The organism is Mucilaginibacter mallensis, from assembly GCF_900105165.1.
GTDB classification, from domain to species: domain Bacteria; phylum Bacteroidota; class Bacteroidia; order Sphingobacteriales; family Sphingobacteriaceae; genus Mucilaginibacter; species Mucilaginibacter mallensis.
The window spans coordinates 922,745-980,415 of record NZ_LT629740.1 but is presented as its reverse complement, the minus strand read 5'-3'; the positions used below and the strand labels follow the sequence as shown (position 1 = coordinate 980,415).

General features: G+C 42.3%; 47 protein-coding genes, 2 tRNA genes and 1 riboswitch (2 of these 50 running past the window's edge). Of the genes, 38 read left to right on the top strand and 11 right to left on the bottom strand.

Annotated elements, in window-relative coordinates; all coding sequences use genetic code 11:
- A protein-coding gene (locus tag BLU33_RS03990; protein ID WP_091369577.1) for a hypothetical protein crosses the window boundary here: on the bottom strand, nt 1-806 show its 5' portion. Its footprint begins 271 nt before the window's first position; only the first 806 of its 1,077 coding nucleotides appear in the window; it begins with the start codon at nt 804-806; the stop codon falls past the left edge of the window.
- A 72-nt stretch (nt 807-878) separates the two neighbouring features.
- Between BLU33_RS03990 and BLU33_RS03985 the strand changes: the two genes are divergently transcribed.
- The 4 genes from BLU33_RS03985 to BLU33_RS03970 all read left to right on the top strand — a co-directional run bounded on the left by BLU33_RS03985 (nt 879) and on the right by BLU33_RS03970 (nt 5,862).
- The gene (locus BLU33_RS03985; RefSeq protein ID WP_091369575.1) at nt 879-1,451 is read left to right on the top strand and encodes a thymidine kinase; all 573 of its coding nucleotides are present in this window, start codon (nt 879-881) and stop codon (nt 1,449-1,451) included.
- Between the two features lie 246 nt (nt 1,452-1,697).
- Entirely contained in the window at nt 1,698-2,078 is a 381-nt protein-coding gene (locus tag BLU33_RS03980) for a response regulator (RefSeq protein WP_091369573.1), read from the top strand.
- A gap of 298 nt (nt 2,079-2,376) precedes the next feature.
- On the top strand, nt 2,377-4,332 hold the full coding sequence (locus BLU33_RS03975) for an alpha-amylase family glycosyl hydrolase (RefSeq protein ID WP_091369571.1): 1,956 nt from the start codon (nt 2,377-2,379) through the stop codon (nt 4,330-4,332).
- 192 nt (nt 4,333-4,524) lie between these two features.
- Nucleotides 4,525-5,862, top strand: a complete 1,338-nt coding sequence (locus BLU33_RS03970) for a sensor histidine kinase (RefSeq protein ID WP_091369569.1) — start codon at nt 4,525-4,527, stop codon at nt 5,860-5,862.
- A 6-nt stretch (nt 5,863-5,868) separates the two neighbouring features.
- On the opposite strand, the gene BLU33_RS03965 is transcribed toward BLU33_RS03970, so the two are convergent.
- Nucleotides 5,869-7,179 carry a zinc dependent phospholipase C family protein gene (locus BLU33_RS03965; RefSeq protein ID WP_091369567.1) on the bottom strand — a complete coding sequence of 437 codons (1,311 nt, stop codon included), beginning with the start codon at nt 7,177-7,179 and terminating at the stop codon, nt 5,869-5,871.
- A gap of 299 nt (nt 7,180-7,478) precedes the next feature.
- Between BLU33_RS03965 and BLU33_RS03960 the strand changes: the two genes are divergently transcribed.
- The 11 genes from BLU33_RS03960 (at nt 7,479) to BLU33_RS03910 (ending at nt 19,263) form a co-directional block, all read left to right on the top strand.
- Nucleotides 7,479-9,908, top strand: coding sequence for an ABC transporter permease (locus BLU33_RS03960; RefSeq protein ID WP_091369566.1), 2,430 nt, complete (start codon nt 7,479-7,481; stop codon nt 9,906-9,908).
- A 62-nt stretch (nt 9,909-9,970) separates the two neighbouring features.
- Nucleotides 9,971-10,489, top strand: coding sequence for a nuclear transport factor 2 family protein (locus tag BLU33_RS03955; protein WP_091369563.1), 519 nt, complete (start codon nt 9,971-9,973; stop codon nt 10,487-10,489).
- Nucleotides 10,490-10,614: 125 nt separating this feature from the next.
- Complete coding sequence (locus BLU33_RS03950) at nt 10,615-13,014, top strand: glycoside hydrolase family 3 N-terminal domain-containing protein (RefSeq protein ID WP_091369561.1); 2,400 nt, start codon at nt 10,615-10,617, stop codon at nt 13,012-13,014.
- A gap of 428 nt (nt 13,015-13,442) precedes the next feature.
- Entirely contained in the window at nt 13,443-14,165 is a 723-nt protein-coding gene (locus BLU33_RS03945; RefSeq protein WP_091369560.1) for an SDR family NAD(P)-dependent oxidoreductase, read from the top strand.
- Nucleotides 14,166-14,170: 5 nt separating this feature from the next.
- Entirely contained in the window at nt 14,171-14,737 is a 567-nt protein-coding gene (locus tag BLU33_RS03940; protein ID WP_091369558.1) for a hypothetical protein, read from the top strand.
- The gene (locus tag BLU33_RS03935; protein WP_091369556.1) at nt 14,738-15,001 is read left to right on the top strand and encodes an acyl carrier protein; all 264 of its coding nucleotides are present in this window, start codon (nt 14,738-14,740) and stop codon (nt 14,999-15,001) included.
- Between the two features lie 2 nt (nt 15,002-15,003).
- The gene (locus tag BLU33_RS03930) at nt 15,004-16,347 is read left to right on the top strand and encodes a beta-ketoacyl-[acyl-carrier-protein] synthase family protein (protein ID WP_232009389.1); all 1,344 of its coding nucleotides are present in this window, start codon (nt 15,004-15,006) and stop codon (nt 16,345-16,347) included.
- 222 nt (nt 16,348-16,569) lie between these two features.
- The gene (locus BLU33_RS03925; RefSeq protein ID WP_091369552.1) at nt 16,570-17,382 is read left to right on the top strand and encodes an enoyl-ACP reductase FabI; all 813 of its coding nucleotides are present in this window, start codon (nt 16,570-16,572) and stop codon (nt 17,380-17,382) included.
- Nucleotides 17,372-17,770 carry a holo-ACP synthase gene (locus BLU33_RS03920; RefSeq protein ID WP_091369550.1) on the top strand — a complete coding sequence of 133 codons (399 nt, stop codon included), beginning with the start codon at nt 17,372-17,374 and terminating at the stop codon, nt 17,768-17,770. Before BLU33_RS03925 ends, BLU33_RS03920 begins: the two co-directional genes overlap by 11 nt.
- A 12-nt stretch (nt 17,771-17,782) precedes the next feature.
- Nucleotides 17,783-18,604 (top strand): alpha/beta fold hydrolase, encoded by an 822-nt coding sequence (locus BLU33_RS03915; RefSeq protein WP_091369549.1) that lies wholly within the window; start codon nt 17,783-17,785, stop codon nt 18,602-18,604.
- Nucleotides 18,601-19,263 carry a 1-acyl-sn-glycerol-3-phosphate acyltransferase gene (locus BLU33_RS03910; protein WP_091369547.1) on the top strand — a complete coding sequence of 221 codons (663 nt, stop codon included), beginning with the start codon at nt 18,601-18,603 and terminating at the stop codon, nt 19,261-19,263. The genes BLU33_RS03915 and BLU33_RS03910 overlap by 4 nt, the downstream gene beginning before the upstream one ends.
- 99 nt (nt 19,264-19,362) lie before the next feature.
- Here BLU33_RS03910 and BLU33_RS03905 read toward each other — a convergent pair whose 3' ends face one another.
- Together BLU33_RS03905 and BLU33_RS03900 are read right to left on the bottom strand one after the other, a co-directional pair.
- Nucleotides 19,363-20,844: a tetratricopeptide repeat protein gene (locus tag BLU33_RS03905; protein ID WP_091369545.1), complete on the bottom strand. Its 1,482-nt coding sequence runs from the start codon at nt 20,842-20,844 to the stop codon at nt 19,363-19,365.
- A gap of 40 nt (nt 20,845-20,884) precedes the next feature.
- Nucleotides 20,885-21,883: a lipid A deacylase LpxR family protein gene (locus BLU33_RS03900; RefSeq protein WP_091369544.1), complete on the bottom strand. Its 999-nt coding sequence runs from the start codon at nt 21,881-21,883 to the stop codon at nt 20,885-20,887.
- Nucleotides 21,884-22,210: 327 nt separating this feature from the next.
- Between BLU33_RS03900 and BLU33_RS03895 the strand changes: the two genes are divergently transcribed.
- The 7 genes from BLU33_RS03895 (at nt 22,211) to BLU33_RS03865 (ending at nt 31,411) form a co-directional block, all read left to right on the top strand.
- Nucleotides 22,211-23,086: an AraC family transcriptional regulator gene (locus tag BLU33_RS03895; RefSeq protein ID WP_091369542.1), complete on the top strand. Its 876-nt coding sequence runs from the start codon at nt 22,211-22,213 to the stop codon at nt 23,084-23,086.
- Between the two features lie 188 nt (nt 23,087-23,274).
- Entirely contained in the window at nt 23,275-25,107 is a 1,833-nt protein-coding gene (locus BLU33_RS03890; protein ID WP_091369540.1) for a sodium:solute symporter family protein, read from the top strand.
- Between the two features lie 8 nt (nt 25,108-25,115).
- Complete coding sequence (locus BLU33_RS03885) at nt 25,116-26,303, top strand: glycoside hydrolase family 130 protein (protein WP_091369538.1); 1,188 nt, start codon at nt 25,116-25,118, stop codon at nt 26,301-26,303.
- A 12-nt stretch (nt 26,304-26,315) separates the two neighbouring features.
- Nucleotides 26,316-27,527: an AGE family epimerase/isomerase gene (locus BLU33_RS03880; RefSeq protein ID WP_091369535.1), complete on the top strand. Its 1,212-nt coding sequence runs from the start codon at nt 26,316-26,318 to the stop codon at nt 27,525-27,527.
- Nucleotides 27,528-27,584: 57 nt separating this feature from the next.
- Nucleotides 27,585-29,090: a rhamnogalacturonidase gene (locus tag BLU33_RS03875; RefSeq protein ID WP_091369533.1), complete on the top strand. Its 1,506-nt coding sequence runs from the start codon at nt 27,585-27,587 to the stop codon at nt 29,088-29,090.
- A gap of 7 nt (nt 29,091-29,097) precedes the next feature.
- The gene (locus BLU33_RS03870) at nt 29,098-30,318 is read left to right on the top strand and encodes a glycoside hydrolase family 27 protein (RefSeq protein ID WP_091369531.1); all 1,221 of its coding nucleotides are present in this window, start codon (nt 29,098-29,100) and stop codon (nt 30,316-30,318) included.
- Nucleotides 30,319-30,337: 19 nt separating this feature from the next.
- Nucleotides 30,338-31,411 (top strand): SGNH/GDSL hydrolase family protein, encoded by a 1,074-nt coding sequence (locus BLU33_RS03865; RefSeq protein ID WP_091369529.1) that lies wholly within the window; start codon nt 30,338-30,340, stop codon nt 31,409-31,411.
- Between the two features lie 378 nt (nt 31,412-31,789).
- On the opposite strand, the gene BLU33_RS03860 is transcribed toward BLU33_RS03865, so the two are convergent.
- Complete coding sequence (locus BLU33_RS03860) at nt 31,790-34,585, bottom strand: glycoside hydrolase family 2 protein (protein WP_172829211.1); 2,796 nt, start codon at nt 34,583-34,585, stop codon at nt 31,790-31,792.
- 227 nt (nt 34,586-34,812) lie between these two features.
- Between BLU33_RS03860 and BLU33_RS03855 the strand changes: the two genes are divergently transcribed.
- The 6 genes from BLU33_RS03855 (at nt 34,813) to BLU33_RS03830 (ending at nt 45,573) form a co-directional block, all read left to right on the top strand.
- The gene (locus BLU33_RS03855) at nt 34,813-37,092 is read left to right on the top strand and encodes a glycoside hydrolase family 3 N-terminal domain-containing protein (RefSeq protein ID WP_091369525.1); all 2,280 of its coding nucleotides are present in this window, start codon (nt 34,813-34,815) and stop codon (nt 37,090-37,092) included.
- A gap of 943 nt (nt 37,093-38,035) precedes the next feature.
- Complete coding sequence (locus tag BLU33_RS03850) at nt 38,036-38,563, top strand: OmpA family protein (RefSeq protein WP_091369521.1); 528 nt, start codon at nt 38,036-38,038, stop codon at nt 38,561-38,563.
- 284 nt (nt 38,564-38,847) lie between these two features.
- Complete coding sequence (locus BLU33_RS03845) at nt 38,848-39,459, top strand: TetR/AcrR family transcriptional regulator (RefSeq protein WP_091369519.1); 612 nt, start codon at nt 38,848-38,850, stop codon at nt 39,457-39,459.
- A 309-nt stretch (nt 39,460-39,768) separates the two neighbouring features.
- Nucleotides 39,769-40,908 (top strand): efflux RND transporter periplasmic adaptor subunit, encoded by a 1,140-nt coding sequence (locus BLU33_RS03840; protein ID WP_091380159.1) that lies wholly within the window; start codon nt 39,769-39,771, stop codon nt 40,906-40,908.
- Between the two features lie 24 nt (nt 40,909-40,932).
- Nucleotides 40,933-44,145, top strand: coding sequence for an efflux RND transporter permease subunit (locus BLU33_RS03835; RefSeq protein WP_091369517.1), 3,213 nt, complete (start codon nt 40,933-40,935; stop codon nt 44,143-44,145).
- 18 nt (nt 44,146-44,163) lie between these two features.
- Nucleotides 44,164-45,573 carry an efflux transporter outer membrane subunit gene (locus BLU33_RS03830; protein ID WP_172829210.1) on the top strand — a complete coding sequence of 470 codons (1,410 nt, stop codon included), beginning with the start codon at nt 44,164-44,166 and terminating at the stop codon, nt 45,571-45,573.
- 240 nt (nt 45,574-45,813) lie between these two features.
- On the opposite strand, the gene BLU33_RS03825 is transcribed toward BLU33_RS03830, so the two are convergent.
- Together BLU33_RS03825 and BLU33_RS03820 are read right to left on the bottom strand one after the other, a co-directional pair.
- A complete protein-coding gene (locus tag BLU33_RS03825) occupies nt 45,814-47,361 on the bottom strand; it encodes a DHA2 family efflux MFS transporter permease subunit (protein WP_091369512.1) in 1,548 nt (515 codons plus the stop codon).
- Between the two features lie 423 nt (nt 47,362-47,784).
- Complete coding sequence (locus BLU33_RS03820) at nt 47,785-48,381, bottom strand: FMN-dependent NADH-azoreductase (RefSeq protein WP_091369508.1); 597 nt, start codon at nt 48,379-48,381, stop codon at nt 47,785-47,787.
- A gap of 381 nt (nt 48,382-48,762) precedes the next feature.
- Here BLU33_RS03820 and BLU33_RS03815 point away from each other — a divergent pair, with 381 nt between their 5' ends.
- From BLU33_RS03815 to BLU33_RS03795, 5 genes are all read left to right on the top strand, one after another.
- Nucleotides 48,763-49,308 carry an N-acetyltransferase gene (locus tag BLU33_RS03815; RefSeq protein WP_091369505.1) on the top strand — a complete coding sequence of 182 codons (546 nt, stop codon included), beginning with the start codon at nt 48,763-48,765 and terminating at the stop codon, nt 49,306-49,308.
- A 6-nt stretch (nt 49,309-49,314) separates the two neighbouring features.
- Entirely contained in the window at nt 49,315-50,490 is a 1,176-nt protein-coding gene (locus BLU33_RS03810; RefSeq protein WP_317040554.1) for a M20 family metallo-hydrolase, read from the top strand.
- A 369-nt stretch (nt 50,491-50,859) separates the two neighbouring features.
- The gene (locus tag BLU33_RS03805; protein ID WP_091369502.1) at nt 50,860-51,429 is read left to right on the top strand and encodes a beta-class carbonic anhydrase; all 570 of its coding nucleotides are present in this window, start codon (nt 50,860-50,862) and stop codon (nt 51,427-51,429) included.
- A 10-nt stretch (nt 51,430-51,439) separates the two neighbouring features.
- Nucleotides 51,440-51,510 (top strand) — tRNA-Cys (locus BLU33_RS03800).
- An 88-nt stretch (nt 51,511-51,598) separates the two neighbouring features.
- A tRNA-Cys gene (locus BLU33_RS03795) sits at nt 51,599-51,670 on the top strand.
- Between the two features lie 2 nt (nt 51,671-51,672).
- On the opposite strand, the gene BLU33_RS03790 is transcribed toward BLU33_RS03795, so the two are convergent.
- Nucleotides 51,673-52,803, bottom strand: a complete 1,131-nt coding sequence (locus BLU33_RS03790) for a cysteine desulfurase family protein (protein WP_091369499.1) — start codon at nt 52,801-52,803, stop codon at nt 51,673-51,675.
- A gap of 100 nt (nt 52,804-52,903) precedes the next feature.
- Nucleotides 52,904-53,023: riboswitch (SAM riboswitch) on the bottom strand.
- Nucleotides 53,024-53,376: 353 nt separating this feature from the next.
- Here BLU33_RS03790 and BLU33_RS25005 point away from each other — a divergent pair.
- From BLU33_RS25005 to BLU33_RS03780, 3 genes are read left to right on the top strand one after another with little or no spacing between them, the layout of a single operon-like run.
- On the top strand, nt 53,377-53,550 hold the full coding sequence (locus tag BLU33_RS25005) for a hypothetical protein (protein WP_157682043.1): 174 nt from the start codon (nt 53,377-53,379) through the stop codon (nt 53,548-53,550).
- Nucleotides 53,547-53,747, top strand: a complete 201-nt coding sequence (locus BLU33_RS03785) for a hypothetical protein (RefSeq protein ID WP_091369496.1) — start codon at nt 53,547-53,549, stop codon at nt 53,745-53,747. Before BLU33_RS25005 ends, BLU33_RS03785 begins: the two co-directional genes overlap by 4 nt.
- On the top strand, nt 53,731-54,678 hold the full coding sequence (locus BLU33_RS03780) for a sterol desaturase family protein (protein WP_091369492.1): 948 nt from the start codon (nt 53,731-53,733) through the stop codon (nt 54,676-54,678). The genes BLU33_RS03785 and BLU33_RS03780 overlap by 17 nt, the downstream gene beginning before the upstream one ends.
- Nucleotides 54,679-54,849: 171 nt before the next feature.
- Here BLU33_RS03780 and BLU33_RS03775 read toward each other — a convergent pair whose 3' ends face one another.
- The gene (locus tag BLU33_RS03775; protein ID WP_091369489.1) at nt 54,850-55,191 is read right to left on the bottom strand and encodes a winged helix-turn-helix transcriptional regulator; all 342 of its coding nucleotides are present in this window, start codon (nt 55,189-55,191) and stop codon (nt 54,850-54,852) included.
- Between the two features lie 91 nt (nt 55,192-55,282).
- On the opposite strand from BLU33_RS03775, the gene BLU33_RS03770 reads away from it, so the two are divergent.
- Together BLU33_RS03770 and BLU33_RS03765 are read left to right on the top strand one after the other, a co-directional pair.
- Complete coding sequence (locus tag BLU33_RS03770) at nt 55,283-55,849, top strand: hypothetical protein (RefSeq protein WP_091380153.1); 567 nt, start codon at nt 55,283-55,285, stop codon at nt 55,847-55,849.
- A gap of 185 nt (nt 55,850-56,034) precedes the next feature.
- Nucleotides 56,035-56,520 (top strand): hypothetical protein, encoded by a 486-nt coding sequence (locus tag BLU33_RS03765; protein ID WP_091369486.1) that lies wholly within the window; start codon nt 56,035-56,037, stop codon nt 56,518-56,520.
- An 83-nt stretch (nt 56,521-56,603) separates the two neighbouring features.
- On the opposite strand, the gene BLU33_RS03760 is transcribed toward BLU33_RS03765, so the two are convergent.
- Both BLU33_RS03760 and BLU33_RS03755 read right to left on the bottom strand, forming a co-directional pair.
- On the bottom strand, nt 56,604-57,245 hold the full coding sequence (locus BLU33_RS03760; RefSeq protein WP_091369484.1) for a carbohydrate-binding family 9-like protein: 642 nt from the start codon (nt 57,243-57,245) through the stop codon (nt 56,604-56,606).
- 5 nt (nt 57,246-57,250) lie between these two features.
- Nucleotides 57,251-57,671: the 3' end of a phosphotransferase enzyme family protein gene (locus BLU33_RS03755; RefSeq protein ID WP_091369481.1), read on the bottom strand. 650 nt of this gene lie beyond the right edge of the window; 421 of the gene's 1,071 nt are visible here — the last part of the coding sequence; its start codon lies beyond the right edge, outside the window; its stop codon occupies nt 57,251-57,253.

Here is a 57,671-nt window from a genome sequence, read left to right as displayed (position 1 = left end):
TTGCTTGCAAGCTGTGCCGATATCCTTTCATTAATGGTCAGCACTTCCTCCTTTGCAAATTCTCTTTTTTGTGGGGCCGGACTTTCAAAAACAGGCTTTAGTTCTTCAATATGTGCTACCTCTAATGGTTTGGCAGCGGCAGGTGGCACATCAATTACTGGTTCTTCAATTATTGGCTCTTCAATATCATCTGGTGTAGGCGCAGTTTCATAACTCTCATCCTCATCACTCCAATCAGCCTCATCCAGTATTAACTCATGCCTTATGGTTTGAGACTCTTCACGTATGTATGAATAACTGTCTTTATCGCTGCCGGGTTCCAGGTCTATCTGTGGTACAGGTAAATCCCCAGCATGATTTATAACAGGCTGGTTTACCGAATGTACAAGCGGTTCAAAATATCTTGGCTCGGGGGTTGGTTCTGGCTCCGGTTCTTTAACGGGTATGTGCTCAACAACGGGTTCAGGGGCCTCAACCAAAGGCGGCCATTCTTCATCCGCTGTTATTTTTTCAATAACAGGCTCCGGGGCTTCAACTAATGGAGGCAGTTCTTCAGCAACAAATTTTATGGGCTCAACAATCGGTGGCTTCTCTTCAATAACAGGTTCCGGCGCTGGTACGGGCACCATTTTTGAGTTTAACTTATTGAGGATCACTACATGATCGGTTAAGAAATGTGAATTGGCTATAAATAGTTCCAATTCAAGTTCATTTAGCTGGCCGTCTATTGTTTTCAGGTATTCATATTGATCGCTTAACTCTTTTATAATTACGCCTATCTTTTTAAATACTTCTTGTTGCTTCATGGCTTCAATATTGAAAAATGCTACCCAAAAATAAGATTAAATTCTGATATTTGGCGCCTGTAAAAGTTCAACATGCAACACACCGAAGATGTTTTTAGAAGAAGAGGAGAAAGTGGCGGCAGCATTGAAGTTATCTGCGGTTCAATGTTCTCAGGCAAAACCGAAGAGCTTATGCGCAGGCTTAAGCGTGCCCGCATAGCCCGTTTAAGTGTTGAAATTTTTAGTCCGAAGGCCGATACCCGTTATAGTGATAACGCGCTGGTATCGCACAACTCAAACTCTATCCCATCCATGCCGGTGAGCAAGGCCTCATCCATACTATTACCGGGTAGCCAGGTACAGGTAGTGGGTATTGATGAAGCCCAGTTTTTTGACGATGAACTGCCTGAAGTTTGTAATGCATTAGCCAATAAAGGTGTACGTGTTATAATAGCCGGCCTCGATATGGATTTTCAGGGCAAACCATTCGGCCCCATGCCTGCCCTTATGGCAATTGCCGAATCAGTGACCAAGCTGCACGCGGTGTGTGTAAAATGCGGCAACCCGGCCCTGTACTCCTACCGGATCGTACCCGGCGATAGCCAGATATTACTGGGCGAAAAGGAAAGCTACGAACCCCGCTGCCGTATATGTTATAATACCTAATACTAAAAATTCAGGCCTGTAATAAATACTTGTTTATAAACATTAACCGTATAGCTTTTAGGAATATTTCGACTATAATTGATTATATTGGCTTCTGTTTTCCCCTATCTGTTAATTTAATCCATTAAAAAAGCCAAATCTTAAAACAAAAGGTATGGCAATTTATGTTAATAGGTAAAATCAGGTGCGATATAAACCCACAGGCTTTTAATAGAACACGGCTTACACTTTTATTACAATGCATTTATGGAAGGCACAATCAAAAAAATTCTGGTAATTGAGGATGATAAAGATATAAGGGATACCATCGTTTATATTTTAGAAGAAGAGCAATACGAGGTAATATCATCAGAGGATTCCAAAATTTTAAAATCAATAGACAGCATTAAGCCTGACCTGGTGCTGCTTGATAACTGGCTAACCGATTGGAAAAGCGACGCCAACGGACAGCAACTGAGTAAGGAACTAAAAACAAATCCTGCAACAAGCCATATACCGGTTATCATTATTTCGGCAGTAAGCAATATCAAAGAAATTGCCGAAGCCGGCCTTGCCAATGGCTACCTGCGCAAACCCTTTGACCTTACCGAACTGGTAGGCATAGTAAAAAGGCATCTGGATAAGTAATTCTTTTTTTTTCGAATATCCTTTCAAGATTAACTTCCGCTGGCCTCAAACACTATTGGACTACGTAGTAGCACTCGCAGATTCATCTTATCGCTGTGCATCAAACAGATATCTTATTCTGATTATTTATAAAATTTTTAAATACAAGGTTAAATTAATACTTTTACCTCCACAGTTTTAAACCAAAACATTTATAATTCTATAAAAGCCGCCTGATTAGCAGGCCGCTCTATATAGAATACATAAATAAGGCGTTATACATAAAACCAATTAACAAACAAGAATAGATTTTACGATTATGAAGAATGTTTACTTATTGCTAATGGGGCTTTTGCTCGTTAGCGTTAGTTCCTGTAAAAAAAGCTCCGTTTCCGGGAACGATACCGGAGGTGGGACAACAACTACAAACCCAACAGGTGTTGATGTACCCGCAGGTGATGGCGATGGGGTTACTTTTATTAACTCCGGCAAATCGGTAGTGTTTAACCTGTACGCGCCGGGGAAAAAATCGGTATCTGTAATAGGTGATTTTAACAACTGGACACCTACTGCCATGAAAAACTCAAAAGATGGCACACGCTGGTGGGTTGAGGTTGATAATATCGACCCTAACACTGAATACTCTTATCAGTATTATATTGATGGCTCACTTAAAGTAGCAGATCCATATAGCCATGAGATCCTTGATCCGGCTAATGATCCGGCTATAAATACGCCTAACGTTGTATATCCAAATTTAAAGGCCTATCCTACTGGCAAAACAACCGGTATTGTGAGCGATTTTGAAGTTAACGCGCCAACCTATACCTGGAAAAACACCTCTTTCACACGTCCGGCACAAAAAAATCTGGTTATTTATGAATTACTGGTGCGTGATTTTGTTGCCACCCACACTTACCAGGAGCTAACCGACTCACTTAATTATATAGCAAAACTTGGGGTAAATGCTATTGAGCTGATGCCGGTAAACGAATTTGAAGGCAACGACTCATGGGGCTATAATTCCAACTTTATGTTTGCGCTCGATAAATATTATGGTACGCCAAACGCCTACAAAGCTTTTATTGACGCCTGCCACTCACGCGGAATAGCCGTAATACAGGATATTGTTTTGGAGGATCAGTTCGGCTCATCGCCAATGGTACGCATGTACGCTACTTCAACCGATCCTTCTTCAGGCCCGTCTGCAAGTAACCCATGGTTCGACCAGGCAAATATGCACCCCGATGCTGTTGGCTGGCAATTAAACCATCAACAGGCAGCCACCCAGTATTTCACCGAAAATGTAATGAAATACTGGATGCAGGAATACCATATTGATGGTTATCGTTTTGATGAAGCAAAGGGCTATACCCAGGTAAATTCGGGCACCGTATCAAACGATGCAACTGAAGCCGCCTGGGCCGCTTATGACCAAAGCCGTGTTAACCTGTGGACAAAATACAATGCCTACATGAAGGGCCTCGATCCTAGTTTCTACGTGATACTGGAAATGTTTTCAGCAAATACAGAAGAATCAGCCTATGCCAATTTAGGCATGATGATGTGGACCAACCTGAGTACGCCGGGTGAGCAGGCAACCATGGGCTATCCAACCAACCCCAGCTGGGATATTTCGGGCCTGTTTTATGATGGCTACGGATTTACACAACCTTATGCACTGGTAGCTTATTTTGAAAGCCACGATCAGGAACGCCTACAATATAAAAACGAGCAATATGGTAATGATCAGTTCCCTCCATATAAGGTTACCGATATACCAACAGGCTTAAAGCGCGATGAAATGGGAGCAGCATTTATGTTCTCATCCCCCGGCCCTAAACTGGTATGGGAATATGGAGAACTGGGTTATGATACATCTATTGATTATCCAACCAATACCGATGCCAGCAGAACCGCCGATAAACCTATTTACCCAGCCTATAAAAATGATCCGAACAGGAAAGAGTTATTTGGGGTTTATAAGAAAATGATAAACATGAAGATCAAAAACGCTGTTTTTGCAACTACCAACTTTACTTATAGTCTTGCCGGTTATGTTAAAACCATACAACTGCTTGACCCTAGTGCAAATGTTGAAGTTGTTGGTAATTTTGATGTGATAACCCATACGGCTACCGTAAACTTTCCTTTAGCAGGTACATGGTATGATAACCTGTCGGGAACGAGTATTACTGTTAATAATACAGCATACAGCATGACCCTCGCCCCGGGCGAATATCATGTATATAGCAATGTTGTTTTAAACCAATAATTCAACTAAATTTTCTCAATACTTAAGAACAAGCCCTTATGAGGTAATTATTAATTTATAAGGGTTTGTTCTTATTAATTTTACGTAGATTTTGCGTTAAAATAACAGGCAAGAAAAACCCATCACATTAATTGGTTAATTAATGTGATGGATTGTATATTAGCCAACCCTAAAATTTAACCACAATAAGTAATGAGAATATATTTTTTTAGCAGAACTGATTTGCCGGGAAGGTCTGCTTTTTATTCTTATTACATCTTTCAAAATCTAAAAGCGGTAAAGCTTACCTGTATAGTTTATTTTCTTTTTTGCCTTTTAATAAGGATAATATTTACGGTATACGGTACACAGGTGCAAACCATTGCGCACATAGATAGCTTTAGTAATGCCAATTTGCTTGCCCTGGCAATAACACCATTATTTTACTTTGCCAGCATCTATCTTATAGGCCACTATCAAACAAGAAGCAAATTTCTGGCTATATCTCAAATATTTGTTTTCCTGTTCGCTTTATATATTATTACCAGCGGCATGCGTAATAGCTTCTTTTACATGTACAATCCCCGCAATACCCTATTAATGTATATGACGGGTTTAATCTTAGCAAGCATCTTTTTAACTTTTGAGTATTACGAAACAATTCTTATTACCTTAATAACCGGCCTTCTTTTTAGTATAATGCTACCTTTTTATATACACAATTTTAATGAATTGGCACTTAACAACCTGGCGTCGCTATTATTGCTAACTGTATTTTATTTTATATCCCGGTATTCCTTTTCATACAGGGCCGACAATTTTTTTAAATTAAAGGCCATTAACGAAAAGAACATCGAAATTGAAAATACCATACAGGCCAAAAATGAAATACTAAGTATAGTTGCCCATGATTTGCGCAACCCGCTTACCATCATAAAATCTGTTACCTCATTACTCGCTTTAGATGATGGCCCGGGCGAAGATTATCATGAGAACCTTCAATTGATAAGAGCATCATGCGATAAGGCAAGCTCCATTATAAACGATTTGCTTGAGACTGCCCAAAACGAAATAGTTAATGAATTTGAACTGGAAAGGATTGAGCTTAACGAGTTTCTTACCCTAATAATTGATGAATGGGTCCAGAATAAAATGAGCCAGGTTAGTATTTCCTTCCATCATGCGGGGCACCCGGTTTATGCATACGTGCATAAGGAGAAGATGCAGCGTGTTATGGATAACCTGATCAGCAATGCCCTTAAATTCTCCGGCAAAAATGATCGTATAGAAATTACACTGCGCAATACGAATGAGCATATCTGTATTGACGTAAAAGACTTTGGAATAGGTATCCCGGCCAACCTGTTACCTTATATTTTCGACCGCTTTTCAAAAGCCCGGCGCGACGGCATCCGTGGGGAGATATCAATTGGTTTAGGCCTGAGTATAGTACAGCAGATCATCAAAAAACATAATGGCGAGATCGCGGCCACCAGCACTGAAGAAAACGGAACCACATTCAGCATAGCCTTACCAAAGGCCAAGCTTTAGCATTTATTACTGTGTTTTATAGCTTAGCCCTTTAGCGGTTTTTAAACTATCAATTTTTACCGGCGTTGCTTGCTTTATACCCTGCAAGGCTAAATAGGTCTTCTTCCATTCAGCAGGGTTAGCTTTGGCAGATTGAGAGGTATCAGCGCTATTGTAAAAACCTATTATATCTGTTTTAAGCGATTGGGTAAGATTTTCAAATTTATTATCCTTCAGCTTATCCACCATCTCATCATACGTTTTATCGGTAAGGTTATATTCGCCATACTTAATGGGTTTTCCCGTATCAAAATCAATATTGGCAAGCTTAATGTTTTCGTATTGCAATTCAACAACAGCGTGCGCATAATGCATACTTACAGTATCAAAACTTGCTATAAACAATTTCTCTGACGTTGAATCCGGTTCTTTGATCCTTAAAACCCTAAGCGGACCAACCTTAGGCAATATCTCTATAAAAAGGGCAATAACATCATCTTCAAAAGTTGCCTTTTGTGTTGTTTTCCCAAATTCAAGCCGATAATCTTTCTTTTTCATTTTGTAATGAAAGCTTTTACTGGTTGCGCTTGGGTTCAACTTTTTAATGTCGTTCTTTTTCATTACCCAGGCAGATCGTGTAAGGGTTGGCAAAAGGCTTCTAACCGCCCACCTAAAGGTTGAAATAGCCAGGTCAAGATCCCCGAATACTACATTAATATCCTGTCCGTAAGTTTTCAAAAAGGCTCGTTCCAATACTGGCTTGGCTACATTAAAGCCTATAAAATCATGATAGGCCTGTGTGGGATAATTACCCCTGGCTATTTGCAGCACATCAAAAGATATTTCAACCCGGCTATGGTCTACCCGGTTATCCTCATAAGTAGCAACCTTACCGTATTTCTTTCCAACCTTGTTATACATTATTGGCACTGCGTAATTAGTACCTAATGAATGCCCATATTTATCAGCCATATAATGGCTTAATGCACCAATTGAAAATGCATATTCATTTAAGTTTTGCGATTCCGATAACAGCGCCATTACAAAATCACCTGTACGAACATAATGTGCAAGGTTGGTAAAATACTTACTGCCAAAAGGAAAATAACCCATATCAGCAATCATGCACCCGCCATAGGCATATGAATGAGCAACATGCAGCTCACTATCTGTGGCTGCCGGATATTTTTTTTTCAATAAGGGCCGAATATATTTTTGCCAACCCGCATCTACCACCGCTTCATGCGTGAGTACTGAATAGGCTTTTGACGATAAGGGACTCAAAAACAGAACAACAACAAGTATAAGTAAACACCTGTTTACAGTAAGTGGCTTCATGTAATAATTGGTGTATTAAGGTTATGATATAAGCATTGAACCTGCTAAATGTTTTAACAAAAAGATTCAGGAATAAAGTGTTAAGAATCAGGGGCTACCGCAAAAAATTCTTTGACAACTTCCCAACCTTTCATCTTGATTCTTGATTCCTGGCTCTTGGCTCTAAACCGAACATCTGGTGTATCGAAACCGAACGATTTCGAGTGATAATATTTTTATAAATATCTTATTATCAATAAATTATACACATGGCATATTCTTGGCGCTGATAATCGTAATTATGCATCAAAACCATTATTATGTTTAAAAGCTATTTTAAAACCGCCTTTCGTTTTTTGCTAAAAAACAAAACATTCAGTTTTATTAATATTATTGGCCTGGCCACAGGTACACTGTGTTGTTTGTATATATTATTATATGTGCAGGATCAGTACAGTTATGATAAGCAGCATAAAAATGTAAATGATGTTTACCGCGTTACCACAACGCTGCAATTACCCGGCGATAATCATAAAAACTCAACCTGCTCGCCGCCTATTGTGCCGGCCATGAAACATGATTTTGCCGAAATTGAACAATATACCCGTGCTGTACCCGCCGAAAACTTTGGTGCGCCAAAAACACTGCTTACTTACAAGGAAAAATCCTTTTATGAAAAAGACCTGGTTTATGTCGATTCTACATTCTTCGATATATTCAACTACCACTTCGCCAATGGCACCCCGGTAAAATGTTTAAACGAACCTTACACTGTTGTACTCGTTAAAGCTGTTGCTATTAAACTTTTCGGTAACGAAGATCCCGTTGGCAAAGTTATAACCCTCAACAATGGCTTTGGCAGGCACGACTTTAAAGTAAACGGTGTTATTGACGAAAGCCTTGGCAAAACCAACATAAAGGGCAGCATATTTATTGCCATGAACAGCGGGGGCATGGGCGATTACACCATGAAAGACCAGGACTGGGGAGGCAATAATTTCACCTACTCTTTTATACGCTTAAGGCCGGGCGCCAGTGCTGCTTTACTCGAAAGTAAACTGCCGTCATTTTTAAACAAATACGGTGCCCAGCAAATGAAAGCCATAGGCATGACCAAGCAATTGCACTTGCAACCCGTTAGGGGCATCCACACCACCTCAGACTATGAGGTAGAAATGTCAAAAACGGTTAGCCCGTCATTCCTGAATATTTTATTGCTCATTGCCATACTCATACAGGTAATAGCCTGTATAAACTTCATGAACCTTTCAACCGCGCGCGCATCAAAACGGGCCAAGGAAGTTGGCGTGCGTAAGGTAATAGGCGCAGGCAAATTCGATCTGATAAAACAATTTTTAGGCGAATCATTCCTATTGGCGTTTATTGGGGTGATAATAGCGCTACCGCTTTTATGGTTACTACTCCCTTATCTTAATCAGCTTACCCAAAGTGACATTCAACTATCCATTTTTACCGATTATCGTTTATGGCTGATGCTCATGGTACTCATACTAATTACCGGCTTTGTTGCGGGCAGTTACCCAGCATTTTATCTTTCAGCATTTAAAGCGGTAAAGGTTATAAAAGGCAATTTCAGCAACCAGGTTTCTGCTGCGGGTATCCGCCGCTCATTGGTGGTATTTCAGTTTGTGTTGTCAATTGTATTGATAACCGGTATCATTATTATTTACAGCCAGTTAAGCTATATTAAAAACAAGGACCTGGGTTTCGATAAGAACCAAAAGCTGGTTTTCAGCTTTTATACCAGCGATACACAAAAGCAGCTGGATGCCTATGCTAATGACCTTCGCCAGCTGGCCGAGGTAAAGGTCGTTAGTAAATCCGATAATTATTTGAGCCAGTTTGTACCACATGACCATGGTGTTTACCCCGCCGGCGGTAATATGACCACCGCTATTGACGCGCAAAATATTATTACCGATGAAAACGTATTGAAAGCAAACGGCATAAAGTTAATAAGCGGTCGCAATTTCAGGCTGAACGATACCGGAAAGGTTTTGATAAACGAAACCCTGGCAAAAAGGCTTGGCCTAACTCTGGATAAAGCTCCCGGAACACGATTGTACACACAATATGGCAATAACCCGTTAACCTTTGTTGAGGTAGCCGGCGTGATGAAGGATTTCAACTACAACTCGCTGCATGCTGATATAAAGGCCTTTATGTTTGTTTATGATAACAACCCCGGCAGTTTTAATGATCTTGTGGTATCTGTCAACAGCAAAAACTATAAAGAATTGCTGAGCAAAATTGAAGCTATATGGCACAAGGATATGCCTTCAACGCCTTTTGAATATTTGTTTTTAGACCAGGAGGTACAAAAGCAATATGAGGCCGAGATCACCATGTCGCAGATCATCAATTCATTTACTTTAATGGCTATACTGATCTCATGTTTGGGTTTATTTGGTTTAGCTGCCTTTAGCGCCGAGCAACGAAACAAGGAAATAGGAATCCGCAAAGTATTAGGCGCAAGTGTAAGCGGCATAGTACAGTTATTATCTAAGGATTTTTTACAGCTGGTGCTTATCTCTTTTGTAATAGCAACCCCAATAGCATGGTACGCCATGAATAAGTGGCTACAGGCTTTTGCCTACCGTATATCCCTCAGCTGGTGGATGTTTGCCCTGGCCGGTGTGATAGCCGTGTTTATAGCCTTGTTCACGGTAAGCTTCCAGGCCATAAAAGCTGCGCTGAGCAATCCTATCAAAAGCTTAAAAACTGAATAGAAACACAAGTAACTTCTTCATTATTAATGATTTTACATACATTAGTGTAAACATTATTAATAATGAAGAAGTATAACATTTCAGCCATTAAATGTTTGGCGCCTTTTTTATTGGCGGCTTGTTTATGTACATCTTGCAAAAACCAGCATCAGGAAACAAATGATGTTGGTATTGATAGCGTGGCTGTAAAAGACAGCATAACTGCCCTCACCGTTAATATAACTCATGACCTCTCTACCAAAGGCCCGGTTGCATGGCTTAATTATTTCCAGGATAACCCCAATTTTTTTATGGCGAATGAGGGTCAGTTGGCATTGCATAATTATCAATCGGCAAAAGCATTTATACAGGATACCCTGGTTAAAAGCATCAACAAAATAAACCTGCAATGGAGCCATACCCGGATTGATGTATTGTCACAGAACATTGCCGCTATTGGCAGCGATTTTCATGAGGATATTACTTTTGCGTGGGGTCAAACCACGCCTTTTGATGGTTACTTCACAGGCGTAGCCATTAAAACCCCAAAAGGCTGGAAGCTGAGGAATGCGCACTGGTCGATAAAACCTCCCTCTAAATAAGCACTACAAGCCGTGCATTTTTATCCGGATCAGCATTGTAACAAATTTGTTTGATATACCGATGTTATAAATATGCCTGTATATTTTAACTTTGGCTCACTGTACTTATTACCTGAATATAACCTATGAGAAAATTACTGCTGGCCGTAGTACTACAGGCCGCATTTATACCGGCATCTATGGCGCAAAAGTCCATCTACCATAAAGGATGGGTTGATTTTAATAAAAATGGTAAAATGGATGTTTTTGAAGACCCATCACAACCCATTGACAAGCGCATTGCCGACCTGCTGAGCCAGATGACCGTTGAGGAAAAAACCTGCCAGCTGGCTACCTTATATGGTTATAAAAGGGTACTAAAAGAGGAAATGCCTGCCGACTCCTGGAAAAATGAGGTTTGGAAAGATGGCATAGCCAATATTGATGAAGAGCTGAATAACCTTACCTCGCATACGGATGATGCGCCAACACAATACAGCTTCCCTTATAGTAAACATGCGGCGGCTATCAACACCATACAAAAATGGTTTGTGGAGCAAACCCGCATGGGTATACCGGTTGATTTCACCAACGAGGGTATCCACGGTTTAAACCACGATCGCGCTACTCCCCTGCCCGCACCAATAGGTATAGGTAGTACTTTTGATAAGGAATTGGTAAGACAGGCGGGCCAAACCGTAGGTCGCGAAGCAAAGGCATTAGGCTATACCAACGTATACACCCCAATACTCGACCCTGCCCGCGACCAGCGCTGGGGCCGTGTAGTTGAATGCTATGGCGAGGACCCATACCATATTGCCGAAATGGGCAAGCAAATGTGTTTAGGTGTACAGGAAGAAGGTGTGGCATCAACCCTAAAACATTTTGCAGTATACAGCGTACCCAAAGGCGGCCGTGATGGCGCCGATCGTACCGATCCACATGTAGCGCCAAGGGAAATGTATCAGATCTACCTTTATCCGTTCAGAAGAGTGATACAGGAAGCACACGCCATGGGCGTAATGAGCAGTTATAACGATTGGAACGGCGAACCTATAACCGGCAGTTATTATTTCCTGACTGAGCTATTAAGACAAAAATTTGGATTCGATGGTTATGTGGTATCTGATAGTGAAGCCGTAGAATTTTTATACAGTAAGCACCATGTAGCAGGTGATATTAAAGAAGCCGTTCGCCAGGCTATTGAAGCCGGATTGAATGTGCGCACCAACTTCACCATGCCGCAAACCTATATTTTTCCACTGCGCGAACTGGTTAAAGAAGGCAAAGTATCTATGAAAACCCTCGATTCCCGCGTTGCAGATGTATTAAGGGTGAAATTTAAACTCGGTTTATTTGATGATCCTTATGTAAAGGACCCGAAAGCTGCCGATAAAATTGTGCACACTGCGGCAGCCGAAGAAATGGCAACTCAAATGAACCGCGAGAGCATGGTATTGCTAAAGAATGCAAACAACTTATTACCGCTTGATAAAAGCAAAATAAAGAATATACTGGTAACCGGTCCGCTTGCTGCCGAAACCAATTATGCTATCAGCCGTTACGGACCATCGCACAATCACGTAACCAGTGTATTGGATGGTATTAAAGACTACGTAGGCACAAGCGCCACAGTAACCTACACCAAAGGCTGCGATATTGTTGATGCCACCTGGCCCGAAAGCGAGATCATTGAAACACCATTGACCGACAAAGAGCAGGCAGACATAAACGCTGCTGTTGAGCAAGCCAAAAATGCTGATGTAATTATAGCCGCCGTAGGCGAGGATGTTGACCGCGTTGGCGAGAGCCTTTCACGCACAGGTTTAAATCTTCCCGGCAGGCAATTGAAGCTAATACAGGCTTTACAGGCAACAGGCAAACCGGTGGTAATGGTGATGATAAACGGGCAACCACTGACCGTAAACTGGGAAAACAAATATGTGCCCGCTATATTAGAAGCATGGTTCCCCAGCGCTGAGAGTGGTAAGGTAATAGCCGAAACTTTATTTGGCGATAATAACCCGGGCGGTAAGCTATCCATCACTTTCCCAAAAACCGTTGGGCAGATAGAATTTAACTTCCCATTCAAACCTGGCTCACAGGCATCACAACGGGGCGAAAACAGTTGGGGAAATACCAGTGTGAATGGCGCATTGTATCCGTTTGGTTACGGGTTAAGTTATACTACTTTTGAATACAGCAATCTACAGGTATCTCCCGAAAGCGGGCATTCGCAAGCCGATGTACAAGTAACCGTTGATGTAACCAACACCGGCCAGCGCAAAGGCGATGATGTGGTGGAGTTATACCTGAAACAGGAACTCAGCAGCGTAACCACTTATGAGTACGACCTGCGCGGCTTTGAACGTGTACCCCTAAATCCTGGCGAAAAGAAAACAGTACACTTCACCCTGCACCCCGATGACCTGGCCATCCTGGATAAAAACATGAACTGGACCGTTGAACCCGGCAAGTTCCAGGTAATGATAGGTGAATCATCACAGGATTTGAAGTTGAAGAAGGAATTTGTGGTGGAAAAGTAGCTGAAAGGTGAAAGGCTAAAGCCGAAAGGTATTATCAAGCGTCATTGCTGTGAGGTACGAAGCAATCCCAAACTATACAGAGCAGCTCTGCTAATCGGGGATTGCTTCGTTCCGCGCAATGACGCGTTTTAAAGCTCCTACCACTTTTAGCGCAAGTCTTGTGTGTTGGGGGTAGAGAAATGGCTGACTTGTGTTTTTTAAATTTATATCACAAGTCATCCTCACACAAACAGCCGCACAAGACTTGCGCTAAATAGGGGAGCGACTCTGCTAATCGGGGATTGCTTCGTTCCTCGCAATGACGCGCTTTGAAGCCCCCAGCCCGTTCAAGCGTCCGCGCTTAAACCAATGCGCATAAACGCATATCAGCAATATCATAAATAATATTATTTTTGTCTGCATAAGAATAAACCCTGCATCAGCCAAAAATGACAAAGAAAAAGATATTGATTACCGGTGCAAGCAGGGGCTTAGGTTTGGCAATATCGCAAAAGCTTAGTGACGATTACGACCTGATCCTTCATGCCTCAAAGCCAGAAAGTTTCACTACTGAGATCCCCAATAGTACCATACTTTGTGCCGATTTTAACGATCCCACGCAACTTGCCGATTTTTGCAAGCGCCTGAAAAAGGAGCACGGCGATTCACTTTACGGTGTGATCAATAACGCTGGTGTCACCTTTGATAAACCGCTAAACTATCAGCCTGACCGTGAAATAGAGGCCATGCTGAACATCAACCTCAAGGCCCCTATCATGATCTGTAAAACGGTTATGAAAATTTTCAGTTTGACACAGCAGGGAGTTATCATCAACATCAGCTCGGTAGTTGGCGAAAGCGGGCATGCCTTTCAATCGGTTTACGCGGCAACAAAGGCGGGTTTAGTGGCATTATCAAGATCATTGGCCCAGGAAGCAGCCGAATTAAGCCAGGAGCACCAAATAAGAGTACTAAGTGTATCCCCGGGTTTTATAGAAACAGAGATGACAGATGCCATACCTGCAGCAATAAAAGAAAAATATTTAGGAATGATACCAGCCAAACGCTTCGGCAGTGTGAATGATATTGCCGAAACAATAGCGTTCCTGGTATCAGATAAGGCATCATACATAAACGGCACCAACATACATATTAATGGGGGCTTAATTTAACGAATATGGCAGATACACTTGTAGGAGCTGACCCCGCACACTGGCTATTATTATATGGGCCAAAAAAACGATACGTGGATAGCTACCACTGGCATTTACCAAAGGAGGCCATTGTAGCCAGCTATACCCCCACCGCTTATGATGTGGAAGACCATTTTGATATTTTCAGAGGGGTTGACCAGATTGAGTCGTTCGCGCAGGCAACTGTTGTTTCAATGGGAGGCTTTCTGGAATGTAAAAAGATGGGCATTTCACAGCAGGAAATGGCCGAATTATTTGTTCCTGCATTCATTAGTATTGGCAATGTCAATTTCCGTTACTATTTGGAAAAGGGTCAAACTTTTATTAACATTGGTTTTATCACGTTCTATAAATTCAGGCAAATGGTTTGCGAAGGGCGAATTTATAAGGTACCACAAGGATTGGATCTTGATGCTTACTTTAAGGATTTTACCATAGAGCGATTAAAAGCTTATGACCTGAGCAACGATTTTGTTTTAGTAGCCGAATTATTTGAGATAACGGGAAGAGGATTAAAAAAAGAAAAATTTAACACGCAATCACAATCATAAATGGAAAGACAGGAAATAATTGACGGGCTGATAGAAGTTTTAAGAACCGTTAGAACCATCGACCCGGAAAAACTAAATAACGTTACCGAGGAGACAGATTTCTTAACTGACATGAATACCCCATCAACCGAACTGATAAACATTGCGGCAAAGGTTGAGCAAAAATTTGATGTTGAGTTTGAAGATGATGATATAGATAATTTGGGTTCAAAAGTAAAAGACATTGTTGACCTGATCATCAGGGCAAAAGAAAGAGAAGCATAATTATGTCTAACAGAAAGGTAGCAATTGTTGGTATGGGGGGCGCTTTCCCCGATTGCGCCGATATTAACGTGTTTCGTGATAAACTCTTTTCGGGCAAAAGCCTGATCAGGGAATGGCCGCAGGCGGTTGCTTACAATAAACAGATCCGATCAACCGTATCGGGTTTTATCGAAGAGGAAGAAATGGGCCTTGAGCCTATTTATGCCAGCCCGGTTAACGGTTTTCCTGAAACTTATGTTGATAAGCTCGATCGCATACCTGCCATTAACCTGGCTACTTCCGATCTGGGTTGCATCTGGGCCATGCTCGGTGCGCAGGAATCTATAAAACAAGCCGGCTGGACAAAAGCTGAAACTGAATCAGAACAAACTGGTGTGGTAGTTGGCTCAGGTGGCGGCGGCAACGTAATAGCGCGCAATGCCTGGCATGCCTTTTTTGAATTGGGCAAAAAATCGCGTATAGCGGGCTCACATACTGTCGATAGGGCAATGGCCTACCGCGAAGCCGCCAATATATCATGCCTTATAAAAAACAAAGGTGTTTGCGAATCCATTATATCTGCCTGTGCTACCGGCCTGGGTAATATTGGTTATGCTTATCGTTTAATACGCTTTGGCTTACAGGACCGCGCCATTGCAGGTGGTGTTGAGGGAACATCTATCGAAACTTTTATTGGTTTTGATGCCATGCAGGTTTTGAGCAAGGGCTTTGCCCCGGCTGAAAGCTCACGCCCTTTTGATATCCGCAGAAATGGTTTTGTAAGCTCTTTCGGTGCCGGTATTGTGGCATTGGAAGAATACGAAATGGCAAAGGCACGCGGCGCAAAAATATACGCGGTAATTGATGAATATTTCAACAATTCAGATGGTGACGGCAATATGTTCTACCCATCATATGATGGGCAACTAAGGCTTTGGAAAGGATTATCGGCAAATGCACACATTAAACCAGATGTAGTTAAAGTACATGGTACGGCAACACCTGTAGGTGATATTCTTGAATTAATCAGCGTTGTAGACACACTTGGCGAAGATGGCTACCATGTTTCGGCACCAAAATCACAATTTGGGCATATGCTGGGTGGCGCAGGTTCTGTAGAGCTAATCACCGCTATCATGATGTTGGAGAACCAACAGGTATTACCTTGCTTAAACTCGGATACATTGAACCCTGAACTGGAAAACTTTCAAAAAGCAGAAGGCTGGAAAGGTTCAACCAAACCGGCAACTGCTTACAGGCATTTAATACCCCAGCAAACGCTATCAAAAGAAATAAACCAAATAGTGTGTTTAAACTATGGCTTTGGCGGCACTAACAGCGCCATGGCTATTTCGAGAGATATATAAACAGTCCTCCTTGTCATTGCGAGGAGGAACAAAGCAGTTTAAAACTTAGTAAGTCTGGATTACATTAACAATTGCGCTCGTCTGTGACGAGTGCTTAAACTGGGTTAGCGTTTGTAACGCGACTGGCGATGCAATCGCCAAAACATATTAAGCACTCGTCACAGACGAGCGCAAATAATAATATTTCCTCCTTGTCGTTGCGAGGAAAGAACAACTTATAACATGATCAACAATACAAATAAAGTCGCGGTAATATTTGGAGTTAGGAACGATAGTTCCATAGCTTATAATGTGGCTTTAAAACTACATCAATCAGGTTGTAAAATAACATTGAGCTATGTTGCCGATACCAAAGATGAAGTAATGTACCTGATGAAAAAACTGGGCATGGATACCCGTTTTGCCATGGAAGTTGATGTAAGGAATGAAGCACAAATAACAGCTTTTCTGCAAACAGTTCATGATGGCCTGGGCCCAATTGATTATATATTGCATGGTGTTGCCTTTGGTAACCAGCAGGTGATGTGCTATACACTGCCGGGCAGTAAGGAAGAGCCATCAACTTATATCAATATCCCTTTTGAGGATTTTATGGATTCCTTTAACATCAGCGCTTACTCTCTGCTCAGGGTAGCACGTGTTGCCGAGCCGCTGCTTGCGCCAAACGCGTCTATATTAACACTTACTTATAACGCTTCACAAAGGGTATTTCCGCAATATGCGGGCATGGCCATAAATAAAGCGGCGCTGGAAAATATTGTACTGTACCTGGCCAGTTATTTCAGGGGGAAGAAGATCAGGGTAAATGCTATTTCGGCAGGTTTGGTTATGACCACCTCTGCAGGGGTGATCAGTGGCGCGCGTACCTTACGCAAAATGGGCAAATTCACCGCTCCGCTGGGTAATATTGATGCCGGCGATGTTGGCGATACCGCTTTATATTATTTCTCCGATCTATCGAAAAAAGTGACCGGCAATATTCATTATGTTGATGGTGGTTTTAATATTATGGGCGTGGCAGTAGATGGAGAATAAAATATTCAAATCGGTTAATGATATAGCTGCTGATAAAAAATTCGCTGTCGGCAATGACCTTGTTCACCTGCCAACTTTCCTGCTCTCGCTAACCGAACCCTTCAAAAACAAAGCTTACACCCCTACTGAGATCGCTTATTGCGATCAGTTTAGTGAATCCGCATTACGCTACGCATCAACATGGGCAGCTAAAGAGGCTGTTTATAAAGCCGTAAAACAGCTCGATCCTAAAGCGCTCGGCTGGAAAAAAATAGAAATAACCCGCGATAAACCCGGCGGCCAACCGAACGTAACTTTACACCAGCATCCCGGCAGGTTTAAAATAAGTTTATCTATATCGCACGATGGCGATTATATTTGGGCGATTGCTTTTATCGAGATCAGTTAACCCGCAATAGTTTTGACATCACATTACTTTGAAAACGCATTAGTTAAGCTCCATTATTACAAATTTGGTAATGGGCCGCAGTCTATGCTATGTTTTCACGGTTATGGCATGCATGGCAAACAGTTCTTATTGCTGGAGCCAGCGCTTGGCAGCAAATACACTTTTTTCGGTTTCGATCTTTTCTTTCACAAGGAAACCAAGCTAACCGATCAAAGCCTTGAAGCGGTAAAGGCCCGCATCACCAAAAAACAATTTGCCGCGCTTATTGAGGAATTTTGTGCTTATGAGCATATTGATCGCTTTTCGGTAATCGGATATTCAATGGGTACACACTATGTAACCGCTGTGGTAGAGGAACTGGGTAGCCGGGTTGATGAGTACATTGTTGCCGCGCCATCGTCCATATATCCCGGTAAGCTGATAGAGTTTTTCAGCAAATACAAGCTCGGCAATAAACTGCTGGAGAAATTAGTATTGAGCGAAAAGGCACTCATCAACATGCTTAACCTCTGCAAATGGCTCGGGTTTATTGATGATGTGGGACGTAATATTTTATATAAGGAGATCGATACGCCCGAGTTACGTTTTAACCTGTATGCCTCTTTTATTTACCTGCGCCTGTTTGAAACCGATGAAGCACAATTAATAAAAACACTTACTGAATATAACATTCGCAGCATATTTATATTTGGCAAACGCGATAAAATGTACCCGCCATCAATAGGCAAGGCTTTTTTCGCTAAATTTAAACAGGCCGAAATTGTAATTTTAGATGAGCACCATGAGCTTATCAACAAAAACTTTGTTTCCGCGTTATCTGGTTTATTGCTATGATCATCAAATCAAAACCATTATCTCCTTTCTTCATCAAATGTTTCGGTTTTATCATAGGCCTTGTTTTTAAACGCCGATCAAATAAACTGATCGTAAAAACGGTAGACTTAAAACCCAACCACTCTTACATATTAATGTGTAATCATTTTAGTTTTTGGGATGGTTTTTGGGCATTTTATATGTGCTATAAATACTTTAACAAACCGGGTGGTGTGAAACGTATTTATGCCATGTCGTTAAAAAAACAGATGTTAAAAAATAAATGGTTGCAGTATATCGGCAGCTTTTCAGTTGAGCCGGGCAAACGCTCCATACAGGAAAGCTTTGATTATGCCGCCGAAATATTATCCCAACCCGGCAACCTACTGCTATTTTACCCACAAGGAAAACTGGAAAGTATGCATGTAAGAAACATTAAATTTGATGAGGGCTTATATGAAATTGTTACCCGCATAAAAGGCGATTGCCAGCTGATATGGTGCAGCAACGTTGTAGAATACTTTGAAAGTTTGCGCCCTACCCTGCATGCTACCATGCTGGATTGCGGCACAAATCATGATTTTAATTTTGATGAGTTAAAGCAGAAAGTAAACAAACACCATATCAAATGCATTGAAAGCAATATCCGCTACACCGATGAAGGGATAACATATAAGTGATAGTTTTGAGTTCTGAGTCTTGAGTCTAAAGTCCCAAGCCGGATTCTGTTCTTTTAACTTTCGACTTCAGACTGTAGACTTATGACTTAAGACTTAAGACTAGCGGTGCATCCTTTCCAGGCCATCTTTTGCCTGGGTATCAATACTGCTTTGGTATTCATGATTTCGCATATCCAGCGCCTGTTTGTAGTAATTGGCTGCCATGTAATCATCTTTTATGTATTCATAAATACCGCCGATGCTCAGGGCAGCGTTGGCAGCATAATAGTAGGTACTTGTTTTCCCGATATTTATCGCTTTCTGATACCAGGCTATGGCATCGTTAAACTTATTCATCTTTTCGTAGATACGGCCCAGCCTGTAGTTCAGTTCAATTTTATCGCGCAGCAATTTAAGTTCACCCTCCTGTTTGCCTTTTAACTGGGCAAGTGCCTTATCGTAATAACCGCCATCGCAATAAAACCTGGCTTTCAGTAAATCATAATCCGGGCGATTATCATTTGCTTCCTTTAGCGCCTGTTTGTCCTTTTCATCGGTGGTATAACCTTTTGTACGGGCCAGTTTCAGATAGTAGTTGTACTTGGCCTCATCGTTCCTGAAAAAGTAACAGTAAGCCACTTTAAGGTACGAGTCCTTAATATAATTTACGCCTTTGTACTCGTCAATATATTTAAGCAGATACACATAGGCGTCGCTATCCATACGGCATAATTTGGCACAGCCCAACAAGTAATCAAGCGTTGGTAAAGGCGTGTATTTGGCTGAGTGTGGCACATCCTGCAAATTAGCAATAGCTTCCTCATTATGCCCGGTTTTGGCTGCCACATAACCTTGCAGGTAAGTACGGAGCAGGTCCTTATTATCCATACCGGCTATATAGCCCATCAGCCTGTTATAATTGTTTTTGTTATGCAAAACATCAATATCCATATAGCACAGGTAAAAGATAACCTCATCCTTATAATAGCTATATTTTGTAGCGGATATTTGCGTGCGCAATTTTTCCAGTTGTGCAACACCCGCCTGCACATTGCCACCCATGCCTAAAAATTTGGCAAAGGTTTTTAAGTTTGATGGCATGGCACCAAAAACAACATTTATCAGCGCAAGATCTTTTTGAGCGGGTAAAAAATCGGGGTATTTTTCCGTGTTATCGTTTAGCAGATTACGGGCCTTTTTAAAATCGGATGCCGAGGATGTATAATCACCAAACTTGGCCTTTATCAGCCCCCATTGTAAATAAACTTCGGCTTGTGCGTATAGGTAATAGGGTGAGTTCTCCTCGTTCCCTTTCAGCGCATCAATCCTGTCTGATTTTTTATCCTTTAGCAGATCGTATTCATTTTTATTATCCGAGGTGATCAGGCTGATGTAATCAACATAATTATCCAATAATATAGTTATACCATTTTGCGGATATTGCTGTTTTTCCTGTTGGATGATAGCCCGGGCATCATTCAGCCTGAAATCAAATACGGCTTTATAGGCATCCATACAGCGCGCATCGAAATTATAATTTGCGCTGGCAGTTAACCTGCAGCCTACAAAAACAATAACAAATAAAATACTTTTAAACTTCATTAATCATGGGCAAGGTAAAGGACTGCATCAAATGTAAACGTTAAATCTTGCCAAAACGATATGAAATACCTATTGACCCCCATTGATCGCCCAGGGCAGTACTCTTAACTTCTCTAGATTTTATAAAGGCAATAGCACTTGCCGACCACCTGGCCGATGCAAACTGCAAACCGAATTGCTGCTGATAAACCCAATGATATATGCCAAAAGTAATAGGGCCCTTATCACTTCTGAAAAGCCCTCCCTCAATGGTAGCGTCATAAACAACATAGTTTACCTGCGGAAGCGTAAAAAAGTAAAATTCATGCTTCATTTGCTCATTGCTGTTATTGCTAACCCGTGTGTTTGTAATAACAGATTGGAAGAACTGATTTAAATCACCTACCCTAAATTGTAGACCTGCGCTTGCACCCGTAAATGTTGACCCCAGCCATACATCAGGATTTGCTGCAATATCAAACCAGCTTCCGTCATTTCTGTATAACAGGTGTTTATAATCCAGCCTTAAATTCAATCCAGGCTCCGTATTAAGCTGATGGCTCCAACCGCCATATTTATGATAATAAGAATTGTTTACTACCACTTTATATAAACCAAAAAGATTATGAAAGCCGCTTTGCACCTCCTCGCCTAATGCCGCCGGGCCAATTGTACCTACTTCAGCAGTAAATTTCAGTGCATCCTCATCCTTATATAACCAATTCCAGGCTACGTTACCAAATAAATAACCCGTAAAAGGCCGGTCTATATGATATGGAGCATATATGTGCCCCGATAAACCTGTATAAATTTTTTGCCCAAACTCAAACTCAATGGTCTTCTTGACAATGTTGGGATTTGAAATTTCATTCATGCTTACGGCATGTGTAAAATTAAAATATGTAGCATCCGAATAATACCTGTCGTGGTTTGGATCGATGTACATATCATTATCAGTAAATAATGTAAACTGATTTTTGTAGTTCTGGGCGTTAGCTATTTTAGAACTGGTGAAGATAATTATTGAAGTAAAAAATATAAAAAGTAAAAAATTCCTCATTTGCAAAATGTCTATTTGATCGTAAAATTATAGCGAACATCTTTCGCACATAACTTCTAACCGATAAAAGTATCGTTAAATTTTAAATTTTGATATCTAAACATCCATTTTAACCATATTGTTTAATTCATGTCAATTATTTTTTCAGGGATTTAATAAATATTGAAAGGATAAATACCCGCAAACAAATAACTCCTTGTTAAATATTGATGCCTAAGTTTTTACTAAATAACAGGCTGAAATATTGATTTATTATATTTTGACCAATATAATGTTAAATTTGTATCACAAGCTTAACCTAAATAAGTAAACCTAATATTTATTAATATGACAAGTAATGTGATGCGCGAAATAACGCCATTAACTCCCGGCGATTGTTTCACAATTTTTTCAAGAGTAAAGAAAAAGTTCGACTTCCCCCTCCATTACCATGACGAATATGAGCTTAACCTTATCCTGAATGCCAAAGGGGCAAAAAGGGTAGTTGGCGGGCACATTGAGGTTATTGATGATCTGGAACTGGTGCTTGTGGGGCCTAATGTTTATCATGCCTGGTTCACCCATCAATGCGAAAGCGAGTCTATTACTGAAATAACCATACAATTTCATAAAGACCTGTTTGATGAGAAGTTTTTACGCAGAAATCAACTCAGCTTTGTTAAAAACATGATAGAGCGCTCGCAACGCGGCATCCTTTTCTCGCAGGAAACAGTTAGCGCTTTAAAGGACCGCATACAATCCCTGAACAAAAAAAGCGGCTTTGATTCTGTACTTGAGCTCCTATCTGTATTGCACGACCTTTCTATATCGCGCAACATGAAAACCCTCTCAGATTCAAGCTTTTCAAACGAGCAGTTCCATTATAACAGCCGGCGGATTGAGAAAGTATTTGAGTACATGAACTCACACTACAACATACAGATTACCCTTGCCGAAGTAGCTAAAATAGCCAATATGCCCGAGGCATCTTTTAGCCGCTTCATTAAGAAACGCACGGGAAAAACTTTTATCGACAGCCTGAATGAGATCCGCCTCGGCCATGCCTCACGTATGCTGATCGACACTACCAATACCATCTCCGAGATCGCTTACAAATGCGGCTTCAATAACATATCTAATTTCAACAGGATCTTTAAGCGTAAGAAGTTTTGTATCCCAAAAGATTTCAGGGAAACCTATACCGGCAACAGGGTATTTATATAGATCCAGGCAATATTTCGCGCCATGTAAAACCGGTTTTTATTAGTAATGTACTTCAAATGGTTAAAAAAGTATTAGTAAACTGTAATTAACCATCATTAATTTCGCTACAGCCAATCATGATAAGTTTCATGTGCCTGCAAATGGGCTGTAAGCCGTAGCATTTCATACACAATATTGATTTAATAAGCATGCATTTATCTGTTATAGATATATCAATAATAGCGTTGTATTTACTTACAACCATTGTGATTGGTTTATGGTACCGTAAAAAAGCCCGGCTAAATAAGGAAAGCTATATGCTTGGCGGCAAATCACTGCCATGGTATTTGCTGGGTTTGAGCGATGCCTCTGACATGTTCGACATCAGCGGCACCATGTGGATGGTGAGCCTGTGCTTTGCCTACGGTATGAAAAGCATTTGGATCCCCTGGCTGTGGCCCGTTTTTAACCAGGTTTTCCTAATGATGTACCTGGCCCGCTGGCTCCGCCGTTCAAATGCCTCAACAGGTGCGGAGTGGTTAAAAACCAGGTTTGGCACCAGCGGCAAAGGCGTTGGCAGCTCACACATTATAGTTATTGTGTTCGCCTTGTTTTTGTGCTTTGGCTACCTGGCCTACGGCTTTATAGGCCTCGGTAAATTCATTGAAATATTTGCCCCCTGGGATTCAGTTAAAGCTTACGTACCCTTTAATGTTCCCCTGCAATATGTACCTGAGTTTTATGGTATAATTTTCACGCTGTTCGCTATGTTTTATTCCATATTGGGTGGCATGCACGGCGTTGTGCTGGGCGATGTGATAAAGTACATGATCATGACGGCTGCCTGCATATGGATAGCCATTATCGCAGTAATGAAGCTAAGTGGCCATACCCTTAATGTACCCGATGGCTGGTATAGTCCGTTTTTCGGCATGCACTTGAACCTGGATTGGTCGCATGTTATTAAAGAGGTGAATCAGAAAATAAAGGACGACGGCTACTCCCTGTTCGGTATATTTTTTATGATGATGACCTTCAGGGGATTTTTTGCCGCCTTAGCCGGTCCTGCGCCAAATTATGATATGCAGAAGATCCTGTCGACCCGCTCGCCCGAGGAAGCCAGCAAAATGAGCGGCTTTGTAAATATCATCCTTTTGCCTATCAGGTACGCGCTCATCATCAGTTTAACGCTATTGGGTTTACTGTACTATCATCAAATGAACCTGAAAGATGCCACAGGCGCTGTCGATTTTGAAAGGATCCTTCCGGCGGTCATCAATGATTTTCTGCCTGTTGGCCTGGTAGGTTTACTGCTTGCCGGTTTGCTGGGCGCGTTCATGAGCACCTTTAGCGGTACACTTAACGCGGCGCAGGCCTATATTGTAAATGACATCTATGTAAAATATGTCGACCCAAAAGCCTCCACAAAAAAGATCATCAACATGAATTATTTGGTTGGTATTGTGGTTGTTGCGATAGGTGTTTTCCTTGGGTTCTTTATAAAAAACATAAACCAGGCGCTGCAATTTATCATATCAGCATTATACAGCGGCTACATTGTTTCAAACGTTTTAAAATGGCATTGGTGGCGCTTTAATGCCAGCGGCTTTTTTTGGGGGATGCTTACAGGTATCGGCACAGCCATGTTGCTCGCCTGGAAAATTGATGTAAGCGATGTGCTGTATTGGTTCCCGGTGCTGTTTGTAACCTCAATTGCAGGTTCTGTTATCGGCACCTATGCTGCGCCGCCAACTGATATGGCTGTATTGCGCTCATTTTACACCACAGTGCGCCCATGGGGTGCCTGGGAACCCGTAAAAAAACTGGTTATGGCGGATGATCCCGCATTTGTGCCGAATAAAAACTTCAAACTGAATATGTTCAACGTGGTAATAGGCACCATAGCCCAGCTATGCCTCACCATATTACCCATGTACCTTATACTGATGCAAAAAGTGCCGCTGCTGGTAACAGTGGTTATTTTAGCGGTCATCATAATCATATTAAAGAAAACCTGGTGGAATAAACTAAACGACTATTAATTACAACAATGACAAAAGAATTTGAAGAACGGCTATTAGAACTGGAAAATGCCTATCATGAGCAAATTAGTAAGCCCAATAAAAAAGCGGAGCTTAGTAATGGTGTTTATGACAGGTATATAAACCCTATATTAACAGCGGCCCATACACCGGTTTTCTGGAGATATGACCTGAACCCCAGCACAAACCCGTACCTGATGGAGCGCTTTGGCATTAACGCGGTATTTAACGCCGGGGCAATTAAATGGAAAGGTAAATACCTGCTGATGGCCCGCGTTGAAGGGGTCGACCGTAAATCATTCTTCGCCATAGCGGAGAGCCCTAATGGCATTGATAATTTTGTATTTTGGGAGAACCCCGTTTATTTACCCGAAACAGATGAACCGGATACCAATGTATATGATGTGCGCCTCACTGAACATGAGGATGGGTGGATCTATGGCCTGTTTTGTACTGAAAGGCGCGACCCCTCTGCACCCGCTTATGACCAGAGCATGGCTGTAGCAGCATGCGGCATTGCCCGCACCAAGGATTTTATTAAATGGGAACGTTTGCCTGATCTTAAAACACCATCGGCACAGCAAAGAAATGTAGTTTTACATTCCGAATTTGTGAACGGCCAATATGCGTTTTACACCCGTCCGCAGGATAGCTTTATCAATGCCGGTAAAGGCGGCGGCATTGGCTTTAGCTTATGCGATGATATTACAAACGCCGTAGTTAACCACGAGGAGATCATCGACAATAAAGTATACCACACCGTTTACGAAGCCAAAAATGGCCAGGGACCAGCGCCGATTAAAACCGAACTGGGCTGGTTGCACATGGCGCATGGCGTGCGTAACACTGCCGCTGGTTTAAGGTATGTGCTGTATGTTTTCATGACCGATTTGAACGACCTGACAAAGGTGATCCACAAACCGGGCGGCTACTTTATAGCACCCGAAGGTGATGAACGCGTAGGCGACGTATCTAACGTGATATTTTGCAATGGCTGGGTAAAGGATGACGATGGAACGGTTTATATTTATTACGCATCGTCAGATAGTCGTATGCACGTGGCTACCTCTACCGTATCCAGATTGCTTGATTATGCAATGAATACACCTGCTGATGGTTTTCGCTCGGCTATGTCGGTAAATACGGTTTGCGATATCATCACCAATAATGCACATTTTCAAAAAAACGATAAATAGCTGTAAACGATAATGGCACAGGTGCAGTCGATAGTTGATGAACTTGAAATATATAAAACTGAACTTAGCCATGAACTAAGCCGGATACTTGATTATTGGATAAAATACACCATCGATGAAAAGAATGGCGGCTTTGTTGGCCGTATTGATAGCGAGGAGCATGTAGTTGAAGGTTCACCTAAAGGCTCGGTACTAAACGCGCGAATTTTATGGTCGTTCTCCGCTGCTTATAACCTAGATCAAAACAAAGATTATCTTAAATATGCTGAAAGGGCTTATCAATATATCACCAATCATTTTATAGATAAAGAGCATGGTGGCGTTTACTGGACGGTTGACTATAAAGGCAATCCGCTGGATACTAAAAAACAGGTTTACGCCATCGCCTTTACCATTTATGCATTAAGCGAATACTATATAGCATCGGGCAATAAGGAAGCGAAAACACTGTCCGTTTTGTTTTACCATACCTTGCTTAAACACAGCTACGATACTGTTAAAACAGGTTACTTTGAAGCCTTTACCCACGACTGGCAACCAATCAGCGATCTGCGCCTGAGTGCTAAGGATGCCAACGAGAAAAAGACCATGAACACGCATCTGCATGTGATGGAAGCCTACACCAACCTATACCGCATTTGGCCCGATGATGGTTTAAAAGTGCAAATTATTACGCTCATCAATAATTTTACCGATCATATCATCGACAGCGAAACAAACCATTTAGTTTTGTTTTTTGACGAGAACTGGAACAGAAAATCAACCACGGTATCCTACGGGCATGATATCGAAGCTACGTGGCTTTTACAGGAAGCTGCTATAGTAATTAATGATCAGCCCCTGATCGATAAAATAAAACAGCTGAACATCGGCATAACCGAGGCTACTATTAAAGGTTTAGATACCGATGGCGGCCTTTGGTACGAATATGAACCTGCAAGCAATCACCTCATCAAAGAAAAACACTGGTGGCCGCAAGCCGAGGCGATGATAGGTTTTTACAATACCTGGCAAATAACCGGCGACGATAACCATTTACATCTATCCAAAAAGAACTGGGAATTTGTAAAGGGGCATATCCTCGACACAAAAAATGGCGAATGGGTTTGGGGTATAAACGATAAAGGCGAGCTTATGCCCGACGAAGATAAAGTTGGTTTATGGAAATGCCCTTATCACAATAGCAGGGCTTGTATTGAAATTATTAGCAGGATAAGCGGATGAATAAATGTTAAAACAACATTATAAATTATTAATTTCAAAAGATCAATTACTAATGAAATGAGAAAAAAAATTTATAGTATCAAACTGGCAGCATTTATCCTGATGCTATCCCTGCAATTTGCGAAGGCGCAAAACAACGGTTCATATAATGTTAAACAATACGGCGCTATTGGCGATGGTAAGAACCTCGACAGCAAAGCCATAAACAAAGCCATTGATGCAGCAGCGAATGCCGGTGGCGGAACAGTTTTTATACCCGCGGGCAATTACCTGTCGGGATCCATCCGGCTTAAAAGCAATGTTTCTTTGTATATCGATCAGGGCGCTACCATCATAGCTGCCCCGGTAACTGAAGCAAATGATTATGATGATGAAGAAAATACTATAAATACAATTTACCAGGATTCAGGTCATAGTCACTTCCACAACAGTCTGATTTGGGGCGAAAACCTGCATGATGTTTCGATACTTGGTCAGGGCACCATATGGGGTAAGGACCTGTACCACGATTATGTGAAAAGTAAACAGAGCGCCAATAAAGCCATCGCGCTTTATAAGTGCCGCAACGTTAATATCAGTGATATTACGATTGCCCATGGCGGCTGGTTCGGCATTCTGGCTACCGGGGTTGATAACCTTACCATCAATAACATTAAGGAAGATACCAACCGCGATGGTATGGATATCGACTGCTGCCGCAACGTACATGTAAGCAATTGCAGCGTTAACTCCCCTAATGATGATGGCATTTGCCTGAAAAGCACTTTCGCTTTAGGCTTTGCCCGTGCTACCGAAAACGTAACCATTACCAATTGCATAGTAAGCGGCTTTAATGAGGGTTCGTTTTTAGATGGAACTTACCAGCGGAATCCTGATCCCAACTTCGAGCCTACCGGACGAATTAAGTTAGGAACAGAATCAAACGGTGGGTTTAAGAATATTACCATATCAAACTGTACGTTCAATTATTGTCGCGGCCTCGCGCTCGAAACTGTTGACGGCGGTTTATTGGAAGATGTAACCATCACCAATATCACCATGCGCGATATTGCCAATGCGCCCATATTTTTACGCCTCGCATCACGCATGCGCGGGCCAGATACCGCTAAAATTGGCGAATTGCGCCGGGTAATCATCAGCAATATTGTGGCCTATAATGTGCGACATACTATATTGATCAGCGGCATAAAAGATCATAACATAAAGGATATCGAAATTAAAAACGCCAAATTCTATTTCAAAGGCAACGGCACTGCCGAACAGGCAAAGCGTGAAGTCCCTGAACTGGAAAAAGGCTACCCTGAACCCGGCTCATTTGGCATACTCCCGGCTTATGGTATTTATGCCCGCCATGTAGATGGCTTAAAACTGGAAGATATCGAACTACATGTCATCAACAATGATGCTCGTCCTGCTATAAGTTTTGATGATGTAAATTCAGCTGGTCTGCTTTTTGTAAAAGCGCCTAACAGTACCGGCGCATCGCCAATTGTACAAACTAATTCATCAGGTATAACCCTTTTCCAATCGCTAAATCTGCCCGACGGCAAACTCAACCCATAAACGTTTAATGAAATATTTAAAAATCGCCTTTATCGCCTTACTCATCAGCACAGCTTCATACACGCATTCATTCGCACAAAAGTTTGAGGAACTAGGCCAAACCCCGCCCATGGGTTGGAATAGCTGGAACACTTTCCAAACCAAAATTGATGAGCCATTACTAAAAGAAATGGTTGATGCCTATATAGCATCGGGCATGCGCGATGCAGGTTATACCTATTTTGTGTTGGACGATGGCTGGATGGCAATGGACCGCGATAACAACGGCAACCTGGTAGCCGATCCTAAAAAATTCCCTAACGGGATGAAGGAGTTTGCCGATTATGTGCATTCCAAAGGCCTCAAATTCGGCATCTACAATTGTGCGGGCACAAAAACCTGTGCAGGCTATCCCGGCACACATGGTTACGAGTACCAGGATGCCCGCCTGTATGCCTCATGGGGTGTTGATTATCTGAAGTTCGACTGGTGTAATACCGACAGCATCAATGCACGTGATGCCTATACCACCATGAGCAAGGCCATCCGCGCGGCAGGGAGGCCAATGATCTTCAGCCTTTGCGAATGGGGTAATCACCAGCCGTGGCTTTGGGCAAAAAATGTAGGCCAGTTATGGCGCACTACCAGCGATATCCATGCGGGCTTTGATAAAGATCTCAGCAATGGCTCATGGTCGTCATACAGCGTAATGCATATTCTTGACTTGCAAAACCCTATCAGGCAATATGCAGGTCCCGGCCATTGGAACGACCCCGATATGCTGGAAGTTGGCAACGGCATGACCTACAGCGAGGATAAAGCGCACTTCTCTTTATGGTGTATGCTTGCAGCGCCACTCATCGCCGGTAACGATCTGCGCAAAATGAGCGAGCAAACCAAAGCCATCCTTACCAACAAAGAAGTGATAGCTGTCGACCAGGATTCATTAGGTGTACAGGGCTTTAAATACTACTCTTTTGATGGTTTGGAGATCTATGTAAAACCATTAAAGGACAATAGCCTGGCAATATGTTTCCTGAACCGTTCATCGCGCCAGCAAAATATTTATTTCGATTGGAAGGAGCATACTTTAGTTGATGCTATCGCGAAGCTTGATATAGATTTCGGCAAAACCAATTACTCCCTGCGCGATCTTTGGACTAAAAAGAATATTGGCACTACCCAACACGCTTTTAAACAAATCATCGGCGCGCATGATGCGGTGATGCTGAAATTGAGCAAACAATAATCCATTTTATCAGATCAACATGAAATACGCCTTTTCGCTCATCATAGTCTTATTTGCCACCCTTTGCGCATGGGCAAAGCCTGTATCGCCAAAGGATCTCACATTTTACAGCGCTAATGATAAGCACATTAAATATGTAGGCCGGATAGATTTCACCGACCCATTGAAACCACGTTTCTGGCAGCCGGGAGTATATATACGGGCAAAATTTGAGGGGACATCATTAACCATATCCGTTAACGATGAGGTACTTTATGGCAAGCTCCATAACTACCTGGAGGTGGTTATAGATAACAATAAACCTTTCAGGATACAAACCACCGGCAAAACCAATGTAATAGAAGTAGCTAAAGATCTCGCCCCCGGCGAGCATACCGTTACCATTTGCAAGGATACAGAAGCAGGCATTGGCTACATAGAATTTGTGGGCCTGAAGTGCGAAAAACTGCTCTCGATAAAACAGCCGAAAAGAAAGATCGAATTTATAGGTGATTCCATTACCTGCGGTTCCGGCATTGATGAATCAACCGTAAAATGCGACAAGGGCCAGTGGTTCGATCAGCATAATGCCTACTTGAGTTACGGACCAACGGTAGCCAGGCAACTAAACGCACAATGGTATATCACAGCGGTATCAGGTATCGGCATGATCCATAGCTGCTGCAAAATGGATATTGTGATGCCACAGGTATTTAACAAGATAAATCAGCGTGCCGATACCCTGCAATGGAACTTTTCCAACTACAAACCCGATGTAGTTACTATCTGCCTTGGTCAAAATGATGGCAACCAGGATTCAACCGCCTTTTGCAGCGCCTATGTAGCCTTTGTAAAAACAGTAAGATCGCACTATCCAAAAGCGGATATTATTTGCGTAAGTAGTCCGATGGCCAATAATGATCTCCGGGTTATCCTTAAAAAGTACATCACCAGCATCCAGCAATACCTAAATAATGCGGGTGACCACCATGTATATCACTACTTTTTTGATAAAGGTTATAACGATGGCTGTGCTTACCACCCCGGCATGGTGCAGCACCAAGTTATTGCCCAACAGCTTGCTGATTATGTAAAGCAGGTAGAGAATTGGTAGATAGAGTTAAAGTTCTGGATTTAGCGCAAGTCTTGTGAATTGGCCCTGTGTAATGGCTGACTTGTGCGGCCTAAGAAAGCACAAGTCAGCCTCACTCAATCCCCCGCACAAGACTTGCGCTAAAAGAATAATTAGTTGGAAGAGAAGCTAAGTCCTAAAAGAAAGCGTCATTGCTAGATACGAAGCAATCCCTAACTGTGCAGATCGTAATGCAATGATTTACATCTTTCTATTCGCCCGGTATAGCTAGGGATTGTTTCGCACCTCGCAATGACGCGCGGAGATTACATATATAAGTTAATTATTCAGGTGTGCCACACTGTGCCGGATGTGCCGCGTGTTTCACCTGTTTCGTGGCACACCCAACAGCTCATTAGCTTACTTCACACCCGAGGCCAGCTCCACCACCTGCTTATCCACATTCCACCCCTCAACTAAAACAGTTGGATTTTGGCCGCCTACCTTCGCCCATGGTGCGCTAACCGATACCGTTGTGCTTTCGCCAGGCGCCAGTGTAAAGTAATTTGCCGACCAGTACGATGGCATTACTTCCTCGCCATTCACCATCAATTGCGGGCGAACAAAAAATGCGATTTGTTTGCTGTTATTGCTGATCTCTAATATCCATTTGCTCTCTTTATAACCCTTCTCAGCCCTGATGAATTTGGTGGAGAGGTTGGTGTGGCCAATGCCATTTAACGCCTTATAATCATTGCCAGGGGCTATCCAGTATGCATTGCGTGATATTACGTTACCAGCGGCATCTTTCAATTTCAATACAACAAAACACATATCCTTAATATCAGCCAAAACTGCTTTTAACGGCATAGCCGATTGTGTGCCTGTCGATGACAAATTTACGGTAGCTGTATGGTGATACAACACCTTACTATCTACCGAATAAACATCAGCCTGCGCGGTTAAAACACCTGTGCTTTTTAAGGTGCGGTTGATAACCATAACAGTTGAATCATCCTGGTTAAACTGAATGTGTTTAGCTTCACAGGCGTTTTGCATAGCGTAGTAACCCGCATTTGGTTCAAGAAACCAGTCATATATTTGCCAAACCACGCTTGGCAGTGCCGAGTTTAGTTTCCAAAGCATTACACCACCGGTTTGATTGAGTTTATGTCCATCGGCTTCAAATATGCCCTGATAACCAGTATAGTTCATGAACTGCATCTTGTCGGAAAAAGCTTGCATACTCGCAGCCGGTCCGTACCGCTTAACCATGTCGATATATAAAGTGTCATATTTTGCGGCACCTGTGCATGCATCATGGTAACCCCAGGTATTATTAAGCGGGAAAGGCAGTTTAGTATCCCAGGTTAAGTTGGTGATCACTTTTGGTAGCGTAGTGTAAGGCGGCTGCGATGGCAGACCTGTTTCATCCTTAAACACCCAATCTTTACCGGCATCAGCCAGTTTATAATACTCTTTAGGATCTCTCCATGCATACGGACCACCGCTATAAACACCCGATGTTTTCTCATCAGGATAAGCGCCTTTCCAGCCCGCAGGCAGTTTTGCAAAACCCGATGAACTTGGGATAAATGGCCTTGTACCATCCAAAGCGATAATGTTACTGCGCATGGCATCATATAGTTCCTTCCGCGCATGACCTTCGTTACCGCCTGTCCAGACCAGTAAGCTTGGGTGGTTGCGGATACGGTATATGGTACTTAGTACATTCTTAACAAATACATTGCCTTCAAGCGGCCAGTCGGGTGAGCCCTTAAACTCGCCCTGGGTATCGCCTGTCACCCAAAAATCCGACCATACCATGAGTCCGTACCTGTCGGCCGCGTTCCAAAAGGCATCAGGAGGCGTAACACCACCACCCCAAATACGCACCAAATTCACATTGGCATTTTTGCATAGGTGCAATTCGTAATCATAACGTGCGGAATCGCGGTTCACCATCATATCAGGTACCCATGCGCCGCCTACTAAGTGTACACGCTTGCCGTTCACATAAAAATCGCGACGGTTATAGCCATTAACATCTGTCGACTGTGAGCTAACGGTACGCACACCAAACACAAAGGTGGTATCATCAGCCATACCTTCAGCATCGGTATATTGCAGGCGGATCTGGTATAAATTTGCCCTGCCATAACCTGTAGGCCACCATAAATGTGGCTGGTGGATCAGCAAAGCAGCTACATTATCGGCACTAAAACCAATCTCTTTTGATGCATTTGTACCAACGCTTACCGGTTTTGAGAACTGCACAGCTGCGCCCGCAAAGTTTTCCGGTTTTATGGATACTGTAAGCGTACCGCTTTTGGCAGCATCGGTATGGTTAGTTAAAGTTAAGTTGAGTGATAGCTTAGCAACACTGGTATCCGGTAAATTAGGCAGATCCGTTTTTAATTGCGGATGACCGATTGTTACCGCGCCTGTAGTACGCAGGAAAACTGGCTGCCAGATGCCCATATTACGGTCGCGCACCGGTGGGATCCAGTCCCAGCCTACAGAGCATAACATAGTAACATTTTTACCTATATCTCCAGTTGGGCCGCCGTTTAAAAAGAATGGCCCCATCGCTTCCAACTGCTCTTTGTCGGGGAAACCGGGTTCATCTAAAGGATAGATCTTCACTGCCAAAGCATTAGTTCCTCCGGGGATGATCTGCTTGCTCACATCTAAACTATATTCAGCAAACATGCCCGCCATTTGTGTGGAATCGGCGATCTGTTTACCGTTTACCCAAACCGCAGCACGGTAGTTTATGCCTTTAAATATCAGTTGGAAGATCCTTCCCCTGTCACTTGCCGGTACATTAAATGTAGTGCGGTACCAGTAAGGTTTCTTCCAGGGGTTTGGCTGATTTGGTAAAAAGCTGTATTGCTCCAGGTTGTATTCTTTATTGAATTTGTCTGATGCATCCGGGATCAGCATATTATTCAACCCCAGGTATGGCGAGGGATAAATTTTGTTGGCAACAAGCCCTGTAAGCACTGTCGACGGCACTTTTACCGGGAACCAATATACGCTTGATTCGTATTTCGGTTGCGATATAGCGCCGCCATCTTCACTAATTAAACCCGATGCCTGCAGTTGAAAGTCCGTAAGTTTAACCTGCTTAATGCTGCCTTTTTGTGCATAAAGGTTAACATTTAAAAGTAAGCCGGATAAAAATACCGGAAGAAATTTGAGCCCCTTTTTCATTATCATTTTATAATATTATTAACTTGTATGCCGGTGAATTTTATATCCGTTTAATTAAACCGGCTAATCTGACGAAATATAGAATATATAGTTTTTTAAACAGTTATATTTTTATCGCAATTGTTGACACTATTTTACCATTAGGTTGATAAATTTTTTACTTCATTTAACTTAGTACCCGGCTTTTATTGCACATTTTATTAAAACCCAGGTTATAGCCTATATTTATGAAAAAAGTACTATGTATTGCCGCTGTTTTGTGCAGCGCAATTTACGTTAAAGCACAACATGTTGTTGCGGCAAGCACTATCGATAAAAAAGTTGATGCTCTTATCGCTAAAATGACCCTTGATGAAAAGATCGGTCAGATGACACAGCTTACCCTGGATGAAGTTTTGCAAACCAGCGGTGGCGCGGCTATTCACCCTTTGCAAATAGATACGGTTAAACTAAAGGAAGCCTTATTAAAATATCATGTTGGGTCGATATTAAACGTAAGCGGCGGCGCTAATACCCGCGAGGTTTGGTATGGCCTGATCAGCAAAATACAGGAATTTGCAGCTAAGGACAGGCTGAAGATTCCCGTGATATATGGTATTGATGCTATGCACGGCCAGAACTATACCGTAGGTGCTACATTTTTCCCGCAGGAAATTGGTATGGCCGCAACCTTTAACCCGGAGCTTGCTCGCCGCGAAGGTGAGATCACCGCTTATGAAACCCGTGCCAGCTATATCCCATGGAATTTTTCACCGGTATTAGATCTTGGCAAAAATGCCCTTTGGCCACATATTTATGAAACTTTTGGCGAGGATCCTTACTTAGTGAAAACTATGGGTGCCGCTGTTATTAAAGGCTACCAGGGCGATGATATCGGCAATAAATACAAAGTTGCATCGTGCTTAAAGCATTATTTAGGTTACAGCTTTCCGCTTGATGGTAAGGACCGTACCCCTGCCTGGATCCCGGACCGCTATATACGCGAATACTTTTTACCATCATTTGCCGAAGCAGTTAAATCAGGTGCGAAATCGGTAATGATCAATTCATCTGAAATTAACGGCATTCCGGTACATGCCAGCAAATATTTATTGACGGATGTTTTAAGGGGCGAACTAAAATTCACAGGTATCGCAGTTACCGACTGGCAGGACATTAAATACCTGCACGACCGCCACCATATTGCCGCTACTCAAAAAGAGGCGGTAATGATAGCCATAAACGCAGGTATTGATATGAGCATGGTGCCTTATGATTACTCTTTCTGCCAATATTTAAAGGAATTGGTTAACGAAGGCAAAGTACCAATGACCCGTATTAATGAGTCCGTAAAAAGGATCTTAAGAGTTAAATATGAGCTAGGCATTTTTGAGCATCCGGTTGGCAATCCTGACGATTATCCTAAATTTGGCTCTGCCGAGTTTGAGGCGGTTAGCTTAAAAGCTGCTACCGAATCTATCACCCTGTTAAAAAACACCAACAATATATTACCGCTTAAAAAGGATGCAAAAGTGCTGGTTACCGGTCCGGCAGCTAATACCATGCGCTCATTAGATGGTGGTTGGAGCTATACCTGGCAAGGCGATTTCAGTGATAAATTTGCCGCTGATAAAAACACCGTATTAAAAGCCATCATCCAAAAAATTGGTAAGGAAAATGTAGATTACCAACCCGGCACCACATTTGCCGATGCTGTTGATATTGATGCAACCATCGCGGCGGCCAAAAAAGCGGATGTAATAGTTTTATGCTTGGGCGAGCCATCATATGCCGAAAACCCGGGCAATATAAATGACCTGAGCTTACCAGCCATACAAACCCAACTGGCTACTGAGTTGGCTAAAACCGGCAAACCAATTGTATTGATAATGGGCGAAGGCCGGCCACGCATTATAACCGAGGCTGAAGGCAAATCTGCCGCAACCATTATGGCCTACCTGTCAGGTAACGAAGGCGGCAATGCGCTTGCTGATATTTTATTTGGTGATGCCAACCCATCGGGCAGGTTGCCGTTCACTTATCCGCGCTACCCGAATGCATTGGTTAACTATTATCGCAAAAATATCGAGAACGGTAACAGCGACGATGCTATGGGTTACAACCCACTTTATGAGTTTGGCTATGGCTTAAGCTATACCACATTTGCATACAGCAACCTGCACATTAGCAAACCAGCTTTAAGTGATGGTGAAACATTGACGATTTCTGTTGATGTAAAAAACACCGGCAGTCGTGCAGGTAAAGAAAGTGTATTGCTGTACATCAGCGAACTATATGCTTCTGTTACCCCTGACACTAAGCGCTTAAGAGGTTTTGATAAGATAGAATTACAGCCCAACGAATCGCGTACCGTTACCTTTAAGATAACTCCGACTGATATTTCATTTATCAACGATCTGAGCAAACGCGTAACAGAAGCCGGGGAGTTTAAAATTCAGATAGGTAACCAAACACAAAGCTTTAACTACTTAACCAGTATTGTCCCATCACGTACAGGAAAATTATAAATCGGGATTAACTTTTGTTTTGTCTGTTGAGTCGCTTGGTATCGCTCATAGCCGCTAGGCCTAGTCCTTTTGTCTTCGACACAAAAGGACCAAAAAGTCAAGTCAGTCGAAATGCTTCTTTGCCACACTTGGCCATTCCCTGCAAATCAGGCAAAACCTGGGCTGGAATCTTTTTGCGGCAATTGTACACACACTGCCCTATGCGCTGCAAAAATTTCCTATGCCCTGCCAGGCACAAGGCCATCATCGTTTTGCCAGATTTCACCCGAAGCTGTTCTACTGACGGGGAAGAAAAGAGAAAAATCTCTCCATCATGTCATTGCGAGCCGCTGAATAGCGAAGGAGCAATCTCATCGCTTGGTTATTGAATGCGACGAGATTGCCACGTCGTTCCTCCTCGCAATGACATTTTTAATAATGTAAGTAAAAAGCGTGGGGCCTGACAACAAGGGCGGGCCAGCGTTGGCGGGAATGTCGATTTAGTTTTTTGGGTGATGTGAGATACGAAGTATCGAACAGCGAAAAAAGCGTGAAGAACCGGCAGGGCGGGCAGGAGCATCCTTGTTGTCTTGATTTATTCATCTATTATTTGTTCTTCAATGGTATTCATGAGCTCCCTACGGTCGGTTTTTGCTACCTTTTGTATCAAGACAATACGGCGAAGCCCTCTTGAGCATCTCTAAAAAACAAACAATTTGCGAAAAACTAGTAGCCTCCGCGGCAATGAGCGGCTACGCGCGATATTCAAACCTGAAAGTCCGCTCAGTACTATCTAAAGATTGCTTCATTCCTCGAAATGACGCTTTCTATCAACCCCAAATAAAGTAATTAACATAAAACCCTAATTGTGAATAACTAACAATATTTCATAATTTGGAATGAACCTATATTTACAATAAGCTACCTATAATTAACGTTTCACCAACAACTAAAAACTTTTAACATGAAACTTTTAAGATCAGGTATTGCTCCAATTGTTATTTTAATGGCTCTAATTACTTTACAGGCATGCAAGGCTAAAAAATTAGTACAAGCCCCGCCGCCGCCACCTGAAGCCCCTGCTCCGGTAACGCCGCCACCGCCGCCGCCAGCACCTGCTCCGCAGCCAACACCGCCGCCACCTGCTCCAAAACCAGATTATAATTTTAGTAATATACAGTTTGAGTTTAACTCAGGCATCTTAAAAACAGATTCATATCCTGCATTGGATAATGCCGCCGCACAAATGAAAATGGACCCTACCATTAAATTTAATCTGAGCGGTTTTGCGTCTGCCGAAGGAACCGACGCGCATAACATGCAATTATCTATAGACAGGGCAAACTCAGTTAAAGTATACCTTGTAAATTCAGGTGTTAGCGCTGATAACATTACAACCAAAGGGTACGGCGAAGCTAACCCTGTTGCTGATAACTCTACCGAAGCCGGCAGGATCCTAAACCGCCGTGTGGAAATTAAGAAAGCTAATTAAGGAATATAAATATATAATCTGGACGAGGTTCAAACTCGTTTAGGTTTGAGAAATGCCCGTTGAGAGTTCGAGTCTCTCTTCGGGCATTTTTAATTGACGGTTCCTGCGCCCACGCTTGAACCATAAAACCATAAAGAAAGTAAGCCTAAACGCTTGCTTTTTACCTATCTTTAAGTTCAAAATCCACCAAAAAATAAAAAGTGACAATTGGATGTACATTGATAATTATTTATCACCGTACATTTGCTTAACACTGTTAAATGATTTAATAGGGTAAACATAAAATGGCAAGTAAAGACAGAATACTGCGTTTGAAGGAAGAAACCAGGGCAAACATACTGGGTGCTGCACTTCAAATTGTTAAGGAAGACGGATGGCAGGCGTTAAGTATGCGCAAAATAGCCGATGTAATTGAATACACCGCTCCTATTATATATGAATATTTCTCAAACAAAGAAGCAATACTGCTTGAGCTGAGCCGACAAGGCTACCTTTTATTATCAAAGGACCTGGAGGAAGCAAAAAGCAAACACCGTTTACCGGCAAAGCAATTAGAAGCCATGTGGGTAGCCTACTGGAACTTCGCCTTTGCCAATAAGGAACTTTACCAGGGCATGTTTGGCGTATCAACCAACTGCTGCTGCGAAACGTTGAACACTTTAGCCGAGGCCGCAAAGCCATGGGATATGTTCAGCGAAGTGATAGGCGAACTAATGGGTATTGAAGATATGGACTCCGATGTGATCTGTACAAAATATTATACCCTTTGGTCGGTAGTACATGGTTTAATATCTATCAACCTGTTAAGCCGTGGTTCATCCGATGAGATTAACCGCCAGGTGCTGAAGGATGCCATTGGCAGCATGATAAATACGATAAAACCACAGATAGCCTGATTAATACGAATGATGTTTAAACAATCAAAATTTGCATCATCACAATAATAGGAACTAAAAATTTAAAATAATGAAATAATGAAAGCGAATAACCACAATTTTTACCAATTACTTAACAGCGTTAGAAAAACTAATGACGTTAAGCAGTATTTATGGTACGCTGCAACAAACTCCGTTTACCATATCAACAGAATATTACGACTACTTAATTACTAGCTCACCCTACATCAAATGCATATCGAAAAACAAGTACACAAAGCAATGCCCTCACAATTTATATCATCATTAATAAACATTAACTCTCACAACATGAAACGCATCATCTTAGGACTCGTAGCAATAACACTACTATATAGTTGCTCCTCAACGCCGGCAGCGCAAACCGCTCCGCCGCCGCCATCGTTACCCGTAGCTACAGTTGTAGCCGGTACCGACACCACTTACCAGGAATACCCTGCCTCAATTGAAGGCATAGTAAACGTGGAGATCCGCCCGCAGGTTAGCGGTACTTTAGATAAAGTATTTGTTGACGAAGGCGCTTTTGTAAGTGCAGGTCAGCCAATATTTAAAATCAATGAGTTGCCATATCGTGCAGCTTACAATAATGCATTGGCAAGTCAGCATGCTGCAGAAGCATCACAGGCAAACGCTCAGCTTGAAATTGATAAACTAACCCCGTTGGTTGCCAATAAAGTAGTATCCGACTATCAATTAAAAACAGCTAAAGCCACCTACCAGGTAGCAACAGCCAATGTTGAACAGGCAAAAGCAAACGTATCTACTGCCTCTATCAACTTAGGTTATACAACTATTAAAGCACCTGTAAGCGGTTATATTGGCCGCCTGCAAAAGAAACAGGGAAGTTTGGTTTCGCCAACAGATGTTGATGCATTAACCTTATTATCTGATGTGCATAACGTACACGTTTACTTCTCACTTGGCGAAAAGGATTTTGTAGCCTTTAAAGAACAATATCCTGGTGAAACCTTAAAAGACAAACTGAAAGGATTGCCACCGGTAACCTTATTATTGGCCGATGAAACTCAATACGCGAAAGAGGGCAGTATTGATATGATCGACGGTCAGTTTGATAAAAACACCGGCGCTATAACATTAAGGGCAAGTTTCCCTAACGCGCAGGGTCTTTTACGCTCCGGCAACACCGGTAAGATCCGTTTAAGCTTACTACACAAAGATGCTTTAATCATACCCGCATCAGCAACTGTTGATATGCAGGATAAAACGTTCGTATTTACCGTAGGCGATAGCAGCAAAGTGAAAAAACAGGCTATTACCATTATTGGTAAAACCGGCGACAATTACCTGGTTAAAGACGGCGTAAAAGTAGGCGACCAGATTGTATTAAGCGGCATTGATAAATTACAGGAGGGCATGGTGATCCAGCCTCAAAAAGCGACAGATAAAACTGCCGCAGTAATAAAGAAATAATACATACACTTAAACTTTAAAGTCATGTTTCAAAAATTTATAGAAAGACCGGTACTTTCAACTGTTATCTCCATATTGTTGGTGATAGTTGGTATACTTGGTTTAACAAAATTGCCCCTGGAGCGGTTTCCGAATATCGCCCCTCCTTCGGTATTGGTATCTGCTGTATACCCGGGCGCTAACGCCGAAACTATTTTACGTTCGGTAACCCCGTCATTAGAAGAAGCAATTAATGGTGTGGAAGACATGACCTACATGACTTCCACTGCCAGTAATGATGGTACTTTAGGCATCACGGTTTATTTTAAACAAGGTACCAATCCCGATCAGGCTGCGGTGAACGTTCAAAACCGTGTTTCACAGGCAACAAGCCAGTTACCGGCAGAGGTTGTACAATATGGTATAACTACTACCAAACAGCAAAACAGTTTTATTGGCGCTATGGGTATTTACTCAGAAGACCCCAAAAAATACGATGCGACCTTTGTAAATAACTACGCGCAGATCAATATCATTCCCGAACTTAAACGTATCCAGGGAGTAGGTTCTGCCCAGGTATTTGGCGGTATTAAGGATTATTCTATGCGTGTTTGGTTAAATCCTGCTCAATTAGCTACTTACAAAATTACACCTGCCGAGGTGATGGCAGCCATACAGGACAAAAACCTGGAAGCTGCTCCCGGTAAATTTGGCGAGCAAAGCACTGAAGCATTTGAATATGTAATTAAATACAAAGGCAAGCTTACCACGCCGGAAGAATATCAAAATATCGCTATCCGTGCAAATGCCGATGGTTCCGTATTACATTTAAGAGATGTAGCACGGGTTGAGCTTGGAGCATACAGCTACGCTAGTGTAAACCGCTTAAACGGGCATGAAGGTATCACCGTTGGTATTATACAGCTGGCAGGCTCAAACGCTAACCAGATACAGATTGATATTGATAAGCTGATGGTGAAATTATCAAAGGATTTCCCGGCAGGTATCAAATACAACCAGTTCTATCGTACAAAAACCGATCTTGATGAATCCATTGACCAGGTTGAACATACACTGGTAGAAGCTTTCGTACTGGTATTTATCGTGGTATTTATATTCCTGCAGGATTTCAGGTCTACATTGATCCCGGCTATAGCAGTTCCGGTAGCTATTATTGGTACATTCTTCTTCATGAACATCTTCGGGTTCTCTGTTAACCTTTTAACCTTATTCGCCCTTGTATTGGCCATTGGCATTGTGGTGGATGACGCGATTGTGGTGGTGGAGGCGGTGCATGCCAAAATGGAGCATGATCCAAGCCTTACCCCGAAACAGGCAACCACCGGGGCCATGAGTGAAATAAGCGGTGCAATTATATCCATTACGCTGGTTATGGCGGCGGTGTTTTTACCGGTTAGCTTTATGACAGGTTCAACAGGTATATTTTACAGGCAGTTTGCATTAACAATGTCAATAGCCATCGTTATATCAGCGGTTAACGCTTTAACATTAAGCCCTGCTCTTGCGGCATTATTCTTAAAGAATAAACATACTGCAGATGGCCATGAAGCACCTAAAAAAGGTTTTGTTGAGAAATTTTACGCAGGCTTTAACGGCAGCTTTAATTACATGACCAACAGGTACATAGGCGGCTTAAAAATTCTTATCCGCAATAAATGGATCAGTATGGCCGGGCTTGCATTAGTAATTGCTGTTACAGTTTTCCTGGTAGAAAGAACAAAAACAGGCTTTATACCTACCGAGGATCAGGGTTTCGTGGCTATCGCGGTTTCAACACCATCCGGAACTTCATTGGCCAATACCAATAAAATACTAAAACAAGCTGAAGCACAGCTAAATACTATGCCATCATCAAGATTTGTGATGTCATTGGCGGGCTTTAACTTTTTAACACTTTCCAACAGCCCGTCAGCTGGTCAGATCTTCCTGTTGTTAAAACCTAATAAAGACAGGGGTGCTGTTAAGAATATTGATGATATACAAAATATTGTAAGGGGTAAAATGGCGGGCATACCCGGCGGTACGTTCTTCGTATTCAGCTTTCCAACCGTTCCTGGTTTTAGTAACGTAGAAGCTATGGACGTAATGTTGCAGGATAAAACCAATGGCAGGCTGGATAAATTTAGCGGTGTAGCCAGCAATTTTATCGGAAAACTAATGGCTAAACCGGCAATTGCCTATGCTTTTACCTCTTTCAAAGCAGATTACCCACAGCTACAATTAGAAGTTGATGACGAAAAAGCTGCCCAACTTGGGGTAAATGTTAAAGACATTTTGTCAACCATGCAGGCTTACTTCGGTACCGCTCAAGCGTCGGACTTTAACCGTTTTGGTAAGTACTACCGTGTGATCGTCCAGGCTGATATTGCCGACAGGACAGACCCGGCATCAATTGACCGCGTGTTTGTTAAAAACAGCGCAGGTGAAAATGTACCGATCAACACGCTTGTTAAACTAACCCGTGTATATGGTTCAGAAACGGCTTCACGTTATAATCTCTTTAACTCTATCGAGGTAAACGCTATCCCTAAACCGGGCTACAGCTCAGGTGACGCGATCAAAGCTATAGAGGAAACAGCCAAAGAGCAATTGCCAACCGGCTATGCTTATGAGTTCTCCGGTCAAACTCGTGAAGAGATCTCATCAGGTGGGCAATCAGGTATAATATTTATGCTTTGTTTGATATTTGTATACTTCTTATTAGCAGCGCAGTACGAAAGTTACATCCTGCCTTTGGCAGTAATACTTTCTATACCAACAGGTATACTTGGTGTGTTTGTGGTATTAGGCTTAACAGGTATCGAAAACAACATCTATGTACAGGTAGCGCTCATTATGCTTATCGGCTTATTGGCCAAGAACGCGATCCTGATCATTGAGTTCGCGGTACAGCGGCGCAGGGCAGGCCATGGTTTGGTTGAGTCAGCTATAGAAGCAGCCAGGCTAAGGATAAGGCCAATCATCATGACATCACTGGCATTCGTGTTCGGTTTGTTCCCGATGAGTATCGCAACCGGTCCATCTGCACAGGGTAACCACTCTATTAGTATAGGTGCCGCAGGTGGGATGGTTTCAGGGGTAATACTGGGCTTATTTATTATCCCGGTACTGTTCGTGATATTCCAGGCCTTGCAGGAAAAAATATCAGGAGTGCCTGTACCACCAGCACTTAATGATGGTGAAAATGCCCACATCAACGGTAATGCGGTTGTATTGGCAGATGAGTATTCAGCATAATTAAAAATGATCAATAACATGAAAAATATATTATACAGTGCCGCTTTTCTATTGCTGTTGAGCGCCTGTAACGTATCGAAAGACGTACAAACACCCAAGCCCGCGTTACCTGATACTTTCAGGAACGCGGCTGCTACCAAGGATACCACCAGCATTGGCGATATACAATACAGAAGCTTTTTTGCCGATCCAACTTTGCAAACGTTGATCGACAGCGCTATCACCAGAAATTATGATATGCAGATAGCTGTTAAAAATATCGAGGCTTCGCAATTATTGTTTAAACAGGTAAAATGGAACAATGTGCCACAGGTTGATCTGAATGTATCTGCCAACTCAAGTCGCCCATCAGACAATAGTTTGGACGGATTGAGCCTGGCCCAGGACAAGATCAGCACAAAGCACATTGAAACTTACCAGGCTGATATCTCCCTTTCATGGGAGGCTGATATCTGGGGTAAGATCCGCAGCCAAAGCAAACTGGCTTTTGCCAATTATCTGCAAACACAGGAAGCTAAAAAGCTGATCCAGACCAATATTGTGGCCAGCGTATCACAAGGTTACTATAACCTGCTGATGCTTGACGAACAGTTGAACATTGCCAAAAGCAATGTACGTTTAAATGACAGCACTATCCGCATCATTAAATTACAGTACGATGCCGGGCAGGTAACTTCATTAGCCGTTCAACAAGCCGAAGCACAGGAGCAAACCGCTGCGGAATTGATCCCCCAATTTGAACAGAACATTGCTATACAGGAAAATGCACTGAGCATTTTAGCCGGACAATTACCTGAGAAGATCACCCGCAGCACTACGCTTGATCAGATCACTATGCCTGCTAATTTATCAACAGGCATACCATCGGCCATGGTTAGTCGCCGCCCTGATGTACAGAGCGCTGAACTGGCTTTAGTTGTTGCCAATGCCAACGTTGGTATTAACAAAGCATCAATGTACCCTGCCCTGCGCATAACTGCCGATGGTGGTGTAAATTCATTTAAGGCCAGCAATTGGTTCAACATACCATCATCATTATTTGGTATAGTTGCCGGTAGCGTATTGCAACCATTGTTAGATCATAAGGAGTTAAAAACCCAATATGATGTGGCACAGGTAAACCGCGAAAAAGCGGTACTCCAATTCAGGCAAACGGTGTTAAATGCCGTGGGCGATGTATCTGACGCACTGGTTAAGATCGAAAAGCTGAACCAGCAGGAAACAATTGCCGCGAAAAGGGTGAACACCCTAAATCAGGCTACAGCCAATGCCAGCCTGCTCTTTAAAAATGGCATGGCCGATTATCTTGAGGTAATCACAGCACAAAGCAATGTACTGCAAAGTCAGCTTGAACTGGCAACCATTAAAAGAGACGAGTTGAGCGCTGTATCAGAGCTTTACCAATCCTTAGGTGGTGGTTGGAGATAATACTTACAACAAAATCATAAAACAAAGAAGCCTGGCGGAGAATATCTGCCGGGCTTCTTTGTTTTTATGTCCCGGCCGTTCAAGCGTCCGCGCTTGAACGATAAAGAACTCGAGCGTCCTCGCTCGTTGAAACAATACATGAGCGAGGACGCTCATAAATGCTTAAGTTCAAGCGTGGACGCTCGTAATTGTATAGGTTCAAGCGTAGACGCTTGAACCGGCGGCTAGTATGACATTCTATCAATGATCCGAAGACGGCACAACCACAGCCTTTGTCTTATCGCGCTTAGTAACAAATAATAACAACGGTAGCACTATCGCGAAGAAGAAGCCGATCAAAAAGTAACCATCCAGGTAGCTGGAAAATGACGATTGCTTTACTACCACCAATTCAATCAACTGCATAGCCTTTTGTTTGGCATCCAATAAACCAAAACCCTTTTGCTGAAACAGGTGCGTATAAGCACTAACCCTCGCTATTGATATCGGGTTATCATTAGTGATATGCGTGATCAAATCCATACGATGTGAGGCTATCCTGCGGGCCACATAAGTATTAATAATAGAGATACCAAATGAACCACCTAACTGCCGCATCATATTATTTAATGCTGTGCCTTGCGGCATGTCCTTAGCCTCCAGTGATGATACAGCCAATGTACCGAGCGGAACGGTTAACAAAGCCATCCCTATTGCCCTAAAAATGAGGTTCAGCGTAATATTAAAAGCAGGGGTTTCCAAATTGATCCGCGACATGGACCAGTTGAAATAAATAAAACATAGAAAGCCAAACAAAACGATCAAAGCTGGTGAAACTCCCTTCTGCAATAATTTACCGGTAACAATCAGCGCTATTACAGCCACAATAGAACCCGGCAATAGCAGCAACCCCGATTGTGTGGGCGTAAAACCTAATATCCGCTGCGCCACAACAGGCGTTAGGTAAATGGAGGTATACATTCCCATCCCCGTAATAAAAGTGAGCACAGCCGCTATGCTTAGCGACCTGAACCTTAATATATGCAGGTTAACCACGGGGTTTTTTATATGCAGTTCCCAGATGATGAAGGCGGTTAAAGCCAGTATAGCCAGCACGGTTAAGAAAGTAATATACCCTGCCGAGAACCAGTCGTCGGTTTGGCCGCGTTCCAGTACTACCTGTAATGAGCCTATGCCCACTATCAACAACATGATCCCTACCCAATCAATTTTCCTGGCTTTTTGCCTTATCGGTTCATACAATAAAAACAGGCAGGATACAGCTGCGGTTATCCCGATAGGTATGTTGATATAAAAGATCCACGGCCATGAATAATTCTCGGTAATATAACCGCCCAGAGTTGGCCCAATGGTCGGACCAATAAAAATACCTATGCCAAACAAGGCGCTGGCCACGTTTTGTTTTTCCTTCGGGAAAAGCTCATAAACCACCGTAGCCGATACTGACAGCAAAGCGCCGCCACCCAATCCCTGCAAAAACCGGAAACCCACCAGCTCCCATATATTGGTAGCGTTACCACACATAAAGGAGCACACGGTAAATAGTATAATAGAGCCTATATAATAATTCCTTCGCCCAAGGTTATTAGCTAAAAAGCTGGTCATGGGGATGATGATCACATTGGCTATCGCATATGAGGTGATCACCCATGAAGTATCCTCCAAAGTAGCGCCTAAATTGCCACTCATATAGTTAAGCGCAACGTTAACAATAGAGGTATCGATCAGTTCCATAATAGCGGCCGCTATTACGGTTATTAAAAGCAGTTGTCGTTTTAAGGGAGTCATAATTTATACCAATTGGTATTTTAATTGATAAAAGTTTTCATCATTCTGAATTAGATACAGCACTCTTATTGATTGCTATTCATAATACAAATATACCAATCGGTATATTATTAAAACTATCATTTCCATTTATTACGCAGTTATGGCAAAGGGGAATACTATTATATTTTCAGAAAGATTGCATTTTGCTTTTATTCCCTCCCATGGGAGGGGTGCGGTTGAATGTGAAGTGGCAGGGAGGGGTTTAGACACCAAATAAACTGTTAAACCCCACCCTTCCCCGCCCCGAGGCGGGAATCGCACAATGCCCATGCTCCATTATTTTCCGTCATTGACATCTATGATTTTTACTAAAACAACAAAGGCAGCCATTTGAGCTGCCTTTTTAAGCCCCTCTTCTTTGGAGAGGAGTTGAGTTGAGGTTTAAATCTCTATACTTTCAATAGCCTTATCCAAAGCCAATTCTTTCAGATCCGGTACATTTAAGCCCTCAGCACGGTACACGGTAACATCGGTCATTCCTAAAAAGCCAAATACCGACCTTAAATAAGGCTCAGTAAAATCATAAGCTTTCATAAATCCTTCCGTATACACACCGCCGCTAGAAATAGCCAGGTAAATCTTCTTTCCCTTAACCAATCCCTCTGCGCCCTTTTCAGAGTAGCTGAAGGTTTGGCCCGCACGGCAAATGTGATCTATCCATGCCTTTAATGAGGAATGTAAGCTAAAATTATACATCGGCACACCGATCACTATAACATCGGCATCCTTTAATTCAGCAATAGCCTCATCCGAATGTTTAACCGCTTCAACCAATTCAGGTGACCTGTTTTCAGCAGGCGTAAAAAATGAGTTGATGTGTACTTCCTCCAAATGCGGGAAACCATTTTTAGTCAAATCATGTACTTTAACCGTACTATCGGGGTTAGCTTCCTGTAATTTTTCAACTATAGCCTCACTCAATTTGATGCTTGTTGATGCCGCGCCGCGCGGACTGGATATCAATTGTAATATTTTCATTTTTACTTTCGTTTTTTGATTACGAAAACAAACCTACATACTATTGGTATCAAAAAGATACTACTATCCTAAAGGATACCGGTATCTTTTAGGATAGTGTTAATGGTTTGTAATTAAATGGGTAGCCGGAGCTGGATTGAATGGCTATCTACCGAAAATATGCCTCCAGTATTTTCTTAAAATGAGTGACCTTACTAAAAAACCATATCAAATTGAGAGGCCTTTTCTGTTTACTTTTTAATTCCCGATAAAATAAATTTATTCATTTATACAGCATTACGCACCATTTAGGCTTACTGCATATAACGGGCATTCTTTTGGCATACCTGCAAGTACAGTTACAGAACGGAACGTGTTCTTTAACTGAAATAATTTACAGAAATGGAAGATGAACGAATTATTGTAAGGTCGGCAGTTGCGGCTGATGTGGTCTTTGCCGACGAGATCATTCACGAAATGGAAAGTTCAGCGATAGCACGAGGCTCAGGAATATCAAAACGCTCCGCAGCCGCCATCATTGAAAAAATAGACACCGGTAAGGCAATAGTAGCCGTAACCGAAACCGGCGAATGGGCAGGCTTCTCCTACATTGAAGCATGGGATAACGAACAGCTGGTATCCAACAGCGGGCTCATCGTTTCGCCAAAACACCGTAACCAGGGTGTGGCCGCCCAAATCAAAACACAAATTTTTGAACTATCGCGCAGCAAGTATCCTGATGCAAAAATATTCAGCATCACCTCGGGCCTCGCTATCATGAAAATGAATACTCGCCTGGGCTTTGAGCCGGTTACCTATGCTGAAATAGCGCACGACCAAACCTTTTGGGATGGCTGCAAAAGTTGCGTTAACTATAATGTGCTGCAAAGCAAGAACAGGTGCAACTGCCTTTGCACCGCCATGTTATTTGATCCTAAATTAAACTAAAACAGAATGATGATGGAAAATGTAAATGAAATGCCGGAAGTTTCCTTTGTACAGCAAAGCCTGCCGGTTAACCCAATGCTGTTTAGCAAATCAGTTACCCTTTTACAGCAACTGATAGCCATACCATCCTATAGCGGCGAGGAAGCCAAAGCGGCCGACCTTGTACAGCATTATTTGGAGAGTTACAGCATTAAAACCAATAGACTGGGGAACAACATCTGGTGCTATAACAAGCATTTTGATGCCGCCAAGCCTACTATCCTGCTAAACTCGCACCTTGATACAGTAAAACCGAACGAAAATTATACCAATAACCCATTTTGCCCCGAGATAACAAATGGTCGCTTATATGGCCTGGGCAGTAATGATGCGGGCGGATGCCTGGTTTCGCTCATAGCAGCCTTTTGGCACTTTTACAGTTACCGGGGACTAAGCTTTAACCTTTGCCTTGCCGCTACTGCCGAAGAAGAGAACTCCGGCAAAAATGGCATCAGTTCTATCCTGCCCTTATTGGGTAATTTGGAGCTGGGCATAGTTGGAGAACCAACACTCTTACAAATGGCGGTAGCCGAACGGGGAAACCTGGTAATAGACTGCATTAGCACCGGCAGGCCAGGTCATGCAGCGCGCGCGGAGGGTGATAATGCCATTTACAAATGCCTGCAGGATATTGAATGGTTCAGAAATTTCAGGTTCCCGGAACGGTTAAAGGGCCTGGCACCTGTAAAGATGACCGTTACCGAAATTAAGGCAGGCATACAACATAATATAGTACCGGCCAAATGCGAGTTTACGGTTGATATCAGGAATGATGATACTTATTCGCACCAGCAAATAATGGATATCATTAGGGCTAATACAACGGTACAGTTTACCGCCCGGCCAAGCGCGCTAAGTGCCTCATCTGTACCGATGGATCATCCCATAGTTAAAACTGGCACTGCCATCGGCTGCAAAACTTATAGCTCACCCACCTCATCAGACCAGGCATGGCTAAATATCCCATCGGTAAAAATAGGGCCCGGAGATTCCGCACGCTCCCATTCAGCCAATGAATTTATCTTTTTAGAAGAGATTAAAAAGGGCATCAACCTTTATATTAAACTACTGGATACATTGCCGCTGATGCTGATAAATAATCCGCCGGCCTATAAAAACGAGGCGAAATTTATTGACAATTGACCATAAAACAAGCACCGGACAGCCGGTGTTTGTTTTATATTTTAAATTAATCTATCAGAAAAACAGCAACTTACAAGCAATATTTAATTATATTCTATAAAATCTATCTATTTAGTAGAATATAAAAATAATTTATATATTTGCATTGTAAAACAAGGCAATGAACACGATTTCACATCTCCCCAAAAGCACAAATTTCCATCTCACGCTTCGCGATATGGGCGTGTATTGTTGTTGTTGATCCATACCTCCATCCTCATTAAATAGCTACTTTTACAGGTACCTATCATTTACAAAACAAATTCACCGGGACATCCAACAAAACTCAGCTAATTGCTGGGTATAACAATATTTTAATTTTAACTACCTATGTCAAAAACGCAAATTCACCAGCAGGTACTTGGAGCCAATGCTGAGTATGTTAAGCATTTCGGCAATAAATCAGAGTTGGCTTTACCACCAGCCAGGCAATTTGCCATACTTACCTGCATGGATGCCCGCCTCGATCCGGCTAAATATGCAGGTCTTGCCGAAGGTGATGCCCATGTTATCCGCAATGCAGGCGGCCGTGCCAGTGATGATGCCATACGTTCGCTCATTATCTCACATAAACTACTGGGTACTAAAGAATGGTTTGTGATCCATCACACCGATTGTGGTATGGAGCTATTCACTAATGACATTATCCAGAATCTGCTGGCTAAAAGCCTGGCAACTGCTACAGTTGATGAAAAGGGCTGGCGCAATGTGCAGGAAGAAGGCGGATCAGACGAAGCCCGGTTTGTTAACTTTTTAACCATTAAAAATCTTGAAACCAGCGTAAGCGAGGATGTGCAAAGGATAAAAAGTCACCCTTTGGTAGCTAAGGATATCCCGGTTTATGGCTATATCTACGATGTTAAATCAGGTAAATTAATAGAAGTCCCCCAAGTAAATTAGTTATCCAAAAGGTCAGGTGGCCGAGCGGTTAGGCACAGGTCTGCAAAACCTGCAACAGCGGTTCAAATCCGCTTCTGACCTCCTTTTGATTTAGTTTTTTTTTAGTTTAGTTTTCGCTTATTTGAAAAGTCAGCGGGTAGTGTCGCTGACTTTCAGATAAGTATTTTACGGCGGAGTGGCCGAGTGGTTAGGCGGGAGTCTGCAAAACTCTTTACAGCGGTTCGAACCCGCTCTCACGCCTCTTTAAGCGGCAACCGACCGGTAAACTGCGGCAAGCGCAGCAACAGTAAAATCAATTTCCTGGGCAGTATTAAATTTACTGAATGAAAACCGGATGGTATAGCCAGATGCCCCGTTATTTAATGCTTTTAATACATGCGATGCGGAACCAGTTGAACAAGCGCTTCCGCCCGAAACAGATACGCCCTGCTGATCAAGGTATGACAGCAGGTTAACATCAGTAAATGGCAGGTTTACGCTTAATACGGTGTAAAGGCTCTTATCCGCGATAGCAGAATTTCCGTTGAATGAAACACCCGGAATTTGTTCTGTTAGTTTGGCGATGAGCCTGTTCTTTAAGTTTTGTATATAGGTTTGATGTGCATCAATATCCTGGTAAGCAATTTCAAGCGCTGTAGCCAGGCCAATGATGCCGTGAATATTTTCTGTGCCTGCACGCAGCTGCCTTTCCTGCGAACCGCCATGCAATAGTTTGGTTAAGCCGGTGCCTTTACGACAATACAAAAATCCCACTCCCTTTGGCCCATGAAACTTATGTGCCGATGAAGCTATAAAATGCGCCTTTAATTTTTGCAGATCATGACGGTAATGGCCAATGGTTTGCACCGTGTCGGTATGAAAAACGGCATCGTAGCGCTCGCAGAGCTCGCCTATCGCATCAATATCATTCAAATTGCCGATCTCGTTATTGGCATGCATAACAGATACCAATGAGCGCCCGTTGTTTTTTAGCAATTGCTCCAGCTCAGCCAGATCGATTTCGCCTTGTTTATTTATGGTTAGATAATTGAGTTTGATCTCGCCCTGCTTTTCCAAATTCTCCAGCAGGTGCAACACAGCATGATGTTCCAACGGCGTAGTGATCACATTTTTTATTTGCTGTACGCGAATGGTGGATAATATAGCCGTATTATCAGCCTCAGTACCACCGCTGGTAAAAATAATTTCCTCGGGCGATGCATTGATAAGCCTGGCTATTGTCGCCCTTGCATTTTCAATAGCCAGTTTAGCCTCACGCCCATGCGCATGGTGCGATGATGGGTTGCCATAATGCTCCAGCAAATATGGGGTCATGGCTTTAAATACTGCGGTATCAAGTTGGGTAGTGGCGGCGTTGTCGAGATAGATTTTCATTTTTGCTTTTCTTTAATAATGTGTTTTTACCTGTTTCGTAAATACTTATCGCAGAGAAGCAATAGAAAATCCCGCTGAGAGGATATTAAATTCTGTTGTCATCTTATCTTTCCCCATTTTAAATGGAGCAGGAGTTAGCACCTTTTACCCAACTATTTTGTAGCCGGTACAGGTTGCTAAGACGTCATAGGGCCTTTCCCTCTGTCTTTCTGGATAAGTATTAAAGAACAATTATGATGCAAATATATAATTAATTCTATAAAATCTATATATTTACTAGTATTTAATAAATATTTTTATATTTGCATTGTAAAACAACCGCAATGAAAGCATTTTTACATATCAGTAAACACATACCAGCCCACATGGGCGTGATTACCTTACAGCCGGAACGCTGTTATTGTTGTTGTTGATCCTGCGTAATTTCCATTAATCCTTTTACCGGTTCAAGAAAATAGGTCGCGCATAGCGGATAGGATATGTTATGACTTGTTCACCGCTTCTTAGAACATTTAGACTGGTAATTCAGCCCAATATTTAATCAAATCATAAATCAATAAATCTAAAATAACTATGACATTATCAGATGTATCCCTTATCGGTAAAAAGATCCTGGTTGGTATTATCATCACCCTGGTACCTTTTATCATTATCGTAGGAGGGCTTTTCCTTACGCAAAAATTATTACAGGGCAACAGCAGTCAGCCACAGCCCGCTGTTAAACAAATTAAAACTAACAAATCATGAAAATAGATACAACCACAAAAAAACAGATAACCAGGAACCTGATCCTGAGCCTGTTTATTTACGTGCTGCCAATTGCGCTCATGTTCCTCACATTTACCATAACCGGGCAGAGGCCGTGGGAAAAGAAAGCAGCTAAAAAAGAAAACATAAAATCAATAACCAACAAAAGCAATTTTACCAATGGAAGCAACGATTGAATTCATCAAAAAAATAATAGAAAATCTTAACGGTTACGGTTTTCCGGTTTTATTAGTCTTTATTGGCGTGCTTGAATTTTCATTCGGCCTGTACAAAGGTAAATGGCCAAAAAACGAGCGCTGGGTTGATATCGCCTGCTTTATTGTAGTGCCCCTTGTAATCAGGCCTGCATTTGGTTTATTTGGCTTAAAAGTGTTACCGGCACTACTACCTGCCTATAAAAATATATTCAGCTGGGTACCCCTATTCTGGGGCGTTGCCATTATAGCCGTTGCTGATGACCTTACCCAATACTGGTACCACCGCTTGCATCACCAGATTCCATGGTTATGGAGGTTTCACCGTACACACCATTCAGCATCGTACATGGGTATGGCTATGGCTAACAGGCAAAATCTTATTTATACCATTTTCTTTTCGCAGGTTTATTTAACCACGGCCCTTGTTTATCTGGGTCTGGGTATACCTGCTATAATTGTAGGCATAATCAAAGGAACTATTACTACTTTGGCGCACTCCAGCATTCCCTGGGATAAGCCATTATACAAATACAAAATATTGCACCCTATTGCCTGGGTGTTGGAGCGCACCATATCAACCCCGGCTACACACCACGCCCACCATGCCGCCAGTACTGATGATGGTATAGGTTATTACAAAGGCAACTTTGGCAATATGTTTTTCCTGTGGGATATCATTTTTGGCACCGCGCTTATAACACGCCAGTACCCAAAAGCCTACGGCATATCGCATTATGCAGGCGACCAATGGTATGCACAGTTATTATGGCCGATATTTAAATCAAAGGTTGAAGGCAGTGAGCTGGCTGCTGCGGGACCGATGGTTCGTATTGATATTGATAAAGAAACTGACGAGCAAAATAATGTGAAGGTTAATGAAAGTAAGCCAGCGTTGGTGGCTGTATCGTAAACAGTAAGGCAAATATTTAACTCACCCTGTCTTTTGCTTCGCTCGACATCCCTCTTTACGCTTTAGCGTAGAGCGGGATTTTCTTTTTCTGCCCTCTTTGCGCCGCAGGCGGAGAGAGGGCGACAAGCGCAGCGATGTCGGGTGAGTCGACGGAGCGCGTTATACCAAATACTACTTCCCCAACCCCAAATCCTTCAACCCCCAATCCTGCATCACACCAATAACGGGCATTAATGAATGCCCAAGCTCCGTAAGTTTATACTCAACACGTGGCGGTATCTCAGCGTAAATGGTGCGTTCCAGTATCTTGTCGTCTTCCAGTTCACGTAACTGGTTAACCAGCATCTGCTTGCTGATGATGGGCAAAGCCTTTTGCAGCTTGCTAAAGCGGTTACAATTTTTGCTGACTGCATATATGATCAGGATCTTCCATTTGCCACCAATCTTGTTCATGCAATGCGTAACCGGACAATTGTAGGGGTTAAAATCTTTGTTTTTACGTATCTGTTCCATTAGTCTAAAAAAATGTACTATATAGCTGTATATGTACTACTTGCATTTACAGAACAAAGGTAACAACTTTGCTATATCAATCATCAAAATCATGACCATAGCACAAACCAAACAGTTTATACAAAGCAGCGAATGGGTAAGCATTGTTACCGAGTTAAGGCCATCAAAAGACAGGGCCACAGGCAATATCAAACCTTTTTATTTATGGCGAACTTTTAAGTTTTCGCCGGGCGATAAATTTGAATGCACGGTTATTAATTACGCCGATGCCGGCGGCAAAGTACCATTAGTTAAAATTGTGATCAAAGGCCATAACGTGTGGCAGGGCGAGCACCCTATAGTAAAAGGCGCTTATAACGTTGATTATGTTGCCGATGAAGCCTACGAAATAACCCCATTGCACCAGGGCTTTGCCGATGCCGTAAACCAGGCCCCTGCAAATGGCTTAAATAAATGGGAAGTAAATGTAATGCAGGATATAAAAGCAAAAACATTCCCTGCATTTGGCCTTGCCGAAGGGCAGATATATGTGGATTATGACCTGGTATATATTCTCAACGACCTGCTTTTTATGGGCAGCAAACATGTTGACGGCCGCGCATTTGATACCCCCGAAAACAGGCCAACCAATTTGCAGATCCCTTTAATGAAGAAATAATTGTCCTTGCCAACATTTCAAAATTGAAAATTGCGATTATAACATTAGCTTCAAACTAAAACCTTTACTATTCCTTACTGTTGTACTTAAAAAATTGTGTTAAATTTCAAAAAACAGTTAACATAATGATAATATTGAATTAACTTGCAAATAACATACTTTTGCACAGATACTTATCAAATTATATGAAGAACAATAAACAGAAATCGTCAGTAAAGTCAGCACGCAAACAAGCGATATCAGATATTAAATTACGCCTGGTAACCGATTTAAACGAAGTAACCGGCAAAATAGGCGAAGGCTCTAAAAAATTAGCTAAAGAGATAAAAAAAGGCTCTAAAAAATTAGCTAAAAAAGTTGCAAGTGAAATTAAGTTTGAAGTTGCCGCTGTAACCGAAAAAGTTAAGGCGGAAAAAGCACCTAAAGCAGACAAAACACCGAAAACAGAAAAAGCAGCTAAACCCAAAAAAGATACTGCTAAAGCACCGGCATTAGAAACACCAAAGCCAGCAGCCAAAGTAGTTGCGACTAAAACTAAAGCACCAGCTTTGGTAACACCAAAACCAGCAGCCAAAGTAGTTGCAGCCAAAGCTAAAGCAACAGCAGTGAAAAAGCCACAAGTTGATACAGCTGCACCATCAGCTGAAGACGGCAGAACATTACCAGACTAATTTAGCCTCATTATTATAATTAAATACTGTAAATCCAGGCCAGACATTTAACATATGTTAGCTGTTTGCCTGGGTTTCTATTTTTAATTAAAATTCAGTTCGCCGAAATATTGAGGCAGGTGAAAGTTCGGTTCGTCTGCTATAATATTATTCCAGCATAAAAAATGTTGTTCGGCAAGTTCATCTCCACATTTATAAAAGTTCCCCCAGGCCTTAAGGTCTTGTAATGTTGTTATATGGTGATTATGAAACACCTTAAAAGGGATAACAACCGTTAAGTCCCACTGATGGGGTAAAACATCACCCTCAGCAACGTTGATGAGCCCAGTCCTTTTTATAGTGCTTACAATGGATGGATCAACCCAAATCCTTTCTTTTCCTTTGCCATAGCCAACTAGTGGCGTGCCAAGAGCATTGAATTCAAAGTTGTAGTACGCGCCTTCTTCTTCAAACCCAATAAAGAACTCAACACAACTATCTTCATACACCGCATCATTTATTTGCTTGTGAACAGCCCTGAAATGTTTTTCCTTTACATCAAACTTTAAAAACAGGGCATCATCTCCATAAGCCATCTTAAACGTTACCTCGGGCCTAATATCTGTACCCGGCCATGGCTCATTTGCTATTTTATCAGGTTCTATTGATGAGAATATACCGGATAAAGCATCCGGCGAATTATTATATAGTGCAGTTGCCACATAAGGCACATTCAATACATTCATATTTATTAGCTATAAAGTTCATTTTCTGCTTGCGCGATCAACTTTTTGAACTTTCCTACGCTCCTTACATATTCATTTAACAATTTAAACTGGTTTTTTGCCCGGTTTAAATTATGCCCCGGATATTTAGATCCGTAGTAAATATCATTATTCAAATAATCCGTTAAAAACCGGACGGCCTGCATATAGATCATCAGCTCGCCCGAAAATACAAAATACTGCTTTTCCTTTTCGGTAAATATACTGCCAAGTTCTGACAAATAGCCCTTACAAATCGCACTAAAAATGGCTTCCCTGATGTGGATCTTTGAAAAATCAGTTTCTTCCTCGTTAGCCGGCGACAGATAGGTACGCATCATATCCCCCACATCGCTGAAAAAATAGCCGGGCATTACCGTATCCAGGTCAATAACACATAAGCCGTTC

Coding starts and splice junctions, on each gene's coding strand:
- BLU33_RS03850 (WP_091369521.1), top strand. CDS start 38,036: ATGAAACTTTTAAGATCAGGTATTGCTCCAATTGTTATTTTAATGGCT.
- BLU33_RS03925 (WP_091369552.1), top strand. CDS start 16,570: ATGATCAACAATACAAATAAAGTCGCGGTAATATTTGGAGTTAGGAAC.
- BLU33_RS03835 (WP_091369517.1), top strand. CDS start 40,933: ATGTTTCAAAAATTTATAGAAAGACCGGTACTTTCAACTGTTATCTCC.
- BLU33_RS03830 (WP_172829210.1), top strand. CDS start 44,164: ATGAAAAATATATTATACAGTGCCGCTTTTCTATTGCTGTTGAGCGCC.
- BLU33_RS03760 (WP_091369484.1), bottom strand. CDS start 57,245: ATGAATGTATTGAATGTGCCTTATGTGGCAACTGCACTATATAATAAT.
- BLU33_RS03810 (WP_317040554.1), top strand. CDS start 49,315: ATGATGATGGAAAATGTAAATGAAATGCCGGAAGTTTCCTTTGTACAG.
- BLU33_RS03940 (WP_091369558.1), top strand. CDS start 14,171: ATGGCAGATACACTTGTAGGAGCTGACCCCGCACACTGGCTATTATTA.
- BLU33_RS03865 (WP_091369529.1), top strand. CDS start 30,338: ATGAAATACGCCTTTTCGCTCATCATAGTCTTATTTGCCACCCTTTGC.
- BLU33_RS03920 (WP_091369550.1), top strand. CDS start 17,372: ATGGAGAATAAAATATTCAAATCGGTTAATGATATAGCTGCTGATAAA.
- BLU33_RS03980 (WP_091369573.1), top strand. CDS start 1,698: ATGGAAGGCACAATCAAAAAAATTCTGGTAATTGAGGATGATAAAGAT.
- BLU33_RS03815 (WP_091369505.1), top strand. CDS start 48,763: ATGGAAGATGAACGAATTATTGTAAGGTCGGCAGTTGCGGCTGATGTG.
- BLU33_RS03805 (WP_091369502.1), top strand. CDS start 50,860: ATGTCAAAAACGCAAATTCACCAGCAGGTACTTGGAGCCAATGCTGAG.
- BLU33_RS03770 (WP_091380153.1), top strand. CDS start 55,283: ATGACCATAGCACAAACCAAACAGTTTATACAAAGCAGCGAATGGGTA.
- BLU33_RS03780 (WP_091369492.1), top strand. CDS start 53,731: ATGGAAGCAACGATTGAATTCATCAAAAAAATAATAGAAAATCTTAAC.
- BLU33_RS03870 (WP_091369531.1), top strand. CDS start 29,098: ATGAAATATTTAAAAATCGCCTTTATCGCCTTACTCATCAGCACAGCT.
- BLU33_RS03960 (WP_091369566.1), top strand. CDS start 7,479: ATGTTTAAAAGCTATTTTAAAACCGCCTTTCGTTTTTTGCTAAAAAAC.
- BLU33_RS03765 (WP_091369486.1), top strand. CDS start 56,035: ATGAAGAACAATAAACAGAAATCGTCAGTAAAGTCAGCACGCAAACAA.
- BLU33_RS03890 (WP_091369540.1), top strand. CDS start 23,275: ATGCATTTATCTGTTATAGATATATCAATAATAGCGTTGTATTTACTT.
- BLU33_RS03935 (WP_091369556.1), top strand. CDS start 14,738: ATGGAAAGACAGGAAATAATTGACGGGCTGATAGAAGTTTTAAGAACC.
- BLU33_RS03970 (WP_091369569.1), top strand. CDS start 4,525: ATGAGAATATATTTTTTTAGCAGAACTGATTTGCCGGGAAGGTCTGCT.
- BLU33_RS03895 (WP_091369542.1), top strand. CDS start 22,211: ATGACAAGTAATGTGATGCGCGAAATAACGCCATTAACTCCCGGCGAT.
- BLU33_RS03985 (WP_091369575.1), top strand. CDS start 879: ATGCAACACACCGAAGATGTTTTTAGAAGAAGAGGAGAAAGTGGCGGC.
- BLU33_RS03905 (WP_091369545.1), bottom strand. CDS start 20,844: ATGAAGTTTAAAAGTATTTTATTTGTTATTGTTTTTGTAGGCTGCAGG.
- BLU33_RS03840 (WP_091380159.1), top strand. CDS start 39,769: ATGAAACGCATCATCTTAGGACTCGTAGCAATAACACTACTATATAGT.
- BLU33_RS03975 (WP_091369571.1), top strand. CDS start 2,377: ATGAAGAATGTTTACTTATTGCTAATGGGGCTTTTGCTCGTTAGCGTT.
- BLU33_RS03900 (WP_091369544.1), bottom strand. CDS start 21,883: ATGAGGAATTTTTTACTTTTTATATTTTTTACTTCAATAATTATCTTC.
- BLU33_RS03825 (WP_091369512.1), bottom strand. CDS start 47,361: ATGACTCCCTTAAAACGACAACTGCTTTTAATAACCGTAATAGCGGCC.
- BLU33_RS03955 (WP_091369563.1), top strand. CDS start 9,971: ATGAAGAAGTATAACATTTCAGCCATTAAATGTTTGGCGCCTTTTTTA.
- BLU33_RS03965 (WP_091369567.1), bottom strand. CDS start 7,179: ATGAAGCCACTTACTGTAAACAGGTGTTTACTTATACTTGTTGTTGTT.
- BLU33_RS03785 (WP_091369496.1), top strand. CDS start 53,547: ATGAAAATAGATACAACCACAAAAAAACAGATAACCAGGAACCTGATC.
- BLU33_RS03820 (WP_091369508.1), bottom strand. CDS start 48,381: ATGAAAATATTACAATTGATATCCAGTCCGCGCGGCGCGGCATCAACA.
- BLU33_RS03775 (WP_091369489.1), bottom strand. CDS start 55,191: ATGGAACAGATACGTAAAAACAAAGATTTTAACCCCTACAATTGTCCG.
- BLU33_RS03930 (WP_232009389.1), top strand. CDS start 15,004: ATGTCTAACAGAAAGGTAGCAATTGTTGGTATGGGGGGCGCTTTCCCC.
- BLU33_RS03855 (WP_091369525.1), top strand. CDS start 34,813: ATGAAAAAAGTACTATGTATTGCCGCTGTTTTGTGCAGCGCAATTTAC.
- BLU33_RS03880 (WP_091369535.1), top strand. CDS start 26,316: ATGGCACAGGTGCAGTCGATAGTTGATGAACTTGAAATATATAAAACT.
- BLU33_RS03885 (WP_091369538.1), top strand. CDS start 25,116: ATGACAAAAGAATTTGAAGAACGGCTATTAGAACTGGAAAATGCCTAT.
- BLU33_RS03790 (WP_091369499.1), bottom strand. CDS start 52,803: ATGAAAATCTATCTCGACAACGCCGCCACTACCCAACTTGATACCGCA.
- BLU33_RS03860 (WP_172829211.1), bottom strand. CDS start 34,585: ATGAAAAAGGGGCTCAAATTTCTTCCGGTATTTTTATCCGGCTTACTT.
- BLU33_RS03950 (WP_091369561.1), top strand. CDS start 10,615: ATGAGAAAATTACTGCTGGCCGTAGTACTACAGGCCGCATTTATACCG.
- BLU33_RS03910 (WP_091369547.1), top strand. CDS start 18,601: ATGATCATCAAATCAAAACCATTATCTCCTTTCTTCATCAAATGTTTC.
- BLU33_RS03875 (WP_091369533.1), top strand. CDS start 27,585: ATGAGAAAAAAAATTTATAGTATCAAACTGGCAGCATTTATCCTGATG.
- BLU33_RS25005 (WP_157682043.1), top strand. CDS start 53,377: ATGACATTATCAGATGTATCCCTTATCGGTAAAAAGATCCTGGTTGGT.
- BLU33_RS03945 (WP_091369560.1), top strand. CDS start 13,443: ATGACAAAGAAAAAGATATTGATTACCGGTGCAAGCAGGGGCTTAGGT.
- BLU33_RS03845 (WP_091369519.1), top strand. CDS start 38,848: ATGGCAAGTAAAGACAGAATACTGCGTTTGAAGGAAGAAACCAGGGCA.